Genomic DNA, 57,671 nt, shown 5'->3' with positions numbered 1-57,671 from the left:
AAAAGTTCTTAGAACATGATCAGTTTGAAGAGCATTTACAAGAACTCATGAGCTATTTATTACAGCAGTCAGAAGAGCAACAAGTTGAACAAACTTTGCATGACTCTGTAAAACGTCAAATGGAAAAGAATCAGCGCGAATATTTCCTGAATGAAAAAATGAAGGTTATTCAGCGTGAACTTTCTGACATGAATGGCGGTGCAGAAGATGATGTTGCTGAAATTGAACGTCGTTTAGCAGAAGCTGATCTACCAGAACATGTGCGTAAAAAAGCTGAAGCGGAATTCCGTAAGTTAAAAGCAATGCAACCTGCATCAAGTGAAGCTGCTGTTGTCCGCAACTATATCGAAGCGATTTTAGATACGCCTTGGAATAAAGCGAGTAAAGTCAGCATTAACTTAGCAAAAGCTCAGGAAATTTTAGATACTGATCATTATGGCTTAGACGATGTAAAAGACCGTATTGTTGAATATCTCGCAGTACAGTCACGCGTGAAAAAACTCAAAGGTCCAATTCTTTGTTTAGTCGGTCCCCCAGGTGTTGGTAAAACGTCACTTGGTGAATCAGTTGCTAAAGCAACGGGGCGTGAATTCGTTCGTATGGCACTCGGTGGCGTACGTGATGAAGCGGAAATTCGTGGTCACCGTCGTACTTATATTGGTGCGATGCCAGGTAAAATTGTGCAATCATTGACTAAAGTAGGCGTAAAGAATCCTTTATTCTTACTCGATGAAATTGACAAAATGGCACAAGACTATCGTGGCGATCCAGCTTCTGCATTGCTTGAAGTGCTTGATCCATCACAAAATGATAAGTTCAGTGATCACTATTTAGATCTTGATCTTGACCTTTCAGAAGTGATGTTCATCTGTACTGCAAACAGCATGAATATTCCTGAAGCGTTGCTTGACCGTATGGAAGTGATTCGTCTACCGGGTTATACCGAAGATGAAAAAGTCAATATTGCAGAGCGTTACCTTGTTCCAAAAGCAATTAAGAACAATGGTTTACGTGCTAAAGAATTGACTGTTCACGAAGAAGCAATTCGTGACATCGTACAGCGTTATACCCGCGAAGCAGGTGTTCGTAGCCTTGAGCGTGAAGTGTCTAAAATTGCACGTAAAGTCGTGAAAGAAGCCGTGAGCAAGAAGTCTAAAAATCTTCAGCTTGAAGTAACCTCTGCTAATCTCCCAGAATATTTAGGTCCACACAAGTTTGACTTTGGTATGGCGGAAGAAGAAGCGCAAGTCGGTCGTGTTAATGGTTTGGCTTGGACATCTGTTGGTGGTGAGTTACTTACTATCGAAGTTGCAGCAGTCAAAGGTAAAGGTAAATTCATTACTACTGGTTCACTCGGTGATGTGATGAAAGAATCAATTACCGCAGCTATGACAGTTGTTCGTACTCGTGCAGATGAGCTTGGCATTGAAGCTTCGCGTTTTGAAGAAACTGATGTTCACGTCCATTTACCTGAAGGTGCTACACCGAAAGATGGTCCATCTGCAGGTTTAGCATTGACGACTGCACTTGTATCTGCGTTCACAGGCATCGCAATTCGCCCTGATATTGCAATGACAGGTGAAACAAGCCTTGGCGGTCGTGCGATGCGTATTGGTGGTTTGAAAGAGAAGCTACTCGCTGCACATCGTGGTGGTGTAAAACTCGTATTCATCCCACAAGAAAATGTCCGTGATTTAGCTGAAATTCCTGACAATGTGAAAGAAGGTTTGGAAATTAAAGCTGTGAAAAGTATCGATGAGATTCTGCCACTTGCTTTAGTTGAACAACCAACGCCATTGGTTAAAGCACCAATTGTGAAAACAACAGGTGAAAGCAAAGCTGCTCGTCATTAATTACTCAAGTAATTACATATAAAAAAGAGCGCTACGGCGCTCTTTTTTATACTTACTATCCCCATATTTCATTTCAACCTAATAAAAGCTCAAATCAGATTGTTAACCAAAAAAATGAAGATCAAAACCTCATTTTACCCTTGAAAAATACAACATGGACATCATATATAAATAAAGAAATTGTGGTTCATGATGATTTAACTCAAGACCAAAACTTACTTTTTAGTGGTTTCTATCAAATCTCCAGATAGATAGAAATCCGCATGCAGTCCTACTACCCCTCATGGACTGCATTTTTTTATCTATACTTTTTCTTTATAAAAATCCTCGTCAATACATCCCTTTTTAAATGAATTAATTCTTTGTGCCGCATCAATATCAACATGATGTTTCTCACTTTTCGTCCCCAATGTTACTTCTTTTATCTCATCATTTTTCTGCTCTTATTTCTATACAGCCTATTTTAGGCATATTTATTTTAACCTGAACGATTATCCATATAACGCTATACTTACCATTAAACTCTCATTATTTAATGCGTACTATGAAAATTCGTATTCTGACCATTGGTCAAAAAATGCCAGCTTGGGTACTTACAGGTTTTGAAGATTACTTCAAACGTATTCAACCTTTTGTTCAAACCCAAGTGATTGAGTTAGCTATGGCAAAGCGAGGAAAAAATGATTCAGAAGCCGATATTTTAAAATACCGAAATATTGAAGGTGACAGCATTTTGGCACAGCTCAAACAAAATGAAGTTCTCATTGCACTTGAAGTCGGTGGTCGTGAGTTCAGTACAGAAAAGTTAGCTGAAACCATGAAAAGTTGGATGCTTGAAGGTAACGATATCGCTCTTGCGATTGGTGGACCTGATGGTCACTCAGAAGCCGTTCGCAAAGCCGCGGCTTGGCATTGGTCACTCTCTAAACTCACCCTCCCACATCCAATGGTACGTGTGATGCTCATTGAACAACTGTATCGTGCAATGAGCATCAACAATAATCATCCTTACCACCGCGCAGGATAAAATTTGAGGCACGATAAGAGTTACTTCATTTCGAAAACAGTATGTTGAAGTTACTGAAAAACGTTCGACATTCAAGATCACTTTTTACAATGGGATAAACAGCGCAGTATGAAACTACAAACCTTGCCCGGCTTATTTATTTCTCATGGCTCACCCATGCTTGCGCTTAATCCTGAACAAGTCGGCCCTGCTTTAAACCGACTTGGTCTAAATTTGCCACAACCTCAAGCAATTGTAGTGATGTCAGCACATTGGGAAAGTAATGCTTTAGAAGTAAGTACAGGTGTACGCCCTGAAACATGGCATGATTTTCGTGGGTTTCCACCTGAACTCTATGAAATACGCTACCCTGCACCGGGCGACCCGCAACTTGCTGAAGAAATTTTGCATCTATTCTCTGAAGCACATATTTCTGCCCATGCTAATAGTACTCGCCCACGTGATCATGGCGTATGGATGCCTTTGTTGCACATGTATCCTCAAGCGGATATACCTGTGGTAGAAATTTCACTACCTATGAATATTTCTGCAAAAGAAATTTATAAGATTGGACAAACTTTAGCAGTATTACGTGAAAAGCAAATTTTATTGATGGGTTCAGGCAGTATTACGCATAATTTACGTGAACTTTCTTGGCAAGGTGAAAATGCCAATGTGCCTGAATGGGCATCAACTTTCCGTAATACCGTAGTGAGTAAGCTCCATCATCAAGATTTTGATGCTGTGCTCGATTGGAAGAATTTGCCTTTTATCGAACGTAATCATCCAACTTTAGAACATTTCACACCACTATTTTTTGCTATGGGTACAGGTCATCGTTTTAGTATTGTACATAGTAGTTTTAGTATGGGTTCACTTGGTATGGATATTTATCGCTTTGATTAATACACATATCCATTTATAGATAAAATATATCAATATAGTAACAAAAAATTATAAATGGATACATTTTGCTACCCAAAAAGCGCATATGTATCCATTTTTTTTTAAATAAATACGTTATCCTTCAAAATGTTATCCATAGCATGAACTGTTTATCCCATGAAATTAAAATATTTAGCAATTGCCCTTTTCCCTCTTGCTCTTGCCGCTTGTCAGTCAAATGGCATTCAAAAAACTGGAGATTCAACAGTGAGCGTTGTAGAACAACAAAATGTAAATAAAACATTAACTGCATATCAATGGAGCGCAAATACTGCAAATGCGCCTAAACCTTTAGTTTTAAATTTTGATGCTCAAGGTCGTTTAGCCATTTCAACCAGCTGTAATAATCTAATGGGTGGTTGGAAAGTAGAAAATAATCAGATTGTTTCAGGTAATTTAGCGGCAACACAAATGGCATGTGAAGCAAATGCAATGGCACAAGAAGGTGTTGCAGCAAACTTATTTAGTAACCGTAAAGCTCCGTTTACTTTAGATATGAGTAATCCTGATCAACCTAAACTGACCATTGTTACAACAAATGGTGAGAAGGTTGAATTTACAGGAACAATGACACCTGAAACAAAATATCAAAGTGAAGGCGAAACGATTTTCCTTGAAATTTCACCTGAAACAAAACAATGTACTGGCGTTGCTCCACAAACATGCTTACAAGTCAAAGAAATCAAATATGCTGAAAATGGTGTAAAAACCTATCAAGATAAAGATTGGACGTTATTTTATAACCACATTGAAGGTTTTGAGCACGATCCAAAAGCACATAAAATTATCCGTGTAAAACGTTATGAAATTAAAAACCCTGCTGCTGATCAATCTAAATATGCTTATGTATTTGATATGACTGTAATGAATGCAACTGTAAAATAAAATTTAAGCATAAAAAAACCGATGCATTTGCATCGGTTTTTTTAGTGATTCTAAGTTAAAACTTAAAATACACCTTGAGCAAGCATTGCATCAGCAACTTTTACGAAGCCTGCAATGTTCGCACCGTTTACGTAGTTTACAGTACCATCTTCTTCTGTACCGTATTTCACGCAGTTGCGGTGAATTTCTTTCATGATTGCATGAAGACGTTCATCAACTTCTTCAAATGTCCAACCCAAACGGATTGCATTTTGAGACATTTCAAGACCTGATGTTGCTACGCCACCAGCATTCGACGCTTTACCTGGTGCATAAAGAATTTTCGCTTCAACAAATTTTTCAACAGCATCAAGTGTAGAAGGCATGTTTGCACCTTCAGCTACACAAATAACGCCATTTGCAATAAGTGTTACAGCATCATCACCATTTAACTCATTTTGAGTTGCACATGGCAACGCGATGTCACATTTGATTCCCCAAGGGCATTTACCTTCAAGGTATTCAAAACCATGTTTAGACGCGAATTCTGAAATACGACCGCGCTTCACATTTTTAAGTTCCATCACTTCACATAAAAGCTCAGTGGTAAAACCATTTTTAACGTAAACCGTACCCGCAGAGTCAGATAAAGAAACAACTTTTGCACCTAAGTACATTGCTTTTTCAGCAGCATACTGTGCAACATTACCCGAACCTGAAATGGTTACAACTTTATCTTGGAAGCTTTCGCCACGAGCCTTAAGCATTTCCTCAGCGAAATACACAGTACCGTAACCTGTCGCTTCTGGGCGAGCCAATGACCCACCGAAAGTTAAGCCTTTACCTGTGAATACACACGCAGTATCGTTGCTTAATTTCTTCATCATACCGGCCATATAGCCAACTTCACGACCACCAACACCAATATCGCCCGCAGGAATATCAGTATTCGATCCCAAATGACGATATAACTCGATCATTAAAGCTTGGCAGAAACGCATGATTTCGCCTTCAGATTTACCTTTAGGATCAAAATCTGAACCGCCTTTACCGCCACCCATTGGCAGTGTGGTTAAAGCATTTTTAAATGTTTGTTCAAAACCTAAGAATTTAAGAATTGAAAGGTTCACTGATGGATGGAAACGCATTCCACCTTTAAATGGACCAATAGCCGAATTGTATTGTACACGGAACGCACGGTTCACATGCGTTTGACCTTTGTCATCAACCCATGAAACACGGAATTGAATTGCACGTTCAGGTTCAACAAGACGCTCAAGTAACCCGTGTTCAGCATATTGCGGGTTTTTTGCAATGAACGGCCATAAGCTCGTCATCACTTCTTCTACAGCTTGTAGAAATTCTGGTTGATGTGAATCACGTGTTTTAACGTAGTTTAGGAAGTCGTTAAGGCTGTTATATTTCAACGCTTAATCCTCAGCAGTTTGGTGGATCAAAATCGGTCAAAATTTCAATCGATGATGTATTTTGGCGCAAACAATGTAATATCTTTTGTAACCAATCGGCAATAGTTATTTTCAAATTCTTTAAAATTAATTTAATAACAAATAGTTATCTTTATTATAAAACATAATTAGGCAATCCTAAAAATTGATCTATATCAAGACTTAAAGAAAATTCATGCCATAAAAAGAGGCGACTTGTGCGCTCAAATTGTGCACACCGCAAATCCTGATTTTCATGCTAAAATTCACAATTCAATGATGTTATTTTTCAATTTAAGGCTCAAATTGAGCTGTTGTGGCTATACATGAATCTGCAAATCTCTCTCATTCAATCTATTGATGCTTTACTGCCTCAGACCCAATGTGGTCTATGTGGTCATCGTGATGGATGCCTTCCTTATGCCAAATCTATCACTGAAGGTGAAGATGCCAACAAATGTGTACCCGGTGGTCAACCTGTTGCCGATGCATTAGCAGAATTATTGAGCCGTCCAAAATTACAAGCAGAAGAAAGTGTTTGGGCTATACAAAGAGATGGTCGTCCACAGCGTATGAAAGCGGTCATTCGTGAAGATGAATGTATTGGTTGTACCAAGTGTATTAGTGCTTGCCCTGTCGATGCGATCATTGGCGCAGGTAAATTGATGCATACCATTCTCACGGATTTATGTACGGGTTGTGAGCTATGCATTCCACCCTGCCCTGTCGACTGTATTGATCTAATTGAAGATTTACAGGATTTACCGCAAGAATCTCAACGCATTGCTGAACAAACCGATTTACGTGAACGTTACTATGCGCATATCCAACGTGAGGAAAAACGTCGCATTCACCGTAAAGGCCCTGTCGTTCGTGCTGAAATTGATACCGAATTATTTGCACAATTTTCTGCACAAACAGACCAACTGCCTGAAATTCAAATCATTGAAAAATCAAATGAAATACCACCATCTATCGATGCAAAAACCACGATTGAATTGGCAAAAATTCGTACGCAAATTAAAAAACTTGAAAAACAACTTAGCGTCCGCCCCGATGCAAAAAAGCAAGAATTACTTGAATCACTCAACACACAATTGAGTCAGTTACAAGGAGTATGAAATGAGCGTTAAAAATATGACGCGAAAAGAGATTCAAATCTTTTTTGAACGTTTACGTGAACAACGCCCACACCCAGAAACTGAGCTCAATTTTTCCAATCCATTTGAATTATTGGTTGCGGTTACATTGTCTGCACAAGCCACCGATGTCAGTGTCAATAAAGCTACAGATAAACTCTTTCCTGTTGCCAATACGCCTGAAGCCATTTATGCATTGGGTGTCGATGGTTTAAAGGAATATATCAAAACCATTGGTTTGTATAATTCCAAAGCCGAAAATGTAATTAAAGCCTGTAAAATGCTGATAGAGTTGCATGGTAGTCAAGTACCACAAAACCGTGCTGATCTTGAGGCTTTACCAGGAGTTGGGCGTAAAACAGCAAATGTGGTACTTAATACCGCCTTTGGTCAACCAACGATGGCCGTTGATACGCATATTTTCCGTTTGGGTAATCGTACAGGGCTCGCTGTTGGTAAAAATGTACTTGAAGTTGAACAGCGTCTCATCAAAGTCATTCCAAAAGAATTTATACTCGACTCACATCATTGGCTGATTTTACACGGACGATATACCTGTATTGCTCGCAAACCGAAATGTGCAGAATGCATCGTATCTGATGTCTGCCATTGGCCTGATCGTTTTGAGTTCGGTGCACCACGAAATAAAGCGATCCTTACAAAGACAATTGAAGATGCAGTAAATCCCTAAGCCAAGAAATGATCTATATTTTATGAACATTGCGTTCAAAAATATCTCTCTTTTGTTAAAAATGATGCTGAAATTTAGCATCATTTTTTGATTCTGAATGGTTATTTTTGCTTATTATCTTTTTGTTGTTGCTCTAATCGTTCTTTTTCAACCAATTCTTTTTTCAACGTCGCCATACGTTCATGTTCTTTCGCCACACTAGGATGTACCTGATACTGTGCATTTTTACGAATTTCACGGCGCTGTGCGATTTCTTCTTTTTGCGTTTTACGTAGCAATTTAAAACTAAAAACAATCAGTCCCAAAATAACGATAACACTTAAAATGACGAGGGCAATTAATGCGATTTTCATTGGTGCTATATATTCCAACATAAAAAAAGAGACCTAATATGAATCAGGTCTCTTTTAAAGTCAAAATTTCCAAAAAGTCTGGCTGTAAATTAACCCTCAGGGCTAAAAGTCATCTAATTTTGGAATTATTTGTCTAAAATATTAAATAGTTCTGCTTGAACTTCATCAATGGCACGAAGACCATTCAATTTGTCATAAGTCGGTGCATTTTCACCTGAAGCCGCACGACTTTGGTAGAAACCAACCAATTGCTCAGTTTCAGTATGATATGAACCTAAGCGCTTACGAATTGTTTCTTCTAAATCATCAGGACGTTGAACTAAATCTTCGCCTGTCTCATCGTCTTTACCTTCCACTTTCGGTGGATTGTAAATTGTATGATAAATACGACCCGATGCAGCATGCTGACGACGACCCGATAAACGTTTTACAATTTCTTCATCAGGTACATCAATTTCAATCACGTGGTCAATGCTAATGCCTTCTTTTTCAAGTGCTTCAGCTTGCGGAATCGTACGTGGGAAACCATCGAAAATGCAACCATTTACGCAATCAGGCTGCGCAATACGCTCTTTCACTAAACCAATGATCAACTCATCAGACACTAAACCGCCAGACTCCATGACACTTTTAGCTTTAAGACCGAGTTCAGTACCTTCACGAATTGCAGCACGGAGCATATCACCGGTTGAAATTTGTGGGACATTGTAGCGCTTACAGATCAACTGAGCCTGAGTGCCTTTGCCAGCTCCAGGTGGTCCGAGTAAAATAATGCGCATAAAAAAACATCCTCATGTAAAACAAAGTGTATGACACTTTCAACCTACCAATAAGTTATCGGTAACATTCAAGCATCTAATTATATGAAAACCAAAAATAAATGTATTAATCCAGCAATAAATCCAGTGACACCACCTAGTACAATCAAAATCCATTCGTCTTCCTGAAATGCAGGACGTAATAAATTTTGAAACTCTTTCGGGGTTAACTCACTAATTCGATCTCGAAACATTTTAAAGATTTTCTGTGCACGGCTCGCATTAAAAGCTGGGTCGCTTACAGGTACCATGGTAATTTCTATAGAACGATCAATCAAGTCCGTCTTGAGTTTAGCATACTCACTTGGTCCTATTGACAACTGTAATGCAGTACGAATCAGCGGTGTTTCCATAATTACATTAACATGTCGTTTAATGATTCGACGGGTCTTATCTTTACGTGTTCCATACATCATTTCAGTCATGATTGATTTTAACGTAATTAAATCTTCCGTCACAACACTCGCAAAAACGTCGGAAACTTCTTCCTGACGCTTCATAAACGCGCCTTGAATATTATACGTACCAATACGAGGAATAACAGGTTTAATCCAAGGGAATTTACGATCTTTTTTAAGTTCAAAGAACTGTGGATAGCGTATGTAGTGTGGTTCTACAGGATTAAAGACCATCCAAATTGCAATCCAGTTCGTCAAGAAACCCCAAATTGCGGCAAAAAATGGTACTGTCCAATGCTGTGGTACAAATACATAAACAAACATTTGAATAATACCGAAGAAAATACCAATCAAGGCACTAATATGCCAAATAAAGTTAATTTCCTTTTGCCCGACTTTCAGAAACATACGTACCATGAGTTTGCGATCGCCTTCCATCTGGCGGACAATCATTTCTTTCATGTCAACAAGTGACTCGACGTTCATGGTCAGTTCAGTCACTAATCCTTTCAGAATTTCAGGCATCTGATTCTGTGCTTGTGCGTAAATTCTACGTTTCAGTGAATACGGTAAGTTTTCCCACAATACTGCATTACGATCAATCATTACCTCATCAATCAAATGCTCTAAATCACGTCCCACTTGCTCGCCAATGATCCGCGCCATGTCATCGGGTTCCATGGCATTTAGAAACTCATTGAGCGAACCAAGTTTGGACAGTGTGTTATCGGTGATGATGCCCGAAATTCGTCCTGCTTTTCGGGGGACAATTCCCTGCCACCCCACAGGCAATGGCCCAAGATGAAAACCCCAAAATTTAATCGGATAGAACACCATTTTCAGTGCCATCCACACGTGTGCCCAAGTCACAAATGCTGTCACAGGAACAATACTCAGTATTGCTAAATGATCAGGTCGATTAAAAAAGCCTTGCCACAAATCAATGACATATTCAAACATTCAAGCATCTCGTATTTATTTCTATGTGTGGTCGAATAATTTTAAAAACATTGAACTGATTTAAAAACCAACACTTAAAGTATAAGCAAACTGAATCTGTGGCTTAGTTTCAAAAACAATATCATCACCATTTTTCGACTCATCTCCCACACCAATACCTACACTAAATGTACTGATTCGTTCTTTACTCAATAATACATAGGAAAGATCAACGCCACCACCAACCTGTGTATCATCACGGTTTGCATTGACTTTCTTACTCTTCAAATGCCCAGCATAAACACCAAGATAATAGCCGTTTAAATCTGTACCTGTCATTACTACAGGCATACGAAAACCAAATTGTGTACCCACTTCATGGTCACCATTGATAAACGCACCCACTTTGGCATACCCAATACCATACGGATTGACCCATTCGCCATTCAGATGGGCAAGTTTCATGGTCATGCCTGCACCCGCATTCCAAGTAGAATACCCTTCAGACTTTAATTTAGGTTCAGGTAAGTAATCCTTAAACTCCGCATGTGTCAAACTTCCTACTGTCATTAACATGAGTAAGGGAACGATTTTTTTCATTATTTTCTCCATAGTCCCTATTTTTCCGGGCAAATCTAATCTAATTATCCTTAATTTTTTGACTTTAACAGAATTATTGCTTTGCTCATATACTGATGAGGGGAAAATTACTGTCTACAAGGTCAAATTAAGCTATAGTCAGCCAAGTCATCAATTGTATTTTTTTCAATTTTTAACGTTTAATCTATACATTCTAGGGTAAAATATTGCGCCTTGCCTATCCCCCATCAATCCGTTTTAAATAAGCCGACCACGTATGAAGCAGCAGTTTCCACTTAAAAATGTTCAGCAAGAAAAGCGTATTTTCCGCAGTCGAGTTTTTGTCTCTATTGGAATTGTGAGTTTTTTCTTGTTGCTGCTTGTGGCACGTTATGCATATCTTCAGGTTTTCCATCATCAAGAATTTACTGAAGCCTCAGATAAAAATCGAATTCGTTTGCAACCGACTGCCCCTGCGCGAGGTTATATTTATGACCGTAATGGGATTTTACTTGCAGACAATTATCCTGTATTTACCGCAACACTCAGTAAAGCAGATATTGAGGACATGGATGATACCGTAAAGCGTTTAACGCCTATTATCAATTTGACCGAAGATGATATCGATGGTTTTAATAGCCGTGTAAAAGCATCACGTAAAACTGAACGTGTCACGCTAAAACTCAATTTGACTGAACAAGATATTGCTCGTTTCAGTGAGGTGAAGTTTCAATTTCCAGGGGTGGAAATTGAAACTCAAATGACACGTTATTATCCACATGGTGAATTATTTGCCCATGTCATTGGATATGTCGGTCGTATCAACGATAAAGAATTAAAAAGTATTGATAAAGACAGTTACGCAGGTACAAATCTGATTGGTAAAATTGGCGTAGAAAAATCTTATGAAGATCTACTACATGGTTTTCCAGGGTATGAATCCATTGAAGCCGATGCACACGGTAATATCTTACGTCATCTCGGACGTAAAGAATCTACTCGTGGCAATGACTTATATCTTTCCCTTGATTACGGTCTACAGTCGATTGCGTCAGAACAACTCGCAGGACGTCGTGGTGCAATTGTTGCAATTGACCCACGTACAGGTGAAATTTTAGCCTTAGTTTCAAGTCCAAGTTTTAACCCAAATCTTTTTGTGACGGGTATTGGGCATGCAGACTATAGCGCTTTACGTGACAATCTAGATCAGCCTTTATATAACCGTGCTGTTCAAGGCTCTTACCCACCGGGTTCAACCATTAAACCAATGGAAGCCTTGGGCGGTATTCATTATAAAACTGTAGATTGGAATACCGCAATTTCAGATCCAGGTTATTTCCATTTACCAGGTGATTCACACAAGTTCCGTGACTGGAAAAAAACTGGGCATGGTAGTGTCAACATGCACAAATCTATTGTGATCTCCTGTGATACTTACTTCTATATTCTTGCTTATCAGCTTGGTATCGATCGTATGAATGATTGGATGCGTCAGTTTGGCTTTGGTGCTAAAACAGGCGTAGATTTACCGAGTGAAAGTGAAGGCTTATATCCGAGCCAAGAATGGAAAATGCGTACTCGTAAAACCAAGTGGCTCAAAGGTGAAACGATTTCAGTCAGTATTGGTCAAGGTGCATTTACTGCAACACCACTTCAGCTGGCAATGGCAACAGCTATTACAGCCAATCATGGTGCACATGTTACACCACATGTATTACGTGCAACCAAAGGCGCAAAAGAACACAAAATTATTAATGCGCCTACAGGGAAAATTAACTTTAGTGGCACAGATGCTGACTGGGTAAAAATGCGTGATGCAATGGTCGATGTGATTCAATCTGGTACTGGACGTGGTATTCGTACACCTATGTACCAAATTGCAGGAAAGACAGGAACAGCACAGGTTAAAAGTATTGCGCAAGGTAAACGCTATAATGAATCATTACTGACTGAACGTCAGCTCGATCACGGTCTTTTTGTTGGTTTTGCACCTGCGGAGAACCCTGAAATCGCAATTTCTGTCATTTGGGAAAATGGTAAACATGGTGGCTCAGCCGCACAACTTGCCCGCCCTATCTTTGATTATTGGTTATTAACTCGTAAGAAAAATCCACTCTTACCACAGAATCATCAAATCAGTGGCGGTCTAATGACTGCGGGAATTAAACCCGGTGAATTAGCAAGTGATGAAACAAATACATCAACCAATCCAAATACAGTAAATAGGTCTAAACCGGCTCAAAGTACAACACAAAATACTGTACAACAGCCCTCTCAAAATACAAACCATACAGCAAATCAAGCGGATATAACTGAATAGTGAAAAATCAATTACGCATTATTGGTGGTGAATGGAAGCGTCGTATGCTTCCTTTTGCGAGTGTTGACGGATTACGTCCTACCCCTGACAGAGTTCGTGAAACACTGTTCAATTGGTTAATGTGGGATATTCAAAATGCACAAGTACTCGACTTATGTACCGGTTCAGGTGCTTTAAGTTTTGAAGCTTTATCGCGTGGTGCAGCGCACGTCACAATGATTGAACCCAATTCAAATCAAGCCCAATTTTTAAAAGACAATATTCGTCTACTCAAAGCAGAAAACTGCCAACTCAAAGTGATGACTGCACAACAAGCATTAGTTGGGTTAAATACTCAGTTTGATGTAGTCTTTCTTGACCCGCCCTATGGTTTAAATTTATGGCAAGAGCTTGCTGAAAAGGCTGATCCTCTCATTAAAAATGAGGCTTATATTTATGTTGAAGCAGATTGTTATTTATCAAAATTAGTTTTACCGAGCAATTGGGTTCTTATGAAAGAAACCAAAGCAGGTGCAGTCCGTGCAGGGCTTTATCAAAAACAAGCTTAAAATAAGCGTATATTTACCCAATAAAATACACATCTTAAATGAGCATAAAAAAAGGAGTCCAATAAGGTCTCCTTTTTTTAATCTTGGCTTAGCTTAAGCAAGACCTTTCTCTTTTAACACTTGAAGCATCGTTGAGCCCAATTCTGCAGGACTACGTGTATATGCCATACCTGCTTTTTCAAATGCAGCAAATTTTTCGTCGGCAGTACCTTTACCACCTGAGATAATTGCACCCGCATGTCCCATACGCTTACCTTTCGGCGCAGTCACACCTGCAATATAACCAATCACAGGCTTCGTCACATCTGATTGAATATACTCTGCCGCTTCTTCTTCTGCAGTACCACCAATTTCACCAATCATAATGATTGCTTCTGTTTGTGGGTCTTCTTGGAACAATTTCAAACAATCAATTTGATTCATACCTGGAATTGGATCACCACCAATACCAATACACGTTGACTGACCTAAACCCAGTTTTGTTGTTTGTGCAACAGCTTCATAAGTTAATGTACCAGAACGTGAAATAATCCCAATTTTACCAGGTTGATGAATATGACCTGGCATAATACCAATTTTACATTCACCTGGTGTAATCACACCTGGACAATTTGGTCCCACTAGACGCACACCGTTACCGTAAGTTTCAAGGTAACGTTTTGCTTTTAGCATATCAATTGTGGGTACACCTTCAGTAATCACAACAATTAAACCCACACCAGAATCTACAGCTTCCACAATTGAATCCAATACAAATGGTGCTGGTACATAGATCACCGAAGCATCTGCTTGTGTCTCACGTACAGCTTCTTTCATGGTATTAAATACAGGTAAACCAATATGATTTTGACCACCTTTACCTGGTGTTACTCCTCCCACAACCTTTGTACCATAAGCTAAAGCTTGTTCAGAATGAAAAGTACCATTTTTACCTGTAAAGCCTTGTACCAATACTTTTGTGTTTTTATTAATTAATACGCTCATGATTGATACCCCTTAAGCTTTTACCGCAGCAACGATTTTTTCTGCAGCATCCGATAGACCACTCGCAGAAGTTAATTTCAAACCTGATTCATCAAGGATTTTTGCACCTAGCTCAGCATTATTCCCTTCCAAGCGAACAACAACAGGTACAGTTACATTGACTTCCTGAATCGCTGCAATAATTGCCTCAGCAATCATGTCACAACGTACAATTCCACCAAAAATATTAATCAATACACCTTTTACAGACGTATCAGACAAAATAATTTTAAATGCTTCAATCACACGCTCTTTGGTTGCACCACCACCGACATCAAGAAAGTTTGCAGGCTGACCACCGTACAATTTAATAATATCCATGGTTGCCATTGCAAGACCAGCACCATTAACCATACAACCAATATTACCTTCTAGTGCAACATAGTTCAGATCAAATTCAGAGGCTTTCAATTCACGCTCATTTTCCTGTGACTTATCACGCATTGCTGCGATTTCAGGTAAACGATACAGAGCATTAGAATCAATACCAACTTTTGCATCGACACAAAGAATGTCGCCATTTTCACGTACAGACAATGGATTAATTTCAAATAATGCAAAATCATTTTCAATAAATGCTTTATATGCACCTGACATGATTGTCACAAATTGAGCAATTTGTTTGTCTTTTAAGCCCAATTGGAATGCTACATCACGTGCTTGAAAAGGAAGTAAACCAACTAATGGATCAACTTCAACTTTAATAATTTTTTCAGGAGTTTCTTCGGCAACTTTTTCGATTTCCACGCCACCTTCAGTTGATGCCATAAAGGTCACACGACGGCTAGAACGATCTACCACAGCCCCTAAATACAACTCACGTTCTACGGGATAAACATCTTCACAGACCAAAATACTATTTACAGGCTGCCCATTAGCATCTGTTTGATACGTCACTAAACGCGTACCCAATAGATTTTTTGCATATTCAGCGGCTTCATCGGCAGATTTTACAACTTTTACACCACCAGCCTTACCACGACCACCCGCATGTACTTGCGCTTTCATCACCGCAAATTTGCCACCAATTTGGTTAAATGCAGAAGCAGCTTCTTCAGGTGTTGTAATCAAAATACCTTCTTGAACAGGCATACCATATTTTTTTAACAGCGCTTTGGCTTGATACTCATGTAAATTCATTTTTTACCTTTTACTACTTTTCACGTTGTTATTACTCATCACTCATTGGTCTTCCATCACACCAAATCACGACAATTATTAAAATTAGTTCTTATACTTTTAGATGATTGTTCAAATAATTACAACCATCATTATAAAAAAGAGCGGCCTAAACCGCTCTCTTTTTATCTTATTTACGCTTACGCTGAATAGCGTGAATTGCACGACCATCAACAGCTAGAGCCGCTTCGTGAACCACTTCAGAATACGTCGGATGACCAAATGTCATTAATTGTAAGTCTTCTACAGAAGATACAAACTCAAGTGCGATCATTCCTTGGTGAACGATATCAGAAGCACCAGGACCAATCACATGCATACCTAAAAGACGGTCAGTCTGTTCATCTGCAACGAATTTTACAAAACCAGCAGATTCACCAGCAGCTAAAGCACGACCATTCACCGCAAATGGGAATTGACCTGTTTTAACAGTATGACCTTTTTCTTTTGCTTGCTCTTCTGTCAAACCAACCCAAGCCGCTTCAGGATGTGTATAGATCACTGAAATGATTGTGTCATAGTTCACTTGCGCAGCATGACCGTGAATACGCTCAACCGCCATTACGCCTTCTTCCATTGCTTTATGCGCAAGCATTGGACCACGTACCAAGTCACCAATCGCATAAACACCTTCAACAGATGTTAAGCATTGATCATTCACATCAACTAAACCACGTTCAGTCAATTTAATGCCAGAATCTGCAGCCAATAAACCTTCTGCATAAGCTTTACGACCCACACAAACAATCAATTTATCGAAAGTTTGAGTTTTGTCTTCGCCTGCATGGTTAAATTGAACAGTCACTTCACGACCGTTAATTTCAGTACCTGCAACTTTTGCATTCAAACGAATATCAAGACCTTGTTTAGTCAAGATTTTTTGATATTCTTTTGCAAGTGCTTTGTCAGCCATTGGCAAGAATGAATCTGTTGCTTCAAATACAACAACTTCAGAACCAAGACGACGCCATACCGAACCAAGTTCAAGACCAATTACACCTGCACCAATCACACCAAGGCGTTTAGGTACTTCAAGGAACTCTAAAGCACCCGTAGAATCAACAATTAAATCTTCATCAACTGAAGCTACAGGAATATTTACAGGAATCGAACCTGATGCAAGAATTACATACTTAGGTTCTAGAACTTGTACAGCACCTTCATCAAGTGGAGTGAATTCTACTTTTTTACCTGCAAGTAATTTACCCGTACCTTGTAGCCACTCAATCCCATTACCTTTAAGTAATTGAGCAACACCACCAGTCAATTGATCTACAACTTTATCTTTACGTGCAATGATTTTTGCAAGATCAAACTTCACTTCACCTGTTGTAATACCATGATCATCAAGGTGATGAACTGTATCTTCATAACGGTGAGAAGAATCAAGCAATGCTTTAGACGGAATACAACCCACGTTTAAGCATGTACCACCTAAAGATGGCTTACCTTTATGTACACGTTTTTCAATACACGCAACTTTAAAACCAAGCTGAGCCGCACGAATGGCTGCTTCATAACCACCTGGTCCACCACCAATTACAACTAAATCAAATTGAGACATTTGTATCTCCAAACAATCCCCCTTAAATCCCCCTTTGATAAAGGGGGCAGATTCCCCTCTTTGATAAAGAGGGGTTAGGGGAGATTTATGCTGAATAAATTAAAGATCAAGGATAAGACGAGCAGGCTCTTCTAACAATTCTTTGATTGCTACAAGGAAACCTACAGCTTCTTTACCATCGATTAAACGGTGATCATAAGACAATGCCAAGTACATCATTGGCAAAATTTCAACTTGACCATTTACAGCCATTGGACGTTCTTGGATTTTATGCATACCCAAAATCGCAGTTTGTGGCGTGTTTAAAATAGGTGTTGAAAGCAATGAACCGAAAGTACCACCATTAGTGATGGTGAATGTACCACCAGTCATATCTTCGATGCCTAACTTACCGTCACGTGCTTTAGCAGCATATGCACGGATACCGTTTTCAACTTCAGCATAGTTCATGCGATCAGTATCACGAAGTACAGGAACAACCAAGCCACGCTCAGAAGAAACAGCCACACCGATGTCATAGAAACCGTGATAAACGATATCTTCACCATCAATTGAAGCGTTTACAGCTGGGTAACGCTTAAGTGCTTCAGTTGCAGCTTTAACGAAGAATGACATGAAGCCAAGACGCGCACCATGACGCTTCTCAAATGCATCTTTAAACTGCGCACGCATGTCCATGATAGGTTTCATGTTCACTTCGTTGAACGTTGTCAACATTGCTGTGTTTTGCGTAGCAGCAAGAAGACGTTCAGCAACACGTTTACGAAGACGAGTCATAGGAACACGTTTTTCGATACGTTCGCCTACAGCAACACTTAATGGTGTTGCAGCAACAGCTGCTGGTTTAGTTTGATGATTTGCAACATCTTCTTTCGTGATACGACCACCACGACCAGTACCATCAACATCAGATGCAGCAATACCTGTTTCAGACAATGCTTTACGTACAGCAGGTGCTTGATCAGCAACTTGAGTACGCTCAACCACAGGTGCTGCACCCGCCTCTGTTACAGCAGCAGCTTGTTCAACTTGCGCTTCAGATTGAACTGCTTCAGTTGCAGCTGCGCCAGAAACAGCACCTTCTTCAAATTGAGCAATCACTTCGCTTGATAAAACAGTATCGCCTTCATTTTTAATAATGACAGAGATTGTACCGTCAGCAGGAGCAACAACTTCCAAAACAACTTTATCTGTTTCGATATCGCAGATCACTTCGTCACGTGCAACAGCTTCACCCGGTTGTTTGTGCCAAGTTGCAATTGTTCCGTCAGCAACTGATTCTGGAAATACCGGTGCTTTAATTTCGGTTGCCATTATTTAGATTCTCCTGATTGATCAGCTACGATCGCTAATGCGTCTTGTACCAGCTGAGCTTGTTGTTTTGCATGCAAGTAAGGTGAGCCACATGCAGGTGCAGCAGAAGCTTCACGACCTGCATAGCTAATTTTAATATGTTGACCAGAAGCCATTACGCCTTCATATAAACGAGGAGCAATGAATAACCATGCGCCTTGATTCTTCGGCTCTTCTTGACACCATACCAACTCTTTGATGTTTGGATAAGATTCAAGAACTTCCGCAAGACGTTGTTCTGGGTACGGGTACAATTGTTCAACACGTACAATTGCAATGTTAAGATTTTGCTCACGACGTTTTTCAAGTAAATCGTAATAAACCTTTCCACCACAAAGTACAAGACGAGTTACGTCTGCTTTATTGATTTGATCCACTTCATCAATCACAGTTTGGAATGTACCATTTGCAAGTTCATCTAAAGTTGATGTCGCAAGCTTGTGACGAAGCAATGACTTCGGTGAAGTCACGATCATTGGTTTACGAATTGGACGAAGTGCTTGACGACGCATTGCATGATAAATCTGTGCAGGTGTAGTCGGCGTGATCACTTGCATGTTTTCTTCAGCACACAACTGAAGGAAACGCTCAAGACGTGCAGATGAATGCTCTGGACCTTGACCTTCAAAACCATGTGGAAGAAGAAGTGTTAAACCACACACACGTTCCCACTTCGTTTCACCTGATGAAATGAACTGATCGATCACAACCTGTGCACAGTTTGCAAAGTCACCGAACTGAGCTTCCCAAATTACCAAGCTTTTTGGCAATGTAGTCGCATAACCATATTCAAATGCCAATACTGCCATTTCTGACAACAAGGAGTCATAAATTGCAGTACGTGGTTGGTTTTCTTTCAAGTTACATAATGGAATATAAACTGAACCATCTGCTTGGTTATGAAGTTTCGCATGACGGTGTGAGAATGTACCACGACCTACGTCTTCACCTGTTAAACGAACCAAGTAACCATCATCAAGAATTGATGCATAAGCTAAAACTTCTGCAGCACCCCAGTTTAATGGCATTTCGCCTGTCTGCATTTTCAGACGATCATCAATTACTTTAGAAACCTGACGTTGCATCACGAAGCCTTCAGGCAACTCACGCATTTTACGACCAAGTTCTTTTAAGCGTTCGATTGGGAATGTTGTATCCCATTTGTCTGTATATTCATGACCCAAATATGGTGTCCAATCGACAAACATTTTTTCGTTTGGTTCAAGAACAAGTGCATTGGCAACATGACGACCTGCTTCAAGGTCTTCACGGTATTGCTCAACCATTGCATCAGCAGCAGCACGATCAAGTACATTTTGCTGAACCAATTGGTCTGCATATAATGTACGTGTAGTCGCTTTTTTACTGATGACTTGATACATCATTGGCTGTGTTGCAGCAGGTTCATCAGCTTCGTTGTGACCACGACGACGGTAGCAGAACATGTCAATCACAACGTCTTTACGGAATGTATGACGGAAATCATGTGCAAGTTGAGCAACAAACAATACAGATTCAGGATCATCACCATTCACATGGAAAATTGGCGCCTGAATCATTTTTGCAATGTCAGTACAGTATTCTGTAGAGCGTGCATCACGTGGATCAGATGTTGTAAAACCAACTTGGTTGTTCACAACAATATGAACTGTACCACCGACTGTGTAACCACGAGTCTGTGACATCTGGAATGTTTCTTGGTTTACGCCTTGACCTGCAAATGCTGCATCACCATGAACGATGACTGGCAATACGTCATCACCACCAATATCTTTACGACGTACTTGACGTGCGCGTACCGAACCTTCTACAACAGGTCCAACGATTTCAAGATGCGATGGATTAAATGCCAATGCCAAGTGAACTTCGCCACCTGGAGTCATCACGTTAGATGAGAAACCTTGATGGTACTTAACGTCACCAGAACCTTTTTTATGAATTGATTTACCTTCAAATTCACCAAAAAGATCTGCTGGGTTTTTACCCATAATATTAACAAGAAGGTTTAGACGACCACGGTGTGGCATCCCAATCACAACTTCTTTACAACCTACAGAACCTGCACGTTGAATTAGTTCATTCACCATAGGAATGAAAGATTCACCACCTTCCACACCAAAGCGTTTTGCACCAACGTATTTATTACCAAGGAATTTTTCAAGACCTTCAGCAGCAGTCAAACGTTCAAGTACATGCTTTTTCTGATCTGCTGAAAAACCAAATTGACCACGTGCACTTTCTAAGCGCTGCTGAATCCAACGTTTTTCTTTAGTATCAACAATATGCATATACTCAACACCAACAGAAGCACAATATGTTGCCTCCATTGCGTTAACCATTTCACCTAACGTTGCTTCAGCTTTACCAATCGCAAGATTACCTGCATTAAATACAGTATCAAGATCAGATTTAGTTAAACCGTGTGTTGCAAGATCAAGATCAGGTACATCTTCACGTTTCGCAAGACCTAATGGATCAAGTTTTGCTTTTTGATGCCCACGGTTACGATAAGCCGCAATAAGTTGCAAAACACCAATCTGACGACGTTCATGTTCAGTACTGACTTCGCTCTGAACAACAGGTTGAACACGATTTGAATTTCGACCTAATAATAAGAACTGTTCACGGATATTTCCGTGAGGCTGATCACCTTTTGGAAATTTATCAAAGTATTCTCTCCAGTCATCACCAACAGATGTTGGAGAAGCTAGATATTGTTCGTAAAGCTCTTCAATATACGCTGCACTATCAGCTGAAAGTTCAGTGTCAAGACGCAATGCGTCAGCAACTTCTTGCATTTGTGGACCCATTTTCCTATTGCAAAAACATTACAGGATGCTCTTTTTAAGCACACCCATGATTGATCATGCCAAATTGGTAAATTGACATTCACCCTTTTTGATTTCAATCATCAAAAAGAATTTTATGCATTGAAACTTTTCAATGCATTCAATGAATCATAACGCCTTCATTGGCATCATCACTCATTTTCCATACTCGATTAAATCGAGCAATTTTTTTTGCAAATCGGCTTAGAAAAATAAAATCATCGATTTAACTTTTCTAAAACAACTTTAAAACTATTTATAAACGCTTCAAATGACTTTATGTGTTGATAAAATGTACATTTTTCCCGTTCGATTTTGATAAATAGAGCAATTTGTTAAATGCTAACATGAACTCCATGTTGAATTGATTTTTTTGACACATACCACCTATAACACAGCGAAATACATGTACCAAAATATAGTTTAGCATATGACGTCATTTCTTCAACTTTCAAGTCTGATCTTGAAAAAACCAATAAAATTACATATAAAAAAAGGGGCGCACACCTTTTCGGCGTGCGCCCCTTCTCAGATATTAACCTGCTTGATCAAGCAACATGCTACGGATGTGACCGATCGCTTTTGTTGGGTTTAGACCTTTAGGGCAAACTGATACACAGTTCATAATACCTTTACAACGGAACAACGAGAACGGGTCGTCAAGACGAGATAAACGATCTTGAGTTGCTGTATCACGTGAATCGATAATAAAACGGTATGCATTTAACAATGCAGACGGACCTAAGAATTTATCAGGATTCCACCAGAATGATGGACATGATGTTGAACAACATGCACAAAGAATACACTCATACAAACCATCTAAATGCTCACGATCTTCTGGAGACTGTAAACGCTCTTTAGGTGGCGCAGGTTGATTATTGATTAGGAATGGTTGAATTTTGTCATACTGATCGTAGAACTGATTCATATCCACAACTAAATCTTTAACCACTGGCAAACCTGGAAGTGGACGAATCACGATTTTTTCTGGTAAATCGTTTAAGTTCACTAAACAAGCAAGACCATTTTTACCGTTAATATTTACACCATCAGAACCACAGATTCCTTCACGGCATGAACGACGGAAAGTCAAAGATTCGTCTTCCACTTTTAAAGCAAGAAGTGCATCAAGCAACATACGGTGCTTATCAGTCAATTCAAGTTTAAAAGTTTGCATGTACGGTGCTTTATCCTTATCAGGATCATAGCGGTAGATTTCGAATGTACGTGTACCTCTACTCATCTTATTTCTCCCAATTAGAATGTACGTGGTTTAGGTGGAATTGGATCAACTTTTAATGGCTTATAGCGTACAGGCTTGTACTCTAAATGATTATCAGAAGAGAACCACAATGTATGCTTCATCCACTCATCATCACGGCGACCATATGGATAATCTGCATGATCTGGAGACAATTCGTAATCTACAACTGTATGTGCACCACGACATTCTTTACGAGCAGCAGCTGAAATCAACGTTGCTTTTGCCACTTCGTAAATATTTTCAACTTCTAATGCTTCAATACGTGCAGTATTGAATACTTTAGATTTGTCTTTTAAGTGAATGTTACGTACACGCGGTTCGATCGCAAGAATTTGCTTCACACCCTCGTCAAGTAATGCTTGAGTACGGAATACACCTGCATGATCTTGAACGATATCACGAATTGCATCAGCAACTTCTTGTGCATTTTCACCTGAAGTAGAGTCATCAAGATGAGCAATACGTTTCATAGTGTTCTCAAGAACAGTTGTTGGCAGTGGTGTGTATTCATCACCGTGGTGTTTAGTCACGTAATCGATGATGTGTTCACCAGCAGCTTTACCAAATACAACCAAATCAAGGAGTGAGTTTGTACCTAAACGGTTTGCACCATGTACAGATACGCAAGAACATTCACCAATTGCATAGAAACCTTTTACAGGTTTAACGAAGTTACGTTCGCCACCATTGTGTGAATACACGCCTGTTTCTTTATTGTAATTTGCATCAAATGCTTGAGTTTCAGCACCTTCAGGAAGCACAACCTGACCATGAATATTCGTTGGAATACCACCCATTTGGTAATGGATTGTTGGTACCACAGGAATAGCCACTTTCGTAATATCTACGTTTGCAAATTTCTTACCAATCTCAAATACAGATGGAAGACGTTTCATAATCGTATCAGCACCCAAGTGAGTCATATCAAGTAAGATATAATCACCTTTAGGACCACAACCACGACCTTCTTTGATTTCTTGGTCCATTGAACGAGATACGAAGTCACGTGGTGCCAAATCTTTTAACGTAGGTGCATAGCGTTCCATAAACGGTTCGCCATCTTTGTTACGAAGGATTGCGCCTTCGCCACGACAGCCTTCTGTCAACAATACGCCTGAACCTGCCACACCTGTTGGGTGGAACTGCCAGAATTCCATATCTTGTAATGGAATACCTGCACGAGCGGCCATACCAAGACCATCACCCGTATTGATATACGCATTGGTTGATGCACGGTAAACACGACCCGCGCCACCAGTTGCAAACAATGTTGCTTTACCTTGGAATACTGCAATTTTACCCGTTTCTTGGTCGATTGCCGTTACGCCAAGCACATCGCCTGCCTCGTTACGAATAAGATCAAGAGCGATCCATTCTACGAAGAATTGTGTACCCATTTTCACGTTGCTTTGATAAAGCGTATGAAGAAGTGCGTGACCTGTACGGTCAGCAGCAGCACATGCACGCGGAACTGGCTTTTCACCATAGTTAGCAGCATGACCACCGAAAGGACGCTGATAAATTGTACCATCAGCATTACGGTCAAATGGCATACCCATGTGTTCAAGTTCATAAACAACTTGAGGTGCTTCACGCGTCATGAACTCGATCGCGTCTTGGTCGCCTAACCAATCTGAACCTTTAACCGTGTCATAGAAATGGTAGTGCCAATTATCTTCTTGCATATTACCAAGAGATGCACCAATACCACCCTGTGCTGCCACAGTATGAGAACGTGTTGGGAATACTTTAGTCAGTACAGCAACTTTCAAACCAGCTTGAGCAAGTTGGTAAGAAGCACGCATACCCGAACCACCACCACCTACGATGACTGCATCGAAAGTTTCATGTGGAATATTTGTGTAATCTTCTTTAGGGGTTATAGCGCCCATGATTATTTCCTATCAATTCGCCCAAAAAATCTGGATCGCCCAAATTGCATATGCAAATACAGCAAGAATCACTGCTGTAGTAAGTACAAGGCGTAAGCCTGATGCTGAAGGACCCATTGAACGAGTCGTTACATAATCAGTGAATACTTGCCACATACCAATCCAAGCATGCGCAACAAGAGATAAGACTGACAATAAAGATAAAATCTTCATTGGCGTCGTCATCATAAAGCCATGCCACTGTTCATAGCCGAAACCACTATTGCATAGGACCCAACCTAAAATCACAACAGTATAAACAGCAAGTACAACAGCACTTACGCGCTGGATATACCAGTCACGAGAGCCTGAACCCGTTAAACCTGTAGCACTTTTCATTAGAGAACAATCCATACAAATGATGCGATAACAGCGATCACAGCCAAGATTAATGCGATAGTAGCTGCCAAGCGACCGCTCTCTAGTTCTTCTGCAAAACCAAGATCAGCAAACAAGTGTTTAATACCCATAATGAAATGGAATAGTAAACCGGCTACAAACACCCATACGATGAAACGCACAATGAAGCCACCAAAGATTGCCTGAACTTGCGCAAAACCTTCTGGAGAAGACAAAGACTTGTCTAATAGCCACAAAAGTACCGGTACGAGTAAAAATACGATAACACCTGAAAGACGGTGTAGAATTGATGCAATAGCCACAGGGGATTTTAAGTTTACGTCTAAAACTTGACCCATGGACAAATTGACAGGTCTGTTGCTTTTCACAGCGGGCATCCTGTAAGTAAAAACTCCATCCGGAGTTTGTTGGAATTAATTCGAAGGAAAGCTAGCATATTGTCAGACAAATGATCTTGCCTGAACTTTTAAACGACACTGAATTATAAGACTTGAATTATCAAAATACAAACAATGCTCTTTAGCATTTCAGTGAAAAAATCATCAAATAAGAATCATTTACAACATTCGACTCTTTCAAACATTATAATCATATTCTTAACACAACTCTATTTATTTGTTTTTTATTACTTTATATCAAATTACACGAAATAAAATAATCAATTTAATATTTGAAATAATATGCATTAAATTTAGACTAAAGCACAACATAACGGACATGATTGTCCATCAATATTTTAAATATGAATATTGCTTATCAATATAGCTTCTACTGCTTAAAACAAATGCAACTATTTTCTTTAACTATATAGCACCATTATTTTATTTTAAAATAACGAATATCAATTTTACATTATTTAACTTTAGTCTTTATTTTAGAATGAAACACTTAGCAAAAATTATTGATCTAATTCACAACTAAATTTGTAATATCAAGTACTTTATTTATACTAAGGACTCTCTTTCTTGCGCACCTATTGTTTTATTTTTAATCAATATTTTAATTATTATTGCTATTTTTTAATCAAATAGGCATTAAAATGAAAACAAATATTTCAATATCTTGGATGATTATTTTTCATTCTGTTGTCATTACATAATATTGGTAAGCAATGAAATATATATAGTTTTAGCTGTTTTTATTTTCCAATAAAATTTTACAATTAAGCTGTAGTATTGGTAAAAACTGTCATTTAGCTATGCGCTATTGTAATTATTTTTCTGCACCTCTTGTTCAAATTACCTTATTATACTGACCGAAGCGAAAATGCTGAATCCAATTTACTTCGATTTTTTTAACTAAGCCTCTGTGCGATCGTTACTTTTCATCCATAAGTATAATTGACAAAATTTCAGTACTCACTAAGCTTATAGCAATTTTTGATCCATTCAGTCTGTGCATTAGAAAATGATAAACAGATTGGATAAAACATTCACCAGGACAGGAGATCTATTGAATGTCTGAAGCAACTGGCAAAAAAGCCGTATTACAACTTGATGGCAAAGCAATTGAATTACCAATTTACAGTGGTACATTGGGCCCAGATGTAATCGACGTTAAAGATGTGTTGGCCGCAGGTCACTTTACTTTTGATCCTGGTTTTATGGCGACAGCTGCATGTGAATCTAAAATCACATTCATCGATGGCAACGCAGGTGTTCTTTTACACCGTGGCTACCCGATTGCTCAGTTGGCGACTCAAGCAGACTATTTAGAAACTTGCTATTTACTTTTAAATGGCGAACTTCCTACTGCTGAACAAAAAGTTGAATTTGACGCTAAAGTACGTAACCACACTATGGTTCACGACCAAGTTAGCCGTTTCTTCAATGGTTTCCGTCGTGATGCTCACCCAATGGCGGTGATGTGTGGTGTTGTTGGTGCATTATCTGCGTTCTATCACAACGGTTTTGACGTTGAAAATGTTGATCACCGTGAAATCACTGCAATCCGCTTGGTTGCTAAGATTCCTACGCTAGCTGCTTGGACTTACAAATATACAATCGGTCAACCGTTTGTTTACCCACGTAACGACTTAAGCTACGCAGAAAACTTCTTGTATATGATGTTTGCTACTCCAGCAGATCGCGATTACAAAGTTGACCCTATTCTTGCTAAAGCAATGGATCGTATCTTTACACTTCATGCTGACCACGAACAAAATGCATCGACGTCTACAGTACGTTTAGCTGGTTCTACTGGCGCTAACCCATATGCATGTATCGCTGCGGGTATTGCTGCACTTTGGGGACCTGCTCATGGTGGCGCGAACGAAGCTGTTCTTAAAATGCTTGATGAAATCGGCACGAAAGAAAACGTTGCTGACTTCATGGAAAAAGTAAAAACTAAAGAAGTTAAACTTATGGGCTTCGGTCACCGAGTTTATAAAAACTTCGATCCACGTGCGAAAGTAATGAAAGAAACTTGTGACGAAGTGCTAACTGCACTTGGTATCAACGATCCACAGCTTGAACTTGCTATGGAACTTGAACGCATTGCACTTTCTGACGAATACTTCATCAAACGTAATTTATACCCTAACGTAGACTTCTACTCAGGTATCATCCTTAAAGCGATTGGTATCCCGACTGCAATGTTTACTGTAATCTTCGCGCTTGCACGTACTGTTGGTTGGATCAGCCATTGGTTAGAAATGCACAGCACAGCTTACAAAATTGGCCGTCCTCGTCAGCTTTATACGGGTGAAACTCAACGCGATATCCAACGTTAATTCGTTACGCGTTTAGACTGAACAAGAAACCACCCTTTTGGGTGGTTTTTTTATGCTAAGTTAAAAATATAATTTAAATACAATTAAGTGTAAAACCATGAATCCGATGATTGCTCAACAACGTTTGAATGACTTAAGAACACAGATGCAACAGCACGATCTTGACGCCTTTATTGCAATGAGTGCAGATCCGCACATGTCCGAGTATTTACCTGAGTATTGGCAAGTTCGACTGTGGCTCACAGGTTTCACTGGCTCGGTAGGCATAGTGGTGGTCACGCAAGATTTTGCAGGGCTTTGGGTCGATGGTCGTTATTGGGTGCAAGCAGAGCAACAACTTGAAAATACAGGTTTTGTTTTACAAAAACAAACCACTGAGCCAGCATCGACACATCTAGCTTGGCTCGCTCAAAACCTGCCTCTACATGCCACGATTTCAGTCAATGGACAAACGCTTTCTGTACAACAATTTGAAGCACTCAATCAAATTGCTCAACAACACCAATTTACAATTCAAACCCCTTTTGACATCATCAATGAAATTTGGACAGACCGACCTGCTTTACCCCAAGAGGTAGTTTGGCAAATGGCGAATGGCTTAAATGCACAAACACGTTTAGAAAAACTATCGCTCATTCGCTCAACATTAAATACAAAAAATGCATCAGCGCACTTCATTTCAGCACTTGATGATATTGCGTGGATTCTCAACTGTCGTGGACAAGATGTAGAATATAATCCTGTTTTTCTTGCACATTTATTTATAGATACATCACGTACGGTTCTTTTTATTGATGATATAAAACTCTCCAAGGAACTACACCAACTTTTAACACAAGATCAAATTACAGTTTTACCTTATACACAGACCGAATTTTTTTTAAGCCAACTTTCACAACAACATGTCTTAATTGATCCTGCGAAAGTATCTATTTTACATACACAAAGCATTCAAAAAAATAATCAGCTTGTGCAGGATATCAATCCTAGTACTTTATTTAAATCACGCAAACATGCTACTGAAATTACACACATTCGCAATGCTATGACTAAAGATGGCGTTGCGCTGAGTCATTTTTTTTATTGGTTAGAAACCGCTCTCACACAAAATCACCCCATCAATGAACTGACCATTGATGAAAAAATTACTGCCTTTCGTGCAGAACAAGTTGGTTTTATCGGTTTAAGTTTTTCAACCATTGCAGGCTTCAATGCCAATGGTGCTTTGCCACACTACCGTGCAACTAAAGACAGTTATAGTCAAATTCAAGGTGATGGTTTATTACTCATTGATTCAGGTGCGCAATATCATGATGGGACAACAGATATTACCCGAGTTATTCCAATTGGTACGCCAAGCACCGAGCAAAAACGTGATTATACTCTTGTTTTAAAATGCCATATTGCACTTGCACAAACGGTATTCCCTGAAGGTATAGCTTCACCTTTACTTGATGCCATTACACGCCAAACCTTATGGAAATATGGACTTGATTATCGTCATGGAACAGGTCACGGTGTCGGCTTTGCTCTGAATGTACATGAAGGACCACAAGTTATTTCATACTATGCACCCACCCTACCACAAACAAAAATGCGTGAAGGTATGATCACATCCAATGAGCCAGGCTTATATCACGAAGGAAAATATGGTATCCGAATTGAAAACTTAGTGGTCAATCAAGCTAAAAAGTTTACAAACTCAACCTATGGAGAATTTTTAGAATTTGAAACTTTGACCCTTTGCCCGATCAATCAAAGCTGTATTGCTTTAGAGTTGATGACTGAAAGCGAGATAACTTGGTTGAATGAATATCATCAAACTGTTCGTGAACGATTAGCTCCTCATCTACAAGGTAAAGTGCTTAATTGGTTAATTGAAAATACTCAAGCGATTTAATCCCGTTCCTATAAAACATAAAAAGCACTTCGCTATAAAATGAAGTGCTTTTTATGGATCAAATATCTATAAAACGATTACATCAAAATTTTAATTTTTTCGATCTTCGTTGTCTTTTTAGCATTTTTACATGCATTGGATGATTGAACAGTCTTAATTACTTCTTTACGCACCAATGAAACATCAATTTTTCCTTCAATAATTTCACCCGTTCGACAATCCTCCTCACCGAGTTGTTCGTTATAACGACCGGGATCATCATTAGAATTTACTGTAGCAATTACTTTTGCATTCCATCCATCAAAATAAACCAAATCCAAAGTACTACTCAATATACCTTGCCCTGAACCTGCCGATTCTATTTCAACCAATTGCACAGGTTGAGTTTGACTCAATGCGGAATAGACTTTAAAGGTATTCGATTGACCACCGAAATCAGCCAAAATTTTTGACTGTTTTAATGTCGGTCTTGTTAAAATATAGCCTGCCCAAAAATTACGTCCTGCATTTTCAAAAGAAACACCTGACAAATAAGCATGCTCACCTGAACGTAAAGTTACAGCTTGTGTATGATCAACCAAAATGGCTTTTGAAGGTGTCGCCTGTGAATCATCTAAATTGATCAATTGATCAATAATCTCTTGAACTTTAGGGACAGAAGCAAAACCGCTTGAAATAGGAAATGTGAATAAAACACTTAACATTAATAATTTAAATAAAATTTTCATTCTACATGCTCAATTTTGAGTTAAATCTACGTTAAGTCAATGATAAAAGACTTAACGACCCCACTCCATTTTTGACATATACGGTTGAATTTTCTTTATACGATCAATATTGGTCTTTTCAATACTCGTCAATTGAACATCAACATTGGTACTACAGGGCATATACCATTCTAAATGTGCAAAAGACTGCGCCCATTCTTTATTGGTAAAAGAATAACCATGACGGGCATAGATTTCATTTCGCATGTAGTCCAAAGCCTCAGGTGACATCTGTAAATCAGCATCTTTCAATAATCGTTGAGATGCTTCAGGATAATCCCCTTCATTTTTTTGATAACGACATTGTTGTGGCTTTAAATCAAAATATTTTGGCTTCACTTGTCCTGTCGCAGACTCCCAACTGACATCAATCAAATTTGGTTGCTGATTGTTTAATGTAAAAATAAAAGTACCACTACTATTTTTAGCGCCACTTTCAACGGCTGTGACTTTATAACCTTTTGGCGTTGCCTTGACTGCACCACTAAAATTTTGTTTATTTGCACCAAGCAAGCTATAACCTTTCACTTGTTTTTGATCAATAGACTGAATAAAAACAGATATTTTTCGCTCATCGTATAAACCTGTCCAAGAGCGCTGAAACTGCTTAATATCCTCCGCAGTCGCCATATCCGAAAACAACAAGGTCATACAAGATAAAGCATAGATTTGATGTTTTTTCTTCATTATAATTTCCTGTAATGATTTCATTAACAAATGATAAAACCTAAAGACTATGTTTAAAATAACAAAAAAAATAGCCAAGTTTTATTTCACAATTGTGATTTTATTGCTCTATATTTATCTGTGTTATCTCATGGCAATGATCTGTCTACAATACTTTCCGTGGCAAGATGATCAAAATTTTCTTTTATTAAAACAGGATGTGGTCAATACTCAACCTTGGCAATTTGCATTTAAAATCCATGTTATCACCAGTAGTTTTATCTTAATTGCAGGATTTACACAATTTTTCCGTATTTTTCGAACTAAATTTCCTAGACTACATCGTAGCAGTGGTTGGCTTTATATCATCACTATTTTAGCTTTCGCCCTACCTAGTGGATTTATCCTTGCTCTTTCAGCAGCAGGCGGTTTAAGCACACAAATTAGTTTTGTTTTACTCAGTGTTTTGTGGGGAATTTCAACCGTATCGGCGCTCTATTTTGCATTGAAAGAAAAATGGATTTTACACCGTGATTGGATGATCCGTAGCTTTGCGTTAAGTCTTTCAGCCTTAAGTTTAAGATCATGGAAAATGCTTCTCTATGAACTGCAACCCTATTTTGAATGGCTAACACCGATTCACATTTACCAGCTTGAATCATGGCTAGGTTGGGTAATTAATTTATGTCTTGCAGAAATTATTATTTGGAAACTGCACCATTCAAAAATGCGCCATTCAACACCAAATATCAGCATATAAAAAACCCAAATAAATTCAGGTTTTTATACATCAATTTAGACTGTTGAGTTATAGCATTCAAATATTAAGACGCAACATTGTATTTATTTAAATCTAGATCTTTCAGTTGATTTTTCAACTCTTGCAAAGACCATGGCCAAGCAGCAAAGTTACGACCATTCTGATCTAAATAATAAGACTTGCAACCACCCGCATTAAATACTGTAGTCTTCAAATGCTTTTGTACTTTGATATTATGCATTGTAATGACATCTTTTTTAATGTCAAAACGTTTGATTTTCTGATCACGCATTTTCAGTAAACCACTGACAATGTAATCAATTTGTGCTTCTGCAATACCAATAAATGAATCATAAACCAAAATATTTGGACCCAATACCAAAAAGGCATTAGGTACATTTTCAAGACTTGCTCCTAAAAATGCCTCAGGTGAAGTATCTTTCCAACGGTCTGCAAGGACTTTGCCATCGGCATCATAAACACGCTTACCAATCGGAGGATGTGACACCTCAAAACCAGTTCCAAGAATAATCACATCGACTTCATGGCGTTCACCATTGGCAGAAATGACGGTATTGCCATCTATTTCAACTAAACCATGTGGCACAAGTTTTACATTGTCTTGTTGCAAAGTTGGGTAATAATTATTTGCGAATAATAGACGCTTACAACCAATATCAAAATTCGGCGTAACGTCTTTACGTAATTTTGCATCTTTAATTTGCAAACGTAACAACTGACGACTCAACACATTAATCGGTTTTAATATTTTCGGATTACGCAAGCCAAAGTTAACGCCATTTAAAATTTGGACAATACTTTTACGCCATGTTTCCTGAATAACAGGATATTTTCCAATTAAACCTTTCGCTTTGTCACTCAAGTCCATATCTGCTTTTGGCAACACCCAAGGAGCAGTACGTTGAAATACAATTAATTCTTTTGCCATAGGCTGAACTTGAGGAATAAACTGAATTGCAGATGCACCCGTACCAATCACAGCAATACGCTTGCCCTTCAGGTCAGCGTCATGATTCCAACGCGCAGAATGGAACATTTCCCCCTTAAAGGACTCAATACCTTTAATTTTTGGCATCGATGGTTCTGTAATTGGACCTGTCGTAAACACGACAGTTTTTGCTTGATATAGACCTTTTGAGGTTTCTAGATTCCAAATGTGATTGGCTTTATCCCACTTTGCACTTAGCAGCTCATTATTAAATTCGATTTTTCCACCCAAATTAAATTTTGCTACAACCTCTTCTAAATAATCTAAAATTTCAGGTTGCTTGGCAAATAAGTGGCTCCACTTGTGGCTTGGTGAAAAAGAAAATGAATAAACCGCAGAAGGAACATCACAACCACAACCTGGATAATTATTATCACGCCATGTACCACCAACGCGACTTGCTTTTTCCAGCACAATATAATCGTGATACCCTGCCTGATTCATTTTATAGGCAGCAGCAATACCCGAAATCCCCGCACCAATAACAATGGTGTCATACACATGAACAGGTTTTTCAGTTTTAGTCACAGGTACTTTTTCAGTTGTAACTTCAGATTTTTGTGTCGTTTCAGCTTTTTGTACAGTTTTCGCTATCGCTTCTACTGACTTTTCAGCTTTTGGCTCAACTTTTACTTCTGATTTTGCTACGACAGCTTCAGTCGCTTTTTCTATGGTCTTTTTCCGTGTTGGTTTTGGTTTATCTGTCGTGTTCTCTGCCAACAATACATCTTGTGTCGCTTCATTGCTCATGCTTTTTTACTCATATTCTATTCGTACAAAATACTTTTGTGGTTGTTTTAAATAATGACGTTATTTAAATATTCGTGCCATTATTCAATGTCTTATTTAAAATACTTATTAAACACAGGATATCCCACACCCAATGCTTTTGCATACAAACTTGGCGAAGCACGTTTCAACAGCCAGAACAGTTTTGCATCAGGTTGTGGAATGGTGTAAAGCTTGCCTGCATCCAAATTATTCAAGGTTTTAATTACAACTTGATCACTCGTTGTAAAAGCATGATTCATTAGTAAATCATCTGCTAAACCTGCATACTGCTTTGGTAGGCGACCATTTTTCATAATATTGGTTGGTACAAGTGTTGGACAAAGTACATTGACACTAATTTTATCTTTACGCAGTTCCGCAGACAGTGTTTCGGACAGCGCCAATACGCTAGATTTGGTCACATTATAAGCCGTCATTTCAGGCGCAGCGGTATAACCTGCCGCCGAAGCAACGTTAATAATTGCACCATAACCTTGCTTTTTAAACTTTGGTACAAAGTAGTGACAACCATAAATAACACCCCAAAGATTGATGTTTACACACCATTGCCAATCTTCAAGAGAAACTTCATCAAACTTACCACCCAAGCCAACTCCCGCATTGTTAATAATTAAACTAACGGAATGTTTCAATAACTCTTCTGCGTGCTCAGATAAAGCTAGAACTTGAGCTTTATCAGTCACATCACATTGCACAGCAAATGCCTTTCCTGAAGTTTGTAACGTAATCAAACTGACTGTTTCTTTCGCAGCATCCAAGTTAATGTCTGCACAAACAACACTTCCACCACGTTTTGCAAGTTCTAATGCAAAACTACGACCAATTCCACTACCTGCACCCGTTACAACAGCATACGCATTTTGACTTGGTAAACGCTTTTTTGAAAAAATACCCATATCTTCTAATCATCCATCTTTTTTATTTTAAGAACGTAGTGCAGGATAAAATTCTTTCGTCATATATGGCGTAAGAACACCTGTTTCAGGGTTCAATAATTTCTCTTTGTAATATGCCAAAAATTCACTTGTATCATGATCATTTGGGTGAAAATCAGGACGTAAATAATCAAAAATATGCCCCAATGTACTGCCATATACACCATCTTTTAAACCAAAAATCAGACGGAAGTTATATGGAATTTCTTTCCAATATTTTAGACTGACCAAATTTGATGGTTTACGATAAAACGGCACTAAAATAGATGCGGCAGAAATCAGCATTAAAATTGTAATTAAGGCAGGAAAGAATCCAGCAATACGTAATGCATAGTTATTTGACAAGGTTTGATAAACATCAAAAGCAATATCTTTATGCTCAGATTCTTCTAACATATGCCACATCCAAATCGCACGTTGCTTTTCATCTTGTGAACGAAAGAATATTTCTTCATGATTCATCATGTATTCAGCAAGTACCGCTGTAAAATGCTCAATCGCTGCCATAAGCGATAATTTCATCGGTTGTGGTAAACGCTCAAGGCCATACTCAAACACATAACCTGCTAGAAAACGAAATAATTTCACAGGCAAATCAAGCTCTAAAAAAGCGTCATTTAACTCTTCATGCATTTTGGAATGAATCGCTTCTTGACCAATCAGTGAAGTCACACGTTGTTTTAATAATGGGTCGGTAATGAAGTCACGGTGATAACGTGCTGTATCAATGACCAAGTCCTCGCCACGCGTTAAAAAAATAGACAATGATGCAAAATATGCACTTGCCAACTCAGCATTCATATAAAATTTTGGATCAAGCAATTTTGGATCAAAATCAAACTTCATATGGCGGATTGGAATAATCGGCGATTGTTTGTCCAAACTAAAAGGTGCTGCAGCAAAAGCTTTAGTAACAGCTTTCTTAATAGGCTTAGTAAATAACATGGCAAATACTCTTTATTTGTTGAATTTGGAAATCCATTTCACTATTTTAATGTAGCCAAATAGATCGCCTTTTGAGTAAAAAATCTACTTTGTTATAATAAAAATAAGCTAAGGTTTATGAAACACCATTAGCAATTTAGGTCAATCCATTAGCAATTTATGCCTATTCAACCAAACTGTTAGACAATCGTCTTCTTACTTGCTCTTAATAACAATAATTGACCTCATTTGATAAATTTAAATACAGATAATAATAAAAAAGTTTGCTGAATTGACATTCCATGAAATTAGCTCAAATGTATTCGTCATTTAGCGACCATGATAATCTGAATGACTTTTTTTGATACAAACATGACTATAATTACAGCCTCAGTATTTCAGCAAAACAATCAACTCTACCTAATACAAAAATGCATATAAATGAATTTCAATCTCCCTAAATGATAAAGCCCAAATTTTATATTTGGGCTTTATCATCACTTAAGTCAATTTAGGATAAACGTATTGGTGGAGTAAACTCTTTCACAAAAAAAGGAGTTAAAGTCCCTGTTTCAGGATCTAGCAATTCTTTTTTGTAATGCTCCAATAGTGTAGTTGTATCATGATCGTTAGGATGGAAATCTAGACGTAAATAATCAAATATATGTCCTAAGCTACTTCCAAAAACCCCATTTTTTAAACCGAATAATAAATCCCAACTCCCTTTAGCTTCTTTCCAAAAACTTGGGCTGACAGTATTTAATGGATGGCGTAAAAATGGAAGGAATAATGCACCCGCCCCTACACCTACACCCAATACAATTAATGCAATAAAAAAGCCTGCTACACGTAATGGGTAGTTTGCTGAAAGTACTTGATAAGTATCGTATGCGATATCTTTATGTTCAGACTCTTCAAGCATATGCCACATCCATAAACCACGCTGTTTATCATCAAGCGAGCTTGTGAATATTTCCTCATTATTCATGGCATATTCTGCAAATACAGCAGTGAAATGTTCAATACCTGCCATCATAGACAATTTGAGTGGTTGTGGAAATTTCAGAAGCCCGTAACTAAATACTTGCTCTGCCAAAAATCGATACAATCGCACAGGCATATTGCGTGGAATTAAGGCATCATTAAATTCATCATGAACTTTTGAATGAATCGCTTCTTGACCAATTAAGCTAGTTAGACGTTGTTTAAGCACAGGGTCTTTAATCTGATCACGATGATGACGTGCAGTTTCAATAACCAACTCTTCACCATAGGTCAAAAATATCGACAATGCTGCAAAATACGCTGTCGCCCACTCCTTTTGCATGAAAAATTTAACATCAATTTCTTCGGATTTAAAATTGAAATTAAAATGGCGAATGGGAATATCCGCCATGCGATCTTTTAAATCTGGAATCACTGTTGGAAATATTTTTGCGAATACTTTTTTGACTGGTTTGACTAACAACATAGGAGATTCTCTTTATTTTCGATAGGTCATGGATACTTGATTGCGCTAATGCCAAAACTCACACTTTCAGAAAAACCATGTTTCATTCCCCACAAAACTAAAACATCTCGTCTGAAATACCTTTAGCAATTTAGGTCAATTGATTAGCAATAAATGCCTTTTTTAGTTTGTCTAACAAATAAGTCTTTTTAAAATCATATTAAAAAACAATTGTCTTTTGTATGTGACCCATGAGAACAATGATTTTCACGCTACATTACTTGAATAGTACTTTAAATAATCGTTATGGTGATTCAGACGTTTTAAACGATAAAATAGAGATAAAAATGCAAATAAGTGAATCATGGATCGACCTAAATACAATCAATGCAAAACTTTATGTAAAAGTATGGCAACCTGAGCGATTTAAAAGTGATATACCCATTATCCTGCTCCATGATTCACTAGGTTCAGTACAACTTTGGCGAGATTTTCCTGAAGAACTGGCAAAGGTTACTGAACAAAAAGTAATTGCTTATGATCGATTAGGTTTTGGACAGTCTTCAATCCACACCAACACCTTAGCAGTAGACTTTGTTTCTACTGAAGCGACTGAGGCTTTTGCTGAAATTTTACAACAATTAAATATTCAAAATTTTATGATCATGGGGCATAGTGTCGGTGGTGGTATGGCAAGTTGTTGTGCAGCCTATTATCAAGAACGTTGCAAAGCATTAATCACCATGTCTGCACAATCTATGGTCGAAGAGCTCACACTTTCAGGCATTCGTGAAGCTAAGGAAATATTTAAACAAGATGGACAATTAGATCGCTTAAAAAAATATCATGGTGAAAAAGCACAATGGGTTTTAGATGCTTGGACTGAAACATGGCTATCTGAAGCATTTAAACATTGGACATTAGATGAATATTTACAAAAAATACAATGTCCAATGCTCATCATTCACGGTGAACTTGATGAATATGGTTCTCTCAACCAACCACAACAATATATTAAAAGTAGTCCCGCTCCCTCACAGTTATACATCATGGAAAATACCCATCACATGCCACATAAAGAAAAACCTGAAGAAGTGTTAGCTATAATTACTCAATTCCTAGAAAAATTGACTGATTTTACGCAACTCAATCACACAGCAAATGAGCAAGTTTAGAAATTGCATTTCAGAGACTGTCTAAAACGGACAGTTTCTCTATAATAAATGAATCTCTTGTACACTTTGACAATAACCATGTTGAACTTTGTTCTTCGTTACATGAAATGGCTTAATTTAGAAAATTTTAAATGGCGTAAACTCACGCTTGGCGAAATTCAAATTTGCCAAAGTGTATTTGCAAATTTAATTGATTACGATCAAGTAATTGTGATGAATCACCCATACCTACCATGGCAACCTGTTGGGATGTGTATGGCACCTGACGGTTGGATTTATCTCAAAGATCCTGACTATTGCGACGATTTTTCAACACAGCCTTTAATTGATCAAGCACTGTTTATCCATGAAATGGCACATATCTACCAACACCAACAAAAAATTAATGTTCTGTTCAAAGGTGCAATACTTCAATCGGCGCTGTATTTAAGCCTTGGGAAATACAATCCATATAAATATCAGTTAAAAACAAATAAACCTTACTCCGCTTATAATATTGAACAACAAGGTGATATTGCTCGAGATATTTTCCTTAAGCGTATTGATAACATCATTTTATCAACCAAGACATCAAATTCATCTGTGGTCTAAATGCACAAATATTCATTACCTCAATTCATCTAACAAACTCGCGTAAAAGACCATCAAGCCCGTAAAAAAACTAACACTTACATAAATGTTCTATTTTCAAACATCACTGAATAAAATTTAGCATTTTTCTACAAAAAATCTTTATTTATAAATATAAAAATATTATAAATTCAGTGATATATTGGTTTCTAGCAGATTACTTGCAAGTTACTGATAGCATCTGTTTTTATTTTCGTTAGAATAGTCAAGGTCTGTAATTTTTACCTCGCAAGAAAATAAAGATTTACTGATTATTTTCTTGATTACTTATTGCACATTTTAATATTTTTTTGTATCTAAATACACATTGTTGAAAAAATAATTTCCATAAATATCATCAAATTGTGTATAAACCCTATTGGAATAGGACTAACTGTAAATGAAAAGCTTTAAAGTTGCTCTAGCGCAATTTTCACCGTATATCGGCAATATCGAATCTAATGTTCAACGCATGATTGAACAAGCCAATGCGGCAAAAGCACAAAATGCTGAACTGATTGTTTTTCCTGAATTATCAGTTCTTGGGTACCCCGCAGAGGATCTTCTGCTTCGCCCAAGTTTACACAAACGAACTCAGCAAGCCTTTGAACAACTTGCCACAGTAAAAGATATTGTGATGGTTTTTGGTTTTGTCAATCAAACTGAAGATGGTCAACGCCATAATGCTGCCGCTGTGATGAAAGATGGACAAGTTTTGGGTGTTTATAATAAACAAAACTTACCAAACTATAGCGTTTTTGATGAAAAACGTTATTTCACAGAAGGTCATCAACACCTTGTCTTTGAATACCTTGGGCACAAATTTGGTGTACTGATTTGTGAAGATGTTTGGTCACTACAAACAGCACAACAACTTGCACAACTCAATGTTGAAACAGTATTGGTACTCAACGCTTCTCCTTATGAAGTTGGTAAACCACAACATCGTATTGATACATTACAAGAATTAGCCAAGCAACTTAACTTGCACTTGGTTTATACCAACCAAGTTGGCGGTCAAGATGATCTAATTTTTGACGGCACAAGTTTTGTCATCAACAATTCAGGTGATGTTGCACTACGAGCGCCAAGTTTCCAAGAAAGTTTAAGCATTGCTGAATATCAAATTGAAAACAAAGCCTACAAACTTTCTGAAGCAGTTCCTGTACTTGGTACTATGGCAGAAATCTACCAAAGCCTTGTGATGGCAACACGTGATTATGTTCAACGCTCAGGCTTCCCTGGTGTAATCTTAGGTCTATCAGGGGGTATTGACTCTGCTTTGACCTTAGCCATTGCTGTTGATGCGATTGGTGCAGACAAAGTACAAGCCGTGATGATGCCTTATACCTATACCTCACAAATTAGCGTTGAAGATGCCACTGAGCAAGCAAAACGTATGGGGGTGACATTTGGTATTGCGGAAATTCATCCTATCGTAAATAGCTTTATGCAAACGCTGTTCCCATTCTTTGGTAATTCACCTGCCGATGCAACTGAAGAAAATCTTCAAGCACGTGCTCGCGGTACATTATTGATGGGTTTATCAAATAAATTTGGTAATTTAGTTCTATCTACAGGCAATAAATCTGAATTGGCTGTCGGGTATTGCACACTGTATGGCGATATGGTTGGCGGTTTTGCAGTTCTCAAAGATGTGTATAAAACCATTGTTTTTGAATTGGCAAAATACCGTAATACTGTCGGTGATACTATTGTCATTCCTGAGCGTGTGATTACTCGCCCACCATCTGCAGAACTACGTCCTGATCAAAAAGATCAAGATTCTCTACCTGCTTACGATGTACTCGATGCAATTTTGTATGCATACATTGAAGAAGATCAAAGCCAAGACGACATCATTGCCAAAGGTTTTGACAAAGATGTCGTTGAGAAAGTCATTCTTCTTGTTGATCGCAACGAACATAAACGTCGCCAAGGTGCAATTGGTCCACGTATTACTTCACGCGCATTTAGCCGTGAACGTCGCTACCCAATCGTCAATGGTTGGAAAGCTGGAGTATAAAGTCTATGGTAATGAGTAATTCCCCTTCTCCTACAGGTTTTACTCAGAACCTAGCACAGAATCTTGCTCAAGCACTTTTGCTTGAGCAAGTTCGTTTCATCAAACAACAACTCTTACAGCCTGAAAATAAAACATATATTCGAAATTTTATTTCTCAATCTTATCGCCATGCAGATCAAATTTTACTTAAAGATATTATTCAGCTTGAACAACTCAATGCTGTAGTTGAAAAGTATGCTTTTGAACTCAATTTAGGTGCTGACATTCTTGAGTTTATTGGTTTTGTCGCTCAAAAGACTCATAAATTTTCAGTCAACAGTCATACTATTTTGCATGACTTATTGTCCGATGAAAGTTTTGAATTATGGTTATTTAAAATTTTAGAGTTAGAGCAACTCAAAGATTATATTCAAGACAATTTACAACATAACCCCCAAATTCAACATGTCAGCTTACAGCTTGCCAATCAAATTCTAGAAAGTAATACCCCTTGGCTCAATCAACTGCGCCAATACAATAGCAAACAAAGCAATATTGGAAGCAAAGTACTAAGCTTCATTCAGGATCAACAACAAAATATTGAACTAAAGCTCGAACAACAACTTGCAACTGCTATTCGCAAACAAGTCAGCCAAATCATTTTATTACCGAATGAAGATTTAGCAGATATTGCAACCTATATTTGGGATGAAGTGAAACAACACTCGCTCAAAGAAATGCTTTCTCAAGTTGAGTCTATCGACTTTGAAGAGTTCTTTATTTTAGTTTATGAAACATGGAAAGAGCTACGCCAAACTGATTTCATGCAAGCCCTCATTTTGAATGTTGTTGCAGCATTTTATGAGTATTTTGGCGAATACAGCCTACAAGCGTTATTGCATTCTGTTGGGTTAAATGAAAATGACCTTTTTATAGAAGCAGATCGCTTTATACCGTATTGCTTGGGTGCTCTCGATACGCATAACCTTCTCGATGACATTATTCAATCGCTGATTGCACCTTTCTATCACAATCAAGCGACGCAACAATTCATTGAAAACTATTTGGCTTCAAATAAATCTATTGAATAGCATTTAAAGTTTTTATTTTAATAACGATCACCTATTTTAAAAATTTGAATGATGATTTTAATGATCAATGCCCAATAACATAGACAAGATATATAAAAATAGGCAAATTTATTAAGAAAAACCTACCTGTATCTTGCAATTATAGACACTTTGGAAGAATACGATGACGAACCATCATTGATGGTTATTTTTGTTTAAGCACTGAACAATGCGAACGGATTCAATTAAAAATTTTACTCGCTGACAAAACGAACTGCTAAGTAAATTGAGTCTATCCGACGAATATTAAACAATATTTTTAATTTTAAAATAATGCAAAAAAAAAGACCATGCAGTGAGCATGGTCTATAAAAATGGTGGCTATGACGAGACTTGAACTTGTGACCCCCGCATTATGAGTGCGGTGCTCTAACCAACTGAGCTACATAGCCGTAAACTGTGGGCGCATTATCTAAATTTCTGCTCCATGCGTCAAGTCCTGTTTAAATACAATGATCATAGTTTAAACAACCAATAATCAAATGTTTAAAATTAATACATATTTACTCTAAAGACGATGCACAATAGTAAAATAATCCAACGAGATAATCTTATGCGTATTCAATATTTACTTATTGCCATGTTTATTCCAATGCTTGGTGCTTGTCAGCTCATTAGCCCCATTTTTGTCGATTACAATGGTGTACGTATGGATGTGGCAAAATGGATTAACAATCACCAACTCCTGAGTATGCAGCAAAAACGAAGTATGGCTCAACTCAGTAAAGCTCAGCAAAAATTAGTTCGTATTGACACAATTCCAGATGACCAAAAATTGAGTATTAGTAAAGAAAATTCAATTGCACTACATTGTGCGCATCTACATCTCAGTGCTAAACAAATAGATCAATTACAAAATCAAATTTTTGATGAACAAGAAAAAGAAAAAATCTTAAAAAAATATGAGCAAGAATTTCCGAAGATCAAACTTGATAGTTCAATGATTCAATGTGAATAATTTTTTTAAAATATATTTTAAAATGAATCATAATTTTCATTAATAATTTTAAGTAACTCAAATTTCAGAAAAAAAGAGACCACGTTATGAAACGTGGTCTATAAAAATGGTGGCTATGACGAGACTTGAACTTGTGACCCCCGCATTATGAGTGCGGTGCTCTAACCAACTGAGCTACATAGCCGTAAACTGTGCGCGCATTATGTATTTTCCTTGCATTAACGTCAAGTACTTCTGCGTCTAATTGATCAAAATTTAACGAAGTGAGCCGATAAGCCGGGTTCTGTCGAGAACGATCATTCCTCTAGGCGTACAATCACTCATACGCTCAAGCGACCTACCCGAATCCAGCACGGGCCGTGCCTCAGGATTCCTATTTGGTCTTGCTTCTGGTGGGGTTTACCTTGCCGTGAACTGTTACCAGACACGCGGTGCGCTCTTACCGCACCCTTTCACCCTTACCTTCCATTTCTCCGAAAAGAAACGATACGAAGGCGGTCTACTCTCTGCTGCACTTGCCGTCGGTTTACACCGCCCAGGCGTTACCTGGCACCCTGCCCTACGAAGCCCGGACTTTCCTCCCCTGTTTCAATCACGGAGATCTACACAGCAGCGATCGTCTGGCTCACTTCGGGGCGTATGCTACCAAATTTTTTACTTAATTGCTTGTGCTTTTTTGAGCAATTAACTTTTTATATTTATCCATTAACTCATCTTGGCTTTCCACATGATCAGGATCGTTCGGAATACAGTCAACAGGACAAAATAATGCACATTGCGGTTGATCAAAATGACCTACACATTCAGTACACAAATTTGGATGGATTTCATAAATCTCTGCGCCCATAAAAATCGCTTCATTTGGGCACACAGGTTCGCAGACATCGCAATTGATACATTCATCGGTAATGATTAAAGACACTTCACCAGCCTTGTTGATGTTTACGTGCAAAAGCTTCTACAACACAGGGTGGTACAAACTTATTAACATCACCCTTTAAACGAGCAATTTCACGTACCATCGTTGAAGAAATAAAAGAAAATTGTTCAGATGGTGTTAAAAACACCGTTTCAAAATGATGGTCTAATTGACGGTTCATATTTGCAAGCTGAAATTCATATTCAAAATCAGAAACCGCTCTCAAACCACGTAACACAGCTGTAGCATTTTGTTCACGAGCAAAATTAACCAACAGACCATCAAAGCCAACAAACTCAACATTAGGCAAATGTTTAAGTGATATTTTTGCCAAATTAACCCGCTCTTCTAAACTGAACACAGGATTTTTATGATGTCCAATGGCAATCGCCACAACAACTTCATCAAACATTCTTGCCGCACGGGCAACTAAATCAACATGACCATTGGTAATTGGATCAAATGTTCCTGGATAGATGACACGAGTTTTAGACATCCATTTGTACTCTGCTTTGTTATGTATACTTATAGTTTATCAAAAACTATGCACTTAGCGAACTATCTACGACAATTGAAATGACTTCACCTCGGAGCAAGTTTGAGGCACAATAAGACATTCCTGGAATTTTTGTATTATGTCGAAAAATATTGTCGTTAAAAAAAATAATGGTGGCACAATTGCACAGAATAAACGTGCACGCCACGATTATTTCGTTGAAGAAAAATTTGAAGCAGGACTTTCACTACAAGGTTGGGAAGTCAAATCGTTACGTGCTGGACGCATGACCATCACTGAAAGTTATATTACTTTTAAAAACAATGAAGCGTATCTTTTTGGTGCTCAAATTCAACCATTGTTAACGGCTTCTTCACATGTCGTACCTGAAGCGACACGTACACGTAAACTGCTTCTTTCTCGCCGTGAAATTGAAAAGCTCATGGGCGCAATTAACCAAAAAGGTTATACCTGCGTTCCACTTGCATGTTATTGGAAGGGTCGTTTGGCGAAACTTGAAATTGCTTTGGTAAAAGGTAAGCAATTGCATGATAAACGAGCAACTGAAAAAGACCGTGACTGGCAACGTGATAAAGCCCGTTTATTTCACAAGTAATTTTAAATCACTCTTTCAAACAAAAAACCTCCAAAATTCGGAGTTTTTTTGTTTTTAGATAATCAATTTAGCAAAACTTTAAACTGCCATAACAGTTCGATACTACTTTTTGGTTACCCAATTGTTGATTTTGTAACTTAAAATAGACAGGATTGACTAAAGTAGAGGAATTTAAGTCAGCTTGAATTGTTGATGTTAGTGGGTTATCTGCCAATAAACTTATTACATCAGTTAAATATCTGGCATTGGCTTTAGGCTTATTGACATAATCAGGTGTTAAAGTTTGTGTAACGCGTTGAGCAACCTGAGCTAAAATTGCATCATCAAGAATAATCGGTTGTGTAACATTCAACTTACCAAGTTGTACTGGATCTGCAAAAGACATCCACCACCCTTTTTGTGCCACATCAGTATTACCACTCATTTGACTTAGACTGGTCTTACCAGCATCTGCCGTACTCACAGTTGCTCCTGGCCACAATAATGCAATAGATTGTAAAGATAAGTATCCGCCTGTACCTGTTAATGGAATATTGTGAAACATACTTAAAGATTGTTCAAAGTCGATACTTAAATTTAAATTTGTAATCGCTGAATCTTTGCCCATTTTAAATTTGGCGGTATCTTTCAATGCTGTAATAAGACCACAACCTCGACCACTCACGTTATTACAATTCAAATCAACTTCCAAAACATCATTTGTAAATAAGCTCGATGAGTATTGCCCTGCACTATCAGCTGCAATTGGAATTTTACTCAATACTGTTCTAATGTCATTCACCATTGCTTTTGTCTGGCGTGTGCCATTAATCGTGAATGGATTAATCGTGAAATCTGTTGAAACCGAAGGAACTGTAATCCCTGTTGAAGCTGTAGATGTTGGCTTACTGCTAAAATTAATATCGGTATCGGCTAATCCACACCCCCCGATTAACCCTACACATAATCTTGCTACACCACCCAATTGCTGAGTCTGAGTTAGACCAAATGTAGTTTGTTGTGTATAGGCTGTACCCGTCGTCCCCGCAATTTGCATAAATCCACTTAATCGTTGAATCCCGTCTGTTGTAGATGCAACTGAATTATTTTCTAATCCTGCAGAAAGTAAGGCGTTAATTTTTTCTGCACTAAAGCGTAGACCTTTAATTTCGCGAGTTGAAGATGACATCGGGTTGCTAATTGCAAACTCCATAAATGGATTGGTAATTTTCCCACTCGTTGCTGCACGTCCGTTGTCATATACAGGTACGCCATTGCCGTCATAAGAACTAGGCAAACCACTCAAGGCTAGATTTTTAATATCAATATCACAAGCACCTGCACCATTTACACCACCACAACCCAATTGTAGATTTTTAATATTGGCATTAAGCTCAAGTTCAGCCTCCATCCCCAATTTATAAAACCCAATATTATTACCCGTAATATTTTTCATTGGGTTCTTAGCATCAGTCGGTGCAAGATAAGACAGACTCATTAAAGCTTGCCCCTCTACTTGTGACATTTCTTTATCAGATAATTCAGTTAATTGTTTTGCATCAGCGAAAGTATTTTGCATCCCTCCCAATACGAGAAAAGCGCAAAATGAAAGTTTAAATGTTGTATGTCTAACCATTAAAATAACACTCCATTTTATTTTTATAGCTTAATTTTAGTTTTATTGAATAATTATCAAGCAACAATATAACATCAGCATTGGCAAGAAAACACATAATTGATAATCCAATCACGCTTTATTCTTAAACACACATCTTTAAAAATTATTTATTTGATAAAATTTCAATTGAATTAAAGTTTTAACAATCTATTGTTTAATTTTTCTTATTAGCATTTTATGACATACCACTTATCTGACAACCAAATAAGAACAAAAAAACGAGGATAATCCTCGCTTTTCATATATTGATATTTTGAATCATACAATAATGATTAACCACTTATTTCATTGATCTCATGTAAGATTATTCATAATGGGGTTATTCTATTTAAGACTTGAACAATATACTCACCAAAATACCTTGCTGTTTCTAAATCACCCGATGGTGGTGTTACTTCAGCAGATGCATTGTCCGATTGAGTCATCAAGCCTAGAAAACTCGACATACGGTTTAAATCTGTCCCACTACGCCCTGTTGGCATCATGGGTAAGCCTGTCCATAACATACCATGTTGCATGGCAAAAAGATTAATTTGCTGTAAAACTGCTAGTTTATCACCACTTAATCCACCTCCATTGGTAAACGCTGCTCCAAGTTTACCTTGCCATGAGCGTGCCAACCAACGCTTTGAAGACTGCTCCATAAATTGTTTTAAATTTGAGGTCAGACTCCCCATATACGTTGGACAGCCGAGAACAATCGCATCTGATTGATCTAAAGCGTCCCAATCAACCGCATCAATTTGCATTAAATGCACAGTCATTCCTGACTGAGTTACACCTTGTGCAATATATTGTGCAACTTTTTCAGTATGACCATAGGGACTGTGATAAACGATTGCAACTGAACGGGAAGATAAGGACATATCAATAAAAATAAACAAATTTAGTTCAGTTTAACATTAATTATTGCATAAAGACGAATGTTGCCATACGCCCTGTCTTGGCATCACGGCGATATGAATAAAAGTCTTGATCTTGCCCATAAGAGCACTGATCGCCACCCAATACCATTGTAATACCCTGTAAATTTAAAATATAACGAGCAATTGCATAAAGATCTGCATAGAACTTTCCATCCTGTTCACCTGCTTTAAACGCAGTTTCAAGTTCAGGATATTTATGACAAAAAGCCGTTTTTACTTCTGCACCAATTTCAAAACATGGTTGACTAATCGCCGCTCCCATCCATGCCCAAGTCGGCTGGCTCTTCATTTCAGTAATGGTGTTTTCAATAATACCACCTGCTAAACCACGCCAACCTGCATGTAAATTAGCAATTTCTGTACCATCAGCATTGCCTAAAACTATAGGTAAACAATCGGCTGTCATCATCATTAAGGCATGTTGCGCAGACTGTGTCACCAAACCATCGCCAATTAAGGCTTCAAAACATATTTCATTATTAATTGTATGACAAATAGTACTGTGTGTTTGAGTCATCCAAGTGATTTTATTCACACCGTATTCAGCAAAATCATCGAGTAAAATCATCCGATGTTGCTGTACACGTTCAGGCAAGTCATTGACATGCAATGCAAGATTAAATCCTGCGAGTTCAGGCTGTTCAGTCTCTAATGCTTTGGCATGTTGAATCTGTGTCTGCCCAACATAGACCCCTTTCGGCAACCCTTGAACAAATTGCATATCAATCTCCTGATGATGTGATGGATGCATCCCAATTGATGTTATCCATGTCCTTTTCAAAATGCCATTTTCATTGAATGGCATTCCAAACCTACATTCAAACTATGTATCAATAGGCTTTATTTTCAGTGCGTAAAATTTCCAATAATTCAGTGAAATCTTCAGCCCAAGGCGCTTCAAACATCATTTCCTCTTTAGTTTTAGGATGAACTAAGCCCAATTTAGTTGCATGTAATGCCTGACGTTTAAAGCCACGCAATGCATCCGTTAAGGTTTCAGATGCACCTGCAGGCACTTTTACACGGCTCATATACACAGGATCACCCACCAATGGGAAACCTAAATAACTAAAATGCACACGAATTTGATGGGTACGTCCCGTTTCAAGTTGCGCCTGCACACGAGTAAAGTTTTGGAAACGCTCTTTGACATTAAAATGCGTTACCGCATCACGTCCACCTGGTAGAATCGCCATTTTAATGCGGTCTACAGGATGGCGTTTAATCGGCTCATCAATGGTGCCACCCGCAATAATGTTGCCATAGCAAATTAAATCATAAATACGGTAAACCGTTTTTCTAGCCAATTGTTTGCTAAGTGAAAACTGAGATTCGAGATTTTTAGCCACAACCAAAAGACCACTTGTGTCTTTATCGATACGATGTACCAAACCTGCGCGCGTCAATTCGGCAGCTTTTGGGTAGTGATAGAGCAAGGCATTGACAAGTGTACCATTCGGATTACCCGCCCCTGGATGTACAACCATACCAACAGGCTTGTTGATGACCATAATATCGTCATCTTCATAGATAATATTCAATGGAATATTTTCAGGCTGCGCTGCAGTTTGTACCTCAAGTTCAACTTCAAGCGTTAACATTTCAGTGCCTTCGCACTTATATTTTGGCTTAACGATGTTACCATTTACCAACAAATGGCCGTCTTTCATCCATTGCTTGAGTTTTTCACGAGAAAAGTCATTCCAAACTAGTGCTGCCACTTGGTCAATACGTTGCCCTAGATAGCTTTCATCCAGTTGAAATTGCAACGATAAACGTGTTGCAGTTGAAGCGGAATTATGATTATCTGCATCCTCAGAATCTTCGAGTAAGAAGTCATTTTCTGAAAAGTTAGAATTAGAAGATTGTGCTGAAGTCATTTGCTCATTCGGACAAAAGTGGTTTAATAGCGCAATTGTAGCCTATTGCCCGTATAAACAGAGGAATTTTTATGTCGCTACCACGTTATAAAGTTACGATGCTCGCTGTATCTTTGGGTTTAGCAATGGCTTTAGTCGGCTGTAGCAGTAATCCAAAGAAAGAGATCGTTGACACTGGGCCACAATCTAGTGAAAAAATTTATTACGATAGTGCGATGAAATCCCTCAGTAAAGGGCAATATGGCGATGCTGTAAAATCATTAGAAGCCATTGATACATATTACCCAACGGGGAATTATGCACAGCAAGCACAGCTTGAACTTTTATATACAAAATTTAAGCAAAAAGATTATGAAGGCGTAATTGCCCTTGCAGATCGTTTCATTCGTTTAAATCCACAACACCCAAATGCTGACTATGCGTATTACATTCGTGGTGTGGCAAATATGGAAATGAACTACGATAGCTTGTTACGTTATACATCATTGCAACAATCGCACCGTGATGTCAGCTATATGAAAGTCGCTTATCAAAACTTTGTCGATTTTATTCGCCGTTATCCAAGCAGTCAGTATGCTGTAGATGCTGCGCAACGGATGAAATTCATTGGTCAGGAACTTGCTGAAAGTGAAATGAATACCGCACGTTTTAACATAAAACGTAAAGCATATTTGGCTGCAATTGAGCGCGCTCAGTGGGTGATTGAACATTATCCACAATCTCCACAAATACCAGAAGCTTTGGCAACAATGGCTTATGGCTATGAAAAATTAGGCGATAAAGCAACAGCTCAACAATATATTGAAACACTCAAACTCAACTATCCCCGCTTAGTTAAATCTAATGGCGAAGTGAATTTACGTGCTGCACGTAATGAAGGCAGTTGGTGGAATAAAGCAACGCTTGGTATTTTGGGTCAAAAAGCTGAAAACGTAAATACAGCAGAAACTGTAGTGAATAGTGGTACAAAAGCACCGAGTACTCAAAGCACAGATCCAAGTTTTTTAAATCGTATGAGTTTTGGTTTACTTGATCGTCCTGATCAAAGTACAGCACCAAGTGATTATGCACCTGCGGGTGAAAGTCTATATGACAAACAACGACCGCAGAATTAAACATTCGATGCATTCAATGGTGATTTAAAACATCGTTGTTCAAAATAAGTACCAAAAAAAGACAGGCAATATACCTGTCTTTTTTGTTTTATGGGCTGAACTCTTTTTCTGTTAAACTGACCATCCCAGTTTAACTTTGTTCATTCGGCTTTATATTTATGGCAATTCCTCAGCACACTATTGACCAAATTCTTGATCGTACAGATATTGTCGATCTTATTGGTCAGCGTGTGAAATTGAAAAAAACAGGACGTACCTACTCAGGTTGCTGCCCTTTTCATCAGGAAAAATCGCCATCGTTTCATGTCTATCAAGACAAACAGTATTTTCATTGTTTTGGTTGTCAAGCCAACGGTAATGCCATTCGCTTTTTGATGGATATTGATCATCGCAACTTTATTGATGTGATGAAAGATTTATCGAGCCAAACTGGTATCGAACTGCCAAAAGACAATGTCGATAATAAAAAGCTATCGTATAAACGTGAAGCACCGAAACCAAAGACACAGATTACAGCAAATAACAACACACAAAATAGCAGTGCTCAAAAAACCGTACCGCAAAACCAACCTGTAGATATATCATCAACATCTTTTTTTGAGATCGATCCTTTTGAGGCTTTTCAAAACACGCCTGATTATGATGGCATGTATGAGCATGATTTCAATCCTGAGCTACAAATACAACAGGAAGGAAATCTTTACGATTTACTTGAAAATGTCGCTCAATTTTACGAGAAACAATTACCACAGAGCAAAATTGCACAGCAATATTTTAAAAAGCGTGGGCTCAGTTCTGAAACCATTCAATATTGGCGCTTAGGCTATGCCCCTGAAGATTGGCAACATCTTGAAAAAGCCTTTCCTCAAGATATTGAAGGTCTCAAACTGGTTGGCTTAATTCGTACGAGTGACAATGGTCGAGAGTTTGATTTACTTCGTGAACGGGTCATTTTCCCCATTCGTGATGTCAAAGGTCGTGTCGTTGGCTTTGGTGGTCGTGCGCTGAATGATGAAATCAAACCCAAATATATCAACTCACCTGACTCTGAAGTTTTTCATAAAAATCAGTTGTTATACGGTCTATTTGAAGGTCGTAAGCAAAAAGCCAATCAATGGTTGATGGTTGAAGGCTATATGGATGTTATTGCGCTACAGCAATATGGCATTTATGGTGCAGTGGCAACACTCGGTACAGCAAGTAATGCTGAGCATTTAACCACGTTATTTAAGCAAAATAATCAAATTACAATTGCCTTTGATGGTGATGCTGCAGGACAAAAAGCTGCACGGCGAACACTTGAAATTGCACTGCCATTACTCAATGATGGTCGTGAATTAAAGTTCTTTGTTGTACCTAAAGAGCATGATCCTGACTCTCTAATTCGTAAAGAAGGCATCGAAACCTTTCATAAACTTTGGCAAGGCTCACCACTATTATCAGACTTTATGTTTGCTTTGCTCAGTCAAAATTATGACATCACCACGCCTGAAGGTAAAAGTCAGGTAATGGCTGAGCTCAACCCAATGGTTGAGCTCCTTCCTAAACAGGGTTCATATCGTTATTTATTACGTCAGTTTTTTAGAGAAAAACTTGGTTTTAACAAAAAATGGCAACCACCCGCTAGCGTTGATGCATCGCTGTCATTCAACATCAGTATGCGTGATGAAGATTTTGCAATCGCTACATTGATGCATCATCCATTTTTATACATTCATTTTGAAGTGCTACGTGCATTACTACCAACAGATGAACTGCTGTCGCATATTTTAGCTATTTTTGACACTATCTTTGATCACTTACCCAATGACCAAGAACTCGCAACCTACTACATTTTAGGTGCGTGTAGTGCGTATCAGCATGAACTTGCAGCGATTATCCAACGTACCAACATTGAAACACTCATTGATGCACCCGAAATCGCAGATAATTTAGCTTCTGAATACTCACTTGCTTTACAAGAAAAATATCTACGTTTAAAAATTAAGGCATCGACTACACTGATTGAAAAGCGAAACTTACGTCAACAACTCAATAACCTCACAAAACGGATCGGGCTAAAACTGACATTAAGCTAAATTATAGATCATCTTATTGGCTTGATAAAAAGACGAGTCATAATAAAAAGCTTAATCATAAATTTATTATGATTAAGCTTTTTATTATATTGCATATTCTTTGTACTTATTCTTATAGATCAATCAAAAATTTAATGCGATTTTGGTTTACGCTGATGATCAAAAATTTCACTCAGATGTTCTTGCAACCATTCCAAATGCGATGGATCTTCATCTTGCGCCGCATTACGTAACAACATAGACGTTGGATGTAAAAGTTTTTGTGTCAAACGATGTGCAAAGTCTTCAAGCACTTTTTCTGCTGACTCACCTGCTTTTAAATGTTCCAAAGCAAAAGCCAACTCTTCCTGTGCCTGTTGTTCTCCGTGCTCACGATAGTGACTAATCACGCCACCTGCCTGATGAATTTTTTGTTGTGTCACCAATTGTGTCACTAACTGATTCACCATTATTTCAGCTTCTACAGCTGCTTGTCTACGCTGTGCGAGATTGTCATCAATCACCGATTGCAAATCATCTACACCATATAAATAGACACCATCTAGGCTATCTACTTTGGGGTCAATATCACGAGGTACAGCTAAATCGACCATAAGCATTTGCTGATAACGACGTTTCTTTAAAGCCACTTTGACATCTGTAAAAGCAATCACCTGATGCAAACTTCCGGTACAACTACAAATCACATCTGCACGGTGTAAATTGTTTGCAAGTTCATCAAATGGAATAATTTCTACTGAAACACGATGAGAAATTTCTTGTGCCAATGCTTCAGCACGTTCCTGCCCACGGTTACAAATCAAAATTTTAGCCACACCCATTTCTGCTAAATGTTTAGCAACAAGACTATTCATTTCCCCTGCAGCGACGACCATCACTGTCAATTTTTCAGGTTTACTAAAGACTTGTAATGCTAACTGTGCAACCGCATAACCCATCGAAACTGCATGACTTCCTACTGCTGTTTCTGAGCGCACTCGTTTGGCAGCATAAAAAGCATATTCAAAAATTTTATTTAAATCTTGCGAAACAGTATCAACATCTTTGGCAAGTGATAATGCTGTTTTTACTTGCCCAAGAATTTGTGGCTCACCCAGCATCAGTGAATCGAGTCCACTTGCAACACGCATTAAGTGTGAAACAGCTTCGGTGTTTTCATAGCGGTAAACATGATTGGCAAGTTGTTTGACATCAACACCATTGGTTTGGGCGAGCCAATCTAATACCATATCGGCATTATCTGCCATGGCATAGACTTCTGTGCGGTTACAGGTAGAAACCACGACCATATCATTTAAATGGGCGCACTGACTCTGCTCCGCAAGCAACGTTTTTAGTCGCTCAGGATTAAAAGCGATCTGCTCTCGAAGCTCAACTGAAGCAGTTTGATGATTGACGCCCAATGCAAAGAAAGACATATCAGATCATCAATTCACTAAAATTATGCTATTGTGCAATAAAGGTGTCATAAAAAGCATTACTTGGATAAACAAAAATTGCGTCAAATGAATAGCCGAAGTACCGGCACGACAATTAGACAGTATTCTACCACATTCTTACTTGTCGGTAGCATGGCTTCGAGTGCTCATATCCGAGCATCCGAACAGTTTTCTCATGCTCGTTCAAATACAGATGCCATTAAACAAAGCATGATTGCTGAATTTTCATTGGCTTACCATGATACTGCAACAGCATTGCACAACTATACCGTCTTGGCAATTCGTAGTAATTCAACTTCAGTTAAACAACGTGCTTTAAATATTGCGATTGAACAAAATGACTTACAATCTGCACTCGATATTGCCACTCACTGGGTTGTTCAAGAACCAGAAGACGTTCCTGCCAAATTTTATTTGGCACATATTGCGCTAAAATCACACGAATATGAACTTGCTGCCGAGACACTCGATAGTATTTTAACCCTCGATGCCAATGCTGACTTAGAAAAAATTCTAGAAGGTATTTCACCTGAGTCTGAAGAAGATCGTCAAAACCTACTTGACACTTTACGCACCAGTAAAGAGCGAGAAAATCCTTCTGTTTTAATTTTAATTGCGGGTCTTGAAGCACAGAACAATGAGATTGAACTCGCATTAAAAACCGTCAATAAAGCCCTCCGAAAACGCCCTAAAGTAACAGGCTTTATCCTCATGAAAGCCAATCTACTTATGGCTTTAGGCGATGATAAAGCCACGCTCAAATGGTACGAAACAAGTAGTAAAAAGCATAAGTATAATTTAGAAGTACGCCTTGCTGAAGTTCGCTATTTAATTAAGACCAATCAAGCTGAGTCAGCACTCGAAAAACTTGAAAAAATCATCAAAACATGGCCTGATGCAGAAGAAGCTCTGTTCATTGCTGGTTTAACCGCGATTGATTTGAAAAAATACGATCTCGCTGAACAATACTTAGTTGAACTGCGTTATTCGGCACGTTATCAAAATGAAGCCTATTATTATTTAGCAGTCAATGCTGAGCGTAAAGAGCATCTAGAAACAGCAAAAGCCTATTATCGTTTGGTCGATGGAAATTTATATACCGTTTCTCGGCGTAACTTGATCTCGATTTATGAACAACAAAATAAACTTAATGATGTTCTACGTTTTCTTACACAGGAACGAGTCAATTATCCGCAACATGCGAGCTTTCTTTATCAGGCACAAGCTGAAATTTTAAAACGCATGAACAATAAAAAAGCAGCATTGCGACTTTTGACTGAGGCTGTTAAAAATCTACCCGATGATCCTGAAATTTTATATTCAGAAGTCTTACTATTAGATCCCTTTACTCAAAGTGAACAACTTGATCGTTCTTTACATCAACTACTTATTTTAGAGCCGAACAGCCCCACATATCTCAACGCTTACGCCTACACACTTGCCTTACAAAACAAACGTTTAGATGAGGCTAGACAGTATGCAGAACAAGCACTTGAATTTGCACCCGATCAAGCCTCTATTTTAGATACCTTAGGTTATATTGCATTTTTACAAAATGATTTTGATACATCAGCTCAAGTCCTCGCTAAAGCATGGCAAATCAGCGGTAGCAATGCGATTGGCGTACGCTATGCCAAAGCGTTGTATATGCAAGGTGCACTAGATGAATTTGAATCTGTTTTACAAAAAATAAAACAAAATCAACCTGACGATCCTCAATTACAACAACTTGATTCGTTATTGTTAGTCCCACACAGCAAAAAGAGTTAATTTCATTCATGCCGTCATTGCACCATACCCTTTTTATTTTAACCACTGTTTCAGGCTTAGCCCTCAGTGGTTGTCAAACTGTGACTAAAGCACCGATTCAACCTGTAACACCTCCACTCGGCACAGAGTCAAGTACATCTGAAGTCATTCAGAATAATTTTGATCTTCAAGGTAAAATCGGCGTTAAAACCCCGCAACAATCAGGCAGTGCATTTTTCACATGGACGCAACATGCAGAAAAATTCGAAATACAACTCACTGGAATTTTAGGTATTGGGAAAACCATTATTGAAGGTGATGCCAATCAGGTGACCTTAAACAGCTCTAAAACAGGCGAAGTTACTGCGGATAGTCCAGAAGAACTACTTGAACGAGCAACAGGCTGGATTGCCCCAATTAGGCATATTGTGAGTTGGGTACAAGCACGCCCTGCGACGACTAATGCACAAATCAACAAAGATGACTTTCAACGTATCAACCAAATTCAGGAAGATGGCTGGAATGTTACATTGAGTTATGCCGATCAAGCCACATTACCCAACAAGTTAATTTTAAAACAGCAACTTGAAGGTGGTAAAGAAAACCGTATTACAATGGTAATACAAAATCGTTAATTCACCTTTATATCGAATATATCATCCATGATCAGAGTCCCTGCCCCTGCCAAACTGAATCTTTTTTTGCACATTACCAGTCGTCGTGCAGATGGTTATCACGAGCTACAAACTATTTTTCAGCTTATTGATTTGTTCGATTGGCTTGAATTTGAACAAACAGAATATTCAAGTGAAAATGATGCCATTCACATTGATGGATTAAACAGCGTTGAGTTACAGCAAAATTTAATTTACAAAGCAGTCGAAATACTTAAACCCTTTGCTAAAGCACAAACAGGGTTAAATATTCGCCTCGAAAAAAATATTCCAATGGGTGCAGGACTTGGTGGTGGTTCATCTGATGCAGCAACAACCCTCATAATCGTCAATCAACTTTGGCAATGCGGATTAAGTATTGATCAATTGGCTGCTTTAGGTCTGCAACTCGGTGCGGATATACCTGTATTTGTTCATGGACGCAATGCATGGGCAGAAGGCATTGGTGAACACTTATCATTCATAGACTTAGATCAAAAACAATACATAATCATCAAACCTGAGTGTTTTATCAGCACCCAACAGCTATTTTCACAAAAAACATTGACAAGAGATACAAAGCCTACTAAATTTTGCGCCTATCAGCTTAAGCCATCCAGTTTTGGAAACAACTTTGAGCCAGTGGCACGAAGTTTATATCCAGAAGTTGATGTAGCGATGCGGTACTTAGATCAGTTCGGTACAGCAAAGCTTACAGGTACAGGTGCTTGTGTTTTTGTTGAAGTCACTGAAAAAATGAATGTAAGTGAAGTGTTAAATCATTCTCCCTATAAAGCCTATTTGGTCAATAGTTTGAATGAATCTCCACTAGTTCAATTTAAAGTGTAATGATAGGGGCGTCGCCAAGTGGTAAGGCACCGGGTTTTGATCTCGGCATCCGTTGGTTCGAATCCAGCCGCCCCTGCCAT

The 57,671-nt window shown here is 38.3% G+C and carries 49 protein-coding genes, 3 tRNA genes and 1 other RNA gene (1 of these 53 running past the window's edge); 23 read left to right on the top strand and 30 right to left on the bottom strand.

Annotated elements, in window-relative coordinates:
• The 4 genes from lon to ACK1JC_RS12025 form a co-directional block, all read left to right on the top strand.
• Positions 1–1,853, top strand: the 3' portion of a protein-coding gene (gene lon, locus ACK1JC_RS12040) for an endopeptidase La (protein ID WP_409512111.1). The gene continues 577 nt to the left of window position 1, outside the view; 1,853 of the gene's 2,430 nt are visible here — the last part of the coding sequence; the start codon falls outside the window, past its left edge; the stop codon is at positions 1,851–1,853.
• A gap of 544 nt (positions 1,854–2,397) precedes the next feature.
• Positions 2,398–2,880, top strand: coding sequence for a 23S rRNA (pseudouridine(1915)-N(3))-methyltransferase RlmH (gene rlmH, locus ACK1JC_RS12035; RefSeq protein ID WP_409512110.1), 483 nt, complete (start codon positions 2,398–2,400; stop codon positions 2,878–2,880).
• A gap of 108 nt (positions 2,881–2,988) precedes the next feature.
• Positions 2,989–3,765, top strand: a complete 777-nt coding sequence (locus ACK1JC_RS12030; protein ID WP_409512109.1) for a dioxygenase — start codon at positions 2,989–2,991, stop codon at positions 3,763–3,765.
• A gap of 156 nt (positions 3,766–3,921) precedes the next feature.
• A complete protein-coding gene (locus ACK1JC_RS12025) occupies positions 3,922–4,689 on the top strand; it encodes a DUF4377 domain-containing protein (RefSeq protein WP_409512108.1) in 768 nt (255 codons plus the stop codon).
• A 62-nt stretch (positions 4,690–4,751) separates the two neighbouring features.
• On the opposite strand, the gene gdhA is transcribed toward ACK1JC_RS12025, so the two are convergent.
• Positions 4,752–6,095, bottom strand: coding sequence for an NADP-specific glutamate dehydrogenase (gdhA, locus tag ACK1JC_RS12020; protein WP_409512107.1), 1,344 nt, complete (start codon positions 6,093–6,095; stop codon positions 4,752–4,754).
• Positions 6,096–6,439: 344 nt separating this feature from the next.
• Here gdhA and ACK1JC_RS12015 point away from each other — a divergent pair, with 344 nt between their 5' ends.
• Together ACK1JC_RS12015 and nth are read left to right on the top strand one after the other, a co-directional pair.
• Positions 6,440–7,234, top strand: a complete 795-nt coding sequence (locus ACK1JC_RS12015; protein ID WP_409512106.1) for an RnfABCDGE type electron transport complex subunit B — start codon at positions 6,440–6,442, stop codon at positions 7,232–7,234.
• A 1-nt stretch (position 7,235) separates the two neighbouring features.
• Complete coding sequence (gene nth, locus ACK1JC_RS12010) at positions 7,236–7,943, top strand: endonuclease III (protein WP_409512105.1); 708 nt, start codon at positions 7,236–7,238, stop codon at positions 7,941–7,943.
• A gap of 101 nt (positions 7,944–8,044) precedes the next feature.
• Here nth and ACK1JC_RS12005 read toward each other — a convergent pair whose 3' ends face one another.
• The 4 genes from ACK1JC_RS12005 to ACK1JC_RS11990 all read right to left on the bottom strand — a co-directional run bounded on the left by ACK1JC_RS12005 (position 8,045) and on the right by ACK1JC_RS11990 (position 11,051).
• A complete protein-coding gene (locus tag ACK1JC_RS12005) occupies positions 8,045–8,317 on the bottom strand; it encodes a hypothetical protein (RefSeq protein ID WP_409512104.1) in 273 nt (90 codons plus the stop codon).
• 104 nt (positions 8,318–8,421) lie between these two features.
• Positions 8,422–9,075 carry an adenylate kinase gene (gene adk, locus ACK1JC_RS12000; protein ID WP_409512103.1) on the bottom strand — a complete coding sequence of 218 codons (654 nt, stop codon included), beginning with the start codon at positions 9,073–9,075 and terminating at the stop codon, positions 8,422–8,424.
• 80 nt (positions 9,076–9,155) lie between these two features.
• Complete coding sequence (locus ACK1JC_RS11995) at positions 9,156–10,472, bottom strand: hypothetical protein (RefSeq protein ID WP_409512102.1); 1,317 nt, start codon at positions 10,470–10,472, stop codon at positions 9,156–9,158.
• A gap of 60 nt (positions 10,473–10,532) precedes the next feature.
• Complete coding sequence (locus tag ACK1JC_RS11990; RefSeq protein WP_409512101.1) at positions 10,533–11,051, bottom strand: hypothetical protein; 519 nt, start codon at positions 11,049–11,051, stop codon at positions 10,533–10,535.
• Between the two features lie 256 nt (positions 11,052–11,307).
• Here ACK1JC_RS11990 and mrdA point away from each other — a divergent pair, with 256 nt between their 5' ends.
• On the top strand, positions 11,308–13,350 hold the full coding sequence (gene mrdA / locus ACK1JC_RS11985) for a penicillin-binding protein 2 (RefSeq protein ID WP_409512100.1): 2,043 nt from the start codon (positions 11,308–11,310) through the stop codon (positions 13,348–13,350).
• Entirely contained in the window at positions 13,350–13,898 is a 549-nt protein-coding gene (gene rsmD / locus ACK1JC_RS11980) for a 16S rRNA (guanine(966)-N(2))-methyltransferase RsmD (protein WP_409512099.1), read from the top strand. Before mrdA ends, rsmD begins: the two co-directional genes overlap by 1 nt.
• A gap of 93 nt (positions 13,899–13,991) precedes the next feature.
• Here the strand turns inward: rsmD and sucD are convergent, their stop codons facing one another.
• The 9 genes from sucD to sdhC all read right to left on the bottom strand — a co-directional run bounded on the left by sucD (position 13,992) and on the right by sdhC (position 25,771).
• Positions 13,992–14,882 (bottom strand): succinate--CoA ligase subunit alpha, encoded by an 891-nt coding sequence (gene sucD, locus ACK1JC_RS11975; protein ID WP_409512098.1) that lies wholly within the window; start codon positions 14,880–14,882, stop codon positions 13,992–13,994.
• Between the two features lie 12 nt (positions 14,883–14,894).
• Positions 14,895–16,061 (bottom strand): ADP-forming succinate--CoA ligase subunit beta, encoded by a 1,167-nt coding sequence (sucC, locus tag ACK1JC_RS11970; protein ID WP_409512097.1) that lies wholly within the window; start codon positions 16,059–16,061, stop codon positions 14,895–14,897.
• A 169-nt stretch (positions 16,062–16,230) separates the two neighbouring features.
• Entirely contained in the window at positions 16,231–17,664 is a 1,434-nt protein-coding gene (lpdA, locus tag ACK1JC_RS11965; protein ID WP_409512096.1) for a dihydrolipoyl dehydrogenase, read from the bottom strand.
• A 99-nt stretch (positions 17,665–17,763) separates the two neighbouring features.
• On the bottom strand, positions 17,764–18,978 hold the full coding sequence (gene odhB, locus ACK1JC_RS11960; RefSeq protein ID WP_409512095.1) for a 2-oxoglutarate dehydrogenase complex dihydrolipoyllysine-residue succinyltransferase: 1,215 nt from the start codon (positions 18,976–18,978) through the stop codon (positions 17,764–17,766).
• The gene (locus tag ACK1JC_RS11955; protein WP_409512094.1) at positions 18,978–21,815 is read right to left on the bottom strand and encodes a 2-oxoglutarate dehydrogenase E1 component; all 2,838 of its coding nucleotides are present in this window, start codon (positions 21,813–21,815) and stop codon (positions 18,978–18,980) included. Before ACK1JC_RS11955 ends, odhB begins: the two co-directional genes overlap by 1 nt.
• 565 nt (positions 21,816–22,380) lie before the next feature.
• Entirely contained in the window at positions 22,381–23,091 is a 711-nt protein-coding gene (locus ACK1JC_RS11950; RefSeq protein WP_409512093.1) for a succinate dehydrogenase iron-sulfur subunit, read from the bottom strand.
• A 14-nt stretch (positions 23,092–23,105) separates the two neighbouring features.
• Entirely contained in the window at positions 23,106–25,004 is a 1,899-nt protein-coding gene (gene sdhA, locus ACK1JC_RS11945) for a succinate dehydrogenase flavoprotein subunit (RefSeq protein WP_409512092.1), read from the bottom strand.
• 12 nt (positions 25,005–25,016) lie between these two features.
• Entirely contained in the window at positions 25,017–25,382 is a 366-nt protein-coding gene (gene sdhD / locus ACK1JC_RS11940) for a succinate dehydrogenase, hydrophobic membrane anchor protein (RefSeq protein ID WP_409512091.1), read from the bottom strand.
• On the bottom strand, positions 25,382–25,771 hold the full coding sequence (gene sdhC, locus ACK1JC_RS11935; protein WP_409512090.1) for a succinate dehydrogenase, cytochrome b556 subunit: 390 nt from the start codon (positions 25,769–25,771) through the stop codon (positions 25,382–25,384). Before sdhC ends, sdhD begins: the two co-directional genes overlap by 1 nt.
• Before the next feature lie 1,088 nt (positions 25,772–26,859).
• On the opposite strand from sdhC, the gene gltA reads away from it, so the two are divergent.
• Together gltA and ACK1JC_RS11925 are read left to right on the top strand one after the other, a co-directional pair.
• Positions 26,860–28,134: a citrate synthase gene (gltA, locus tag ACK1JC_RS11930; protein ID WP_409512089.1), complete on the top strand. Its 1,275-nt coding sequence runs from the start codon at positions 26,860–26,862 to the stop codon at positions 28,132–28,134.
• Positions 28,135–28,231: 97 nt separating this feature from the next.
• Entirely contained in the window at positions 28,232–30,034 is a 1,803-nt protein-coding gene (locus tag ACK1JC_RS11925) for an aminopeptidase P family protein (protein WP_409512088.1), read from the top strand.
• Between the two features lie 77 nt (positions 30,035–30,111).
• On the opposite strand, the gene ACK1JC_RS11920 is transcribed toward ACK1JC_RS11925, so the two are convergent.
• Together ACK1JC_RS11920 and ACK1JC_RS11915 are read right to left on the bottom strand one after the other, a co-directional pair.
• Positions 30,112–30,762: a hypothetical protein gene (locus tag ACK1JC_RS11920; protein ID WP_409512087.1), complete on the bottom strand. Its 651-nt coding sequence runs from the start codon at positions 30,760–30,762 to the stop codon at positions 30,112–30,114.
• Between the two features lie 51 nt (positions 30,763–30,813).
• A complete protein-coding gene (locus tag ACK1JC_RS11915) occupies positions 30,814–31,452 on the bottom strand; it encodes a YARHG domain-containing protein (RefSeq protein WP_409512116.1) in 639 nt (212 codons plus the stop codon).
• A 166-nt stretch (positions 31,453–31,618) separates the two neighbouring features.
• Between ACK1JC_RS11915 and ACK1JC_RS11910 the strand changes: the two genes are divergently transcribed.
• Positions 31,619–32,227 carry a DUF2306 domain-containing protein gene (locus ACK1JC_RS11910; RefSeq protein WP_409512086.1) on the top strand — a complete coding sequence of 203 codons (609 nt, stop codon included), beginning with the start codon at positions 31,619–31,621 and terminating at the stop codon, positions 32,225–32,227.
• Between the two features lie 64 nt (positions 32,228–32,291).
• Here ACK1JC_RS11910 and ACK1JC_RS11905 read toward each other — a convergent pair whose 3' ends face one another.
• The 4 genes from ACK1JC_RS11905 to ACK1JC_RS11890 form a co-directional block, all read right to left on the bottom strand.
• Entirely contained in the window at positions 32,292–33,986 is a 1,695-nt protein-coding gene (locus tag ACK1JC_RS11905) for a flavin-containing monooxygenase (protein WP_409512085.1), read from the bottom strand.
• 92 nt (positions 33,987–34,078) lie between these two features.
• On the bottom strand, positions 34,079–34,924 hold the full coding sequence (locus tag ACK1JC_RS11900) for an SDR family NAD(P)-dependent oxidoreductase (RefSeq protein ID WP_409512084.1): 846 nt from the start codon (positions 34,922–34,924) through the stop codon (positions 34,079–34,081).
• A 27-nt stretch (positions 34,925–34,951) separates the two neighbouring features.
• Entirely contained in the window at positions 34,952–35,908 is a 957-nt protein-coding gene (locus ACK1JC_RS11895) for a metal-dependent hydrolase (RefSeq protein ID WP_409512083.1), read from the bottom strand.
• A gap of 490 nt (positions 35,909–36,398) precedes the next feature.
• Positions 36,399–37,358, bottom strand: a complete 960-nt coding sequence (locus ACK1JC_RS11890) for a metal-dependent hydrolase (RefSeq protein WP_409512082.1) — start codon at positions 37,356–37,358, stop codon at positions 36,399–36,401.
• Between the two features lie 326 nt (positions 37,359–37,684).
• Here ACK1JC_RS11890 and ACK1JC_RS11885 point away from each other — a divergent pair, with 326 nt between their 5' ends.
• The 4 genes from ACK1JC_RS11885 to ACK1JC_RS11870 all read left to right on the top strand — a co-directional run bounded on the left by ACK1JC_RS11885 (position 37,685) and on the right by ACK1JC_RS11870 (position 42,217).
• Positions 37,685–38,512 carry an alpha/beta fold hydrolase gene (locus ACK1JC_RS11885; RefSeq protein WP_409512081.1) on the top strand — a complete coding sequence of 276 codons (828 nt, stop codon included), beginning with the start codon at positions 37,685–37,687 and terminating at the stop codon, positions 38,510–38,512.
• A gap of 78 nt (positions 38,513–38,590) precedes the next feature.
• Complete coding sequence (locus tag ACK1JC_RS11880) at positions 38,591–39,103, top strand: hypothetical protein (protein ID WP_409512080.1); 513 nt, start codon at positions 38,591–38,593, stop codon at positions 39,101–39,103.
• Between the two features lie 418 nt (positions 39,104–39,521).
• Positions 39,522–41,147, top strand: a complete 1,626-nt coding sequence (locus ACK1JC_RS11875) for an NAD+ synthase (RefSeq protein WP_409512079.1) — start codon at positions 39,522–39,524, stop codon at positions 41,145–41,147.
• Positions 41,148–41,158: 11 nt separating this feature from the next.
• Positions 41,159–42,217 carry a hypothetical protein gene (locus ACK1JC_RS11870; RefSeq protein ID WP_409512078.1) on the top strand — a complete coding sequence of 353 codons (1,059 nt, stop codon included), beginning with the start codon at positions 41,159–41,161 and terminating at the stop codon, positions 42,215–42,217.
• Between the two features lie 354 nt (positions 42,218–42,571).
• Here the strand turns inward: ACK1JC_RS11870 and ACK1JC_RS11865 are convergent.
• A tRNA-Met gene (locus ACK1JC_RS11865) sits at positions 42,572–42,648 on the bottom strand.
• A gap of 161 nt (positions 42,649–42,809) precedes the next feature.
• Here ACK1JC_RS11865 and ACK1JC_RS11860 point away from each other — a divergent pair.
• Positions 42,810–43,214, top strand: a complete 405-nt coding sequence (locus tag ACK1JC_RS11860) for a hypothetical protein (RefSeq protein WP_409512077.1) — start codon at positions 42,810–42,812, stop codon at positions 43,212–43,214.
• Between the two features lie 107 nt (positions 43,215–43,321).
• Here ACK1JC_RS11860 and ACK1JC_RS11855 read toward each other — a convergent pair.
• The 4 genes from ACK1JC_RS11855 to coaD all read right to left on the bottom strand — a co-directional run bounded on the left by ACK1JC_RS11855 (position 43,322) and on the right by coaD (position 44,629).
• A tRNA-Met gene (locus ACK1JC_RS11855) sits at positions 43,322–43,398 on the bottom strand.
• 72 nt (positions 43,399–43,470) lie between these two features.
• An RNA gene (gene rnpB, locus ACK1JC_RS11850) (RNase P RNA component class A) lies at positions 43,471–43,846 on the bottom strand.
• A gap of 26 nt (positions 43,847–43,872) precedes the next feature.
• Positions 43,873–44,136: a YfhL family 4Fe-4S dicluster ferredoxin gene (locus ACK1JC_RS11845; protein ID WP_409512076.1), complete on the bottom strand. Its 264-nt coding sequence runs from the start codon at positions 44,134–44,136 to the stop codon at positions 43,873–43,875.
• A gap of 1 nt (position 44,137) precedes the next feature.
• Positions 44,138–44,629, bottom strand: coding sequence for a pantetheine-phosphate adenylyltransferase (gene coaD, locus ACK1JC_RS11840; protein WP_409512075.1), 492 nt, complete (start codon positions 44,627–44,629; stop codon positions 44,138–44,140).
• Between the two features lie 139 nt (positions 44,630–44,768).
• On the opposite strand from coaD, the gene smpB reads away from it, so the two are divergent.
• Positions 44,769–45,245, top strand: a complete 477-nt coding sequence (gene smpB, locus ACK1JC_RS11835) for an SsrA-binding protein SmpB (protein ID WP_409512074.1) — start codon at positions 44,769–44,771, stop codon at positions 45,243–45,245.
• A 67-nt stretch (positions 45,246–45,312) separates the two neighbouring features.
• On the opposite strand, the gene ACK1JC_RS11830 is transcribed toward smpB, so the two are convergent.
• From ACK1JC_RS11830 to rluD, 4 genes are all read right to left on the bottom strand, one after another.
• Positions 45,313–46,803, bottom strand: a complete 1,491-nt coding sequence (locus ACK1JC_RS11830; RefSeq protein ID WP_409512073.1) for a hypothetical protein — start codon at positions 46,801–46,803, stop codon at positions 45,313–45,315.
• A gap of 407 nt (positions 46,804–47,210) precedes the next feature.
• Positions 47,211–47,768: a flavodoxin family protein gene (locus ACK1JC_RS11825; RefSeq protein WP_409512072.1), complete on the bottom strand. Its 558-nt coding sequence runs from the start codon at positions 47,766–47,768 to the stop codon at positions 47,211–47,213.
• A 40-nt stretch (positions 47,769–47,808) separates the two neighbouring features.
• Positions 47,809–48,549 carry a peptidoglycan editing factor PgeF gene (pgeF, locus tag ACK1JC_RS11820; protein WP_409512071.1) on the bottom strand — a complete coding sequence of 247 codons (741 nt, stop codon included), beginning with the start codon at positions 48,547–48,549 and terminating at the stop codon, positions 47,809–47,811.
• Positions 48,550–48,658: 109 nt separating this feature from the next.
• On the bottom strand, positions 48,659–49,708 hold the full coding sequence (gene rluD / locus ACK1JC_RS11815; RefSeq protein ID WP_409512070.1) for a 23S rRNA pseudouridine(1911/1915/1917) synthase RluD: 1,050 nt from the start codon (positions 49,706–49,708) through the stop codon (positions 48,659–48,661).
• Positions 49,709–49,779: 71 nt separating this feature from the next.
• Here rluD and ACK1JC_RS11810 point away from each other — a divergent pair, with 71 nt between their 5' ends.
• Both ACK1JC_RS11810 and ACK1JC_RS11805 read left to right on the top strand, forming a co-directional pair.
• The gene (locus ACK1JC_RS11810) at positions 49,780–50,823 is read left to right on the top strand and encodes an outer membrane protein assembly factor BamD (RefSeq protein ID WP_409512069.1); all 1,044 of its coding nucleotides are present in this window, start codon (positions 49,780–49,782) and stop codon (positions 50,821–50,823) included.
• Between the two features lie 158 nt (positions 50,824–50,981).
• Entirely contained in the window at positions 50,982–52,901 is a 1,920-nt protein-coding gene (locus ACK1JC_RS11805; protein ID WP_409512068.1) for a DNA primase, read from the top strand.
• A gap of 131 nt (positions 52,902–53,032) precedes the next feature.
• Here ACK1JC_RS11805 and hemA read toward each other — a convergent pair whose 3' ends face one another.
• Entirely contained in the window at positions 53,033–54,319 is a 1,287-nt protein-coding gene (gene hemA, locus ACK1JC_RS11800) for a glutamyl-tRNA reductase (RefSeq protein WP_409512067.1), read from the bottom strand.
• Positions 54,320–54,397: 78 nt separating this feature from the next.
• On the opposite strand from hemA, the gene ACK1JC_RS11795 reads away from it, so the two are divergent.
• The 4 genes from ACK1JC_RS11795 to ACK1JC_RS11780 all read left to right on the top strand — a co-directional run bounded on the left by ACK1JC_RS11795 (position 54,398) and on the right by ACK1JC_RS11780 (position 57,670).
• Entirely contained in the window at positions 54,398–56,110 is a 1,713-nt protein-coding gene (locus ACK1JC_RS11795; protein ID WP_409512115.1) for a tetratricopeptide repeat protein, read from the top strand.
• Positions 56,111–56,118: 8 nt separating this feature from the next.
• Positions 56,119–56,724, top strand: coding sequence for a lipoprotein insertase outer membrane protein LolB (gene lolB, locus ACK1JC_RS11790; RefSeq protein WP_409512066.1), 606 nt, complete (start codon positions 56,119–56,121; stop codon positions 56,722–56,724).
• A gap of 27 nt (positions 56,725–56,751) precedes the next feature.
• Positions 56,752–57,591, top strand: a complete 840-nt coding sequence (gene ispE, locus ACK1JC_RS11785) for a 4-(cytidine 5'-diphospho)-2-C-methyl-D-erythritol kinase (RefSeq protein WP_409512065.1) — start codon at positions 56,752–56,754, stop codon at positions 57,589–57,591.
• A 4-nt stretch (positions 57,592–57,595) separates the two neighbouring features.
• A tRNA-Gln gene (locus ACK1JC_RS11780) sits at positions 57,596–57,670 on the top strand.
• The last annotated feature ends 1 nt before the right edge of the window (position 57,671 follow it).

Origin of the sequence: Acinetobacter sp. TY2 (assembly GCF_046269225.1) — a bacterium.
Taxonomy (GTDB): domain Bacteria; phylum Pseudomonadota; class Gammaproteobacteria; order Pseudomonadales; family Moraxellaceae; genus Acinetobacter.
Note: the sequence above shows the minus strand (reverse complement) of the source record. Positions and strands in the feature narration are given on the sequence as shown.

Coding starts and splice junctions, on each gene's coding strand:
- sdhD (WP_409512091.1), bottom strand. CDS start 25,382: ATGAAAAGTGCTACAGGTTTAACGGGTTCAGGCTCTCGTGACTGGTAT.
- ACK1JC_RS11890 (WP_409512082.1), bottom strand. CDS start 37,358: ATGTTGTTAGTCAAACCAGTCAAAAAAGTATTCGCAAAAATATTTCCA.
- smpB (WP_409512074.1), top strand. CDS start 44,769: ATGTCGAAAAATATTGTCGTTAAAAAAAATAATGGTGGCACAATTGCA.
- ACK1JC_RS11900 (WP_409512084.1), bottom strand. CDS start 34,924: ATGGGTATTTTTTCAAAAAAGCGTTTACCAAGTCAAAATGCGTATGCT.
- ACK1JC_RS11880 (WP_409512080.1), top strand. CDS start 38,591: ATGTTGAACTTTGTTCTTCGTTACATGAAATGGCTTAATTTAGAAAAT.
- ACK1JC_RS11950 (WP_409512093.1), bottom strand. CDS start 23,091: ATGAGTAGAGGTACACGTACATTCGAAATCTACCGCTATGATCCTGAT.
- coaD (WP_409512075.1), bottom strand. CDS start 44,629: ATGTCTAAAACTCGTGTCATCTATCCAGGAACATTTGATCCAATTACC.
- ACK1JC_RS11875 (WP_409512079.1), top strand. CDS start 39,522: ATGAAAAGCTTTAAAGTTGCTCTAGCGCAATTTTCACCGTATATCGGC.
- ACK1JC_RS12030 (WP_409512109.1), top strand. CDS start 2,989: ATGAAACTACAAACCTTGCCCGGCTTATTTATTTCTCATGGCTCACCC.
- ACK1JC_RS12015 (WP_409512106.1), top strand. CDS start 6,440: ATGAATCTGCAAATCTCTCTCATTCAATCTATTGATGCTTTACTGCCT.
- ACK1JC_RS12005 (WP_409512104.1), bottom strand. CDS start 8,317: ATGTTGGAATATATAGCACCAATGAAAATCGCATTAATTGCCCTCGTC.
- ACK1JC_RS11805 (WP_409512068.1), top strand. CDS start 50,982: ATGGCAATTCCTCAGCACACTATTGACCAAATTCTTGATCGTACAGAT.
- rlmH (WP_409512110.1), top strand. CDS start 2,398: ATGAAAATTCGTATTCTGACCATTGGTCAAAAAATGCCAGCTTGGGTA.
- sdhA (WP_409512092.1), bottom strand. CDS start 25,004: ATGGGCGCTATAACCCCTAAAGAAGATTACACAAATATTCCACATGAA.
- ACK1JC_RS12025 (WP_409512108.1), top strand. CDS start 3,922: ATGAAATTAAAATATTTAGCAATTGCCCTTTTCCCTCTTGCTCTTGCC.
- pgeF (WP_409512071.1), bottom strand. CDS start 48,549: ATGCAATTTGTTCAAGGGTTGCCGAAAGGGGTCTATGTTGGGCAGACA.
- gltA (WP_409512089.1), top strand. CDS start 26,860: ATGTCTGAAGCAACTGGCAAAAAAGCCGTATTACAACTTGATGGCAAA.
- ACK1JC_RS11830 (WP_409512073.1), bottom strand. CDS start 46,803: ATGCAAAATACTTTCGCTGATGCAAAACAATTAACTGAATTATCTGAT.
- ACK1JC_RS11920 (WP_409512087.1), bottom strand. CDS start 30,762: ATGAAAATTTTATTTAAATTATTAATGTTAAGTGTTTTATTCACATTT.
- sucC (WP_409512097.1), bottom strand. CDS start 16,061: ATGAATTTACATGAGTATCAAGCCAAAGCGCTGTTAAAAAAATATGGT.
- ACK1JC_RS11990 (WP_409512101.1), bottom strand. CDS start 11,051: ATGAAAAAAATCGTTCCCTTACTCATGTTAATGACAGTAGGAAGTTTG.
- ACK1JC_RS11885 (WP_409512081.1), top strand. CDS start 37,685: ATGCAAATAAGTGAATCATGGATCGACCTAAATACAATCAATGCAAAA.
- sucD (WP_409512098.1), bottom strand. CDS start 14,882: ATGAGCGTATTAATTAATAAAAACACAAAAGTATTGGTACAAGGCTTT.
- ACK1JC_RS11915 (WP_409512116.1), bottom strand. CDS start 31,452: ATGACCTTGTTGTTTTCGGATATGGCGACTGCGGAGGATATTAAGCAG.
- ispE (WP_409512065.1), top strand. CDS start 56,752: ATGATCAGAGTCCCTGCCCCTGCCAAACTGAATCTTTTTTTGCACATT.
- rluD (WP_409512070.1), bottom strand. CDS start 49,708: ATGACTTCAGCACAATCTTCTAATTCTAACTTTTCAGAAAATGACTTC.
- ACK1JC_RS11995 (WP_409512102.1), bottom strand. CDS start 10,472: ATGTTTGAATATGTCATTGATTTGTGGCAAGGCTTTTTTAATCGACCT.
- adk (WP_409512103.1), bottom strand. CDS start 9,075: ATGCGCATTATTTTACTCGGACCACCTGGAGCTGGCAAAGGCACTCAG.
- ACK1JC_RS11870 (WP_409512078.1), top strand. CDS start 41,159: ATGAGTAATTCCCCTTCTCCTACAGGTTTTACTCAGAACCTAGCACAG.
- ACK1JC_RS11905 (WP_409512085.1), bottom strand. CDS start 33,986: ATGAGCAATGAAGCGACACAAGATGTATTGTTGGCAGAGAACACGACA.
- ACK1JC_RS11925 (WP_409512088.1), top strand. CDS start 28,232: ATGAATCCGATGATTGCTCAACAACGTTTGAATGACTTAAGAACACAG.
- lolB (WP_409512066.1), top strand. CDS start 56,119: ATGCCGTCATTGCACCATACCCTTTTTATTTTAACCACTGTTTCAGGC.
- nth (WP_409512105.1), top strand. CDS start 7,236: ATGAGCGTTAAAAATATGACGCGAAAAGAGATTCAAATCTTTTTTGAA.
- ACK1JC_RS11895 (WP_409512083.1), bottom strand. CDS start 35,908: ATGTTATTTACTAAGCCTATTAAGAAAGCTGTTACTAAAGCTTTTGCT.
- hemA (WP_409512067.1), bottom strand. CDS start 54,319: ATGTCTTTCTTTGCATTGGGCGTCAATCATCAAACTGCTTCAGTTGAG.
- ACK1JC_RS11910 (WP_409512086.1), top strand. CDS start 31,619: ATGGCAATGATCTGTCTACAATACTTTCCGTGGCAAGATGATCAAAAT.
- odhB (WP_409512095.1), bottom strand. CDS start 18,978: ATGGCAACCGAAATTAAAGCACCGGTATTTCCAGAATCAGTTGCTGAC.
- ACK1JC_RS11810 (WP_409512069.1), top strand. CDS start 49,780: ATGTCGCTACCACGTTATAAAGTTACGATGCTCGCTGTATCTTTGGGT.
- lpdA (WP_409512096.1), bottom strand. CDS start 17,664: ATGTCTCAATTTGATTTAGTTGTAATTGGTGGTGGACCAGGTGGTTAT.
- ACK1JC_RS11955 (WP_409512094.1), bottom strand. CDS start 21,815: ATGCAAGAAGTTGCTGACGCATTGCGTCTTGACACTGAACTTTCAGCT.
- ACK1JC_RS11860 (WP_409512077.1), top strand. CDS start 42,810: ATGCGTATTCAATATTTACTTATTGCCATGTTTATTCCAATGCTTGGT.
- ACK1JC_RS11825 (WP_409512072.1), bottom strand. CDS start 47,768: ATGTCCTTATCTTCCCGTTCAGTTGCAATCGTTTATCACAGTCCCTAT.
- mrdA (WP_409512100.1), top strand. CDS start 11,308: ATGAAGCAGCAGTTTCCACTTAAAAATGTTCAGCAAGAAAAGCGTATT.